At 42.9% G+C, this 57,671-nt stretch carries 57 protein-coding genes (2 of these 57 cut by a window edge); 10 read left to right on the top strand and 47 right to left on the bottom strand.

Annotated features, from left to right (window positions below):
* On the bottom strand, positions 1 to 426 hold the 5' portion of the coding sequence (locus tag MHH89_RS13700) for a hypothetical protein (protein WP_341087329.1). Its footprint begins 198 nt before the window's first position; the window shows 426 of its 624 coding nt (coding positions 1–426); it begins with the start codon at positions 424 to 426; the stop codon falls past the left edge of the window.
* Positions 427 to 523: 97 nt separating this feature from the next.
* Between MHH89_RS13700 and MHH89_RS13705 the strand changes: the two genes are divergently transcribed.
* Positions 524 to 721 (top strand): hypothetical protein, encoded by a 198-nt coding sequence (locus MHH89_RS13705; protein WP_076130220.1) that lies wholly within the window; start codon positions 524 to 526, stop codon positions 719 to 721.
* A gap of 139 nt (positions 722 to 860) precedes the next feature.
* Here MHH89_RS13705 and MHH89_RS13710 read toward each other — a convergent pair whose 3' ends face one another.
* From MHH89_RS13710 to MHH89_RS13800, 20 genes are all read right to left on the bottom strand, one after another.
* On the bottom strand, positions 861 to 1,436 hold the full coding sequence (locus tag MHH89_RS13710; protein WP_076307288.1) for a dihydrofolate reductase family protein: 576 nt from the start codon (positions 1,434 to 1,436) through the stop codon (positions 861 to 863).
* Positions 1,437 to 1,579: 143 nt separating this feature from the next.
* Positions 1,580 to 2,500: an amidase family protein gene (locus tag MHH89_RS13715; protein WP_341087333.1), complete on the bottom strand. Its 921-nt coding sequence runs from the start codon at positions 2,498 to 2,500 to the stop codon at positions 1,580 to 1,582.
* Between the two features lie 37 nt (positions 2,501 to 2,537).
* A complete protein-coding gene (locus MHH89_RS13720; RefSeq protein ID WP_038572615.1) occupies positions 2,538 to 2,996 on the bottom strand; it encodes a GNAT family N-acetyltransferase in 459 nt (152 codons plus the stop codon).
* Between the two features lie 154 nt (positions 2,997 to 3,150).
* Positions 3,151 to 4,260 (bottom strand): hypothetical protein, encoded by a 1,110-nt coding sequence (locus MHH89_RS13725; protein ID WP_076130216.1) that lies wholly within the window; start codon positions 4,258 to 4,260, stop codon positions 3,151 to 3,153.
* Positions 4,261 to 4,374: 114 nt separating this feature from the next.
* Complete coding sequence (locus tag MHH89_RS13730; RefSeq protein WP_076194980.1) at positions 4,375 to 5,439, bottom strand: serine hydrolase domain-containing protein; 1,065 nt, start codon at positions 5,437 to 5,439, stop codon at positions 4,375 to 4,377.
* A gap of 202 nt (positions 5,440 to 5,641) precedes the next feature.
* Entirely contained in the window at positions 5,642 to 6,826 is a 1,185-nt protein-coding gene (locus MHH89_RS13735) for an MGDG synthase family glycosyltransferase (RefSeq protein WP_076194978.1), read from the bottom strand.
* A gap of 223 nt (positions 6,827 to 7,049) precedes the next feature.
* On the bottom strand, positions 7,050 to 7,673 hold the full coding sequence (locus MHH89_RS13740; RefSeq protein ID WP_076194975.1) for an HXXEE domain-containing protein: 624 nt from the start codon (positions 7,671 to 7,673) through the stop codon (positions 7,050 to 7,052).
* A 23-nt stretch (positions 7,674 to 7,696) separates the two neighbouring features.
* Entirely contained in the window at positions 7,697 to 8,278 is a 582-nt protein-coding gene (locus MHH89_RS13745) for a TetR/AcrR family transcriptional regulator (RefSeq protein WP_076184227.1), read from the bottom strand.
* Positions 8,279 to 8,461: 183 nt separating this feature from the next.
* Positions 8,462 to 8,902 (bottom strand): DUF6678 family protein, encoded by a 441-nt coding sequence (locus MHH89_RS13750; protein WP_081386470.1) that lies wholly within the window; start codon positions 8,900 to 8,902, stop codon positions 8,462 to 8,464.
* 95 nt (positions 8,903 to 8,997) lie between these two features.
* Positions 8,998 to 9,441, bottom strand: a complete 444-nt coding sequence (locus MHH89_RS13755) for a GNAT family N-acetyltransferase (RefSeq protein WP_341087340.1) — start codon at positions 9,439 to 9,441, stop codon at positions 8,998 to 9,000.
* Positions 9,442 to 9,627: 186 nt separating this feature from the next.
* Positions 9,628 to 10,467: a hypothetical protein gene (locus MHH89_RS13760; protein ID WP_076307282.1), complete on the bottom strand. Its 840-nt coding sequence runs from the start codon at positions 10,465 to 10,467 to the stop codon at positions 9,628 to 9,630.
* A 735-nt stretch (positions 10,468 to 11,202) separates the two neighbouring features.
* A complete protein-coding gene (locus tag MHH89_RS13765) occupies positions 11,203 to 11,661 on the bottom strand; it encodes a hypothetical protein (protein WP_076130208.1) in 459 nt (152 codons plus the stop codon).
* A 916-nt stretch (positions 11,662 to 12,577) separates the two neighbouring features.
* Entirely contained in the window at positions 12,578 to 13,717 is a 1,140-nt protein-coding gene (locus MHH89_RS13770) for a DUF4367 domain-containing protein (RefSeq protein WP_081387989.1), read from the bottom strand.
* A complete protein-coding gene (locus tag MHH89_RS13775; RefSeq protein ID WP_076217975.1) occupies positions 13,699 to 14,247 on the bottom strand; it encodes an RNA polymerase sigma factor in 549 nt (182 codons plus the stop codon). Before MHH89_RS13775 ends, MHH89_RS13770 begins: the two co-directional genes overlap by 19 nt.
* Before the next feature lie 65 nt (positions 14,248 to 14,312).
* The gene (locus tag MHH89_RS31340; protein WP_139331143.1) at positions 14,313 to 14,546 is read right to left on the bottom strand and encodes a pyridoxamine 5'-phosphate oxidase family protein; all 234 of its coding nucleotides are present in this window, start codon (positions 14,544 to 14,546) and stop codon (positions 14,313 to 14,315) included.
* A gap of 656 nt (positions 14,547 to 15,202) precedes the next feature.
* On the bottom strand, positions 15,203 to 16,372 hold the full coding sequence (locus MHH89_RS13780) for an MFS transporter (RefSeq protein ID WP_076217973.1): 1,170 nt from the start codon (positions 16,370 to 16,372) through the stop codon (positions 15,203 to 15,205).
* A 23-nt stretch (positions 16,373 to 16,395) separates the two neighbouring features.
* Entirely contained in the window at positions 16,396 to 17,214 is an 819-nt protein-coding gene (locus tag MHH89_RS13785) for a MerR family transcriptional regulator (RefSeq protein WP_076130205.1), read from the bottom strand.
* Between the two features lie 1,059 nt (positions 17,215 to 18,273).
* Positions 18,274 to 19,251 (bottom strand): phosphotransferase enzyme family protein, encoded by a 978-nt coding sequence (locus MHH89_RS13790; protein ID WP_076277409.1) that lies wholly within the window; start codon positions 19,249 to 19,251, stop codon positions 18,274 to 18,276.
* Between the two features lie 248 nt (positions 19,252 to 19,499).
* Positions 19,500 to 20,423, bottom strand: a complete 924-nt coding sequence (locus MHH89_RS13795) for a helix-turn-helix transcriptional regulator (protein ID WP_076130257.1) — start codon at positions 20,421 to 20,423, stop codon at positions 19,500 to 19,502.
* 276 nt (positions 20,424 to 20,699) lie between these two features.
* Positions 20,700 to 21,881, bottom strand: coding sequence for an MFS transporter (locus MHH89_RS13800; RefSeq protein ID WP_341087344.1), 1,182 nt, complete (start codon positions 21,879 to 21,881; stop codon positions 20,700 to 20,702).
* 181 nt (positions 21,882 to 22,062) lie between these two features.
* Between MHH89_RS13800 and MHH89_RS13805 the strand changes: the two genes are divergently transcribed.
* The 3 genes from MHH89_RS13805 to MHH89_RS13815 all read left to right on the top strand — a co-directional run bounded on the left by MHH89_RS13805 (position 22,063) and on the right by MHH89_RS13815 (position 23,970).
* A complete protein-coding gene (locus MHH89_RS13805; RefSeq protein WP_256717511.1) occupies positions 22,063 to 22,923 on the top strand; it encodes a LysR family transcriptional regulator in 861 nt (286 codons plus the stop codon).
* A gap of 80 nt (positions 22,924 to 23,003) precedes the next feature.
* Positions 23,004 to 23,411, top strand: coding sequence for a VOC family protein (locus MHH89_RS13810; RefSeq protein ID WP_076130260.1), 408 nt, complete (start codon positions 23,004 to 23,006; stop codon positions 23,409 to 23,411).
* A gap of 82 nt (positions 23,412 to 23,493) precedes the next feature.
* Complete coding sequence (locus MHH89_RS13815; RefSeq protein WP_076194765.1) at positions 23,494 to 23,970, top strand: hypothetical protein; 477 nt, start codon at positions 23,494 to 23,496, stop codon at positions 23,968 to 23,970.
* Positions 23,971 to 24,073: 103 nt separating this feature from the next.
* On the opposite strand, the gene MHH89_RS13820 is transcribed toward MHH89_RS13815, so the two are convergent.
* Together MHH89_RS13820 and MHH89_RS13825 are read right to left on the bottom strand one after the other, a co-directional pair.
* The gene (locus MHH89_RS13820; protein ID WP_217696514.1) at positions 24,074 to 24,424 is read right to left on the bottom strand and encodes a DUF6678 family protein; all 351 of its coding nucleotides are present in this window, start codon (positions 24,422 to 24,424) and stop codon (positions 24,074 to 24,076) included.
* Positions 24,425 to 24,747: 323 nt separating this feature from the next.
* Positions 24,748 to 25,893, bottom strand: coding sequence for a hypothetical protein (locus MHH89_RS13825; protein WP_341087349.1), 1,146 nt, complete (start codon positions 25,891 to 25,893; stop codon positions 24,748 to 24,750).
* Between the two features lie 318 nt (positions 25,894 to 26,211).
* Here MHH89_RS13825 and MHH89_RS13830 point away from each other — a divergent pair, with 318 nt between their 5' ends.
* On the top strand, positions 26,212 to 26,403 hold the full coding sequence (locus MHH89_RS13830; RefSeq protein ID WP_076220132.1) for a hypothetical protein: 192 nt from the start codon (positions 26,212 to 26,214) through the stop codon (positions 26,401 to 26,403).
* Positions 26,404 to 26,830: 427 nt separating this feature from the next.
* Here the strand turns inward: MHH89_RS13830 and MHH89_RS13835 are convergent, their stop codons facing one another.
* The 3 genes from MHH89_RS13835 to MHH89_RS13845 all read right to left on the bottom strand — a co-directional run bounded on the left by MHH89_RS13835 (position 26,831) and on the right by MHH89_RS13845 (position 29,615).
* Positions 26,831 to 27,646, bottom strand: coding sequence for an ankyrin repeat domain-containing protein (locus MHH89_RS13835; RefSeq protein ID WP_076220134.1), 816 nt, complete (start codon positions 27,644 to 27,646; stop codon positions 26,831 to 26,833).
* Positions 27,647 to 28,166: 520 nt separating this feature from the next.
* Positions 28,167 to 28,643 carry a hypothetical protein gene (locus tag MHH89_RS13840; protein ID WP_076220135.1) on the bottom strand — a complete coding sequence of 159 codons (477 nt, stop codon included), beginning with the start codon at positions 28,641 to 28,643 and terminating at the stop codon, positions 28,167 to 28,169.
* A 618-nt stretch (positions 28,644 to 29,261) separates the two neighbouring features.
* On the bottom strand, positions 29,262 to 29,615 hold the full coding sequence (locus tag MHH89_RS13845) for a hypothetical protein (protein WP_076220136.1): 354 nt from the start codon (positions 29,613 to 29,615) through the stop codon (positions 29,262 to 29,264).
* Positions 29,616 to 30,075: 460 nt separating this feature from the next.
* Here MHH89_RS13845 and MHH89_RS13850 point away from each other — a divergent pair, with 460 nt between their 5' ends.
* On the top strand, positions 30,076 to 30,231 hold the full coding sequence (locus tag MHH89_RS13850) for an IS110 family transposase (RefSeq protein ID WP_256717512.1): 156 nt from the start codon (positions 30,076 to 30,078) through the stop codon (positions 30,229 to 30,231).
* Positions 30,232 to 30,502: 271 nt separating this feature from the next.
* Here MHH89_RS13850 and sigJ read toward each other — a convergent pair whose 3' ends face one another.
* Together sigJ and MHH89_RS13860 are read right to left on the bottom strand one after the other, a co-directional pair.
* Entirely contained in the window at positions 30,503 to 31,366 is an 864-nt protein-coding gene (gene sigJ / locus MHH89_RS13855) for an RNA polymerase sigma factor SigJ (protein ID WP_076220137.1), read from the bottom strand.
* A gap of 39 nt (positions 31,367 to 31,405) precedes the next feature.
* A complete protein-coding gene (locus MHH89_RS13860) occupies positions 31,406 to 32,590 on the bottom strand; it encodes an NAD(P)/FAD-dependent oxidoreductase (RefSeq protein WP_076220138.1) in 1,185 nt (394 codons plus the stop codon).
* A 219-nt stretch (positions 32,591 to 32,809) separates the two neighbouring features.
* Between MHH89_RS13860 and MHH89_RS13865 the strand changes: the two genes are divergently transcribed.
* On the top strand, positions 32,810 to 32,983 hold the full coding sequence (locus MHH89_RS13865) for a hypothetical protein (protein WP_179087558.1): 174 nt from the start codon (positions 32,810 to 32,812) through the stop codon (positions 32,981 to 32,983).
* Positions 32,984 to 33,638: 655 nt separating this feature from the next.
* Here MHH89_RS13865 and MHH89_RS13870 read toward each other — a convergent pair.
* Positions 33,639 to 34,610: an aldo/keto reductase gene (locus MHH89_RS13870; protein ID WP_076310134.1), complete on the bottom strand. Its 972-nt coding sequence runs from the start codon at positions 34,608 to 34,610 to the stop codon at positions 33,639 to 33,641.
* Between the two features lie 120 nt (positions 34,611 to 34,730).
* On the opposite strand from MHH89_RS13870, the gene MHH89_RS13875 reads away from it, so the two are divergent.
* A complete protein-coding gene (locus tag MHH89_RS13875; RefSeq protein ID WP_076310135.1) occupies positions 34,731 to 35,168 on the top strand; it encodes a MarR family winged helix-turn-helix transcriptional regulator in 438 nt (145 codons plus the stop codon).
* A gap of 367 nt (positions 35,169 to 35,535) precedes the next feature.
* Here MHH89_RS13875 and MHH89_RS13880 read toward each other — a convergent pair whose 3' ends face one another.
* Positions 35,536 to 35,889: a VOC family protein gene (locus tag MHH89_RS13880; RefSeq protein WP_076310136.1), complete on the bottom strand. Its 354-nt coding sequence runs from the start codon at positions 35,887 to 35,889 to the stop codon at positions 35,536 to 35,538.
* Positions 35,890 to 36,049: 160 nt separating this feature from the next.
* On the bottom strand, positions 36,050 to 36,661 hold the full coding sequence (locus tag MHH89_RS13885; RefSeq protein WP_076130264.1) for a DedA family protein: 612 nt from the start codon (positions 36,659 to 36,661) through the stop codon (positions 36,050 to 36,052).
* Between the two features lie 85 nt (positions 36,662 to 36,746).
* Here MHH89_RS13885 and MHH89_RS13890 point away from each other — a divergent pair, with 85 nt between their 5' ends.
* Both MHH89_RS13890 and MHH89_RS13895 read left to right on the top strand, forming a co-directional pair.
* The gene (locus MHH89_RS13890; protein WP_076310137.1) at positions 36,747 to 38,192 is read left to right on the top strand and encodes a hypothetical protein; all 1,446 of its coding nucleotides are present in this window, start codon (positions 36,747 to 36,749) and stop codon (positions 38,190 to 38,192) included.
* Positions 38,193 to 38,439: 247 nt separating this feature from the next.
* Complete coding sequence (locus MHH89_RS13895) at positions 38,440 to 38,652, top strand: hypothetical protein (protein ID WP_038572647.1); 213 nt, start codon at positions 38,440 to 38,442, stop codon at positions 38,650 to 38,652.
* Positions 38,653 to 38,737: 85 nt separating this feature from the next.
* Here MHH89_RS13895 and MHH89_RS13900 read toward each other — a convergent pair whose 3' ends face one another.
* The 16 genes from MHH89_RS13900 to MHH89_RS13975 form a co-directional block, all read right to left on the bottom strand.
* Positions 38,738 to 39,049 carry a hypothetical protein gene (locus MHH89_RS13900; RefSeq protein ID WP_076281529.1) on the bottom strand — a complete coding sequence of 104 codons (312 nt, stop codon included), beginning with the start codon at positions 39,047 to 39,049 and terminating at the stop codon, positions 38,738 to 38,740.
* A gap of 120 nt (positions 39,050 to 39,169) precedes the next feature.
* A complete protein-coding gene (locus tag MHH89_RS13905) occupies positions 39,170 to 40,045 on the bottom strand; it encodes a cysteine ABC transporter substrate-binding protein (RefSeq protein ID WP_076281337.1) in 876 nt (291 codons plus the stop codon).
* Positions 40,046 to 40,064: 19 nt separating this feature from the next.
* Positions 40,065 to 40,820 (bottom strand): amino acid ABC transporter ATP-binding protein, encoded by a 756-nt coding sequence (locus MHH89_RS13910; protein WP_076218436.1) that lies wholly within the window; start codon positions 40,818 to 40,820, stop codon positions 40,065 to 40,067.
* A 22-nt stretch (positions 40,821 to 40,842) separates the two neighbouring features.
* Positions 40,843 to 41,520 (bottom strand): amino acid ABC transporter permease, encoded by a 678-nt coding sequence (locus MHH89_RS13915; protein ID WP_076130269.1) that lies wholly within the window; start codon positions 41,518 to 41,520, stop codon positions 40,843 to 40,845.
* Complete coding sequence (locus MHH89_RS13920) at positions 41,501 to 42,166, bottom strand: amino acid ABC transporter permease (protein ID WP_076186917.1); 666 nt, start codon at positions 42,164 to 42,166, stop codon at positions 41,501 to 41,503. Before MHH89_RS13920 ends, MHH89_RS13915 begins: the two co-directional genes overlap by 20 nt.
* Before the next feature lie 217 nt (positions 42,167 to 42,383).
* Positions 42,384 to 43,499 (bottom strand): glycoside hydrolase family 88 protein, encoded by a 1,116-nt coding sequence (locus MHH89_RS13925; protein WP_076281336.1) that lies wholly within the window; start codon positions 43,497 to 43,499, stop codon positions 42,384 to 42,386.
* Entirely contained in the window at positions 43,489 to 45,354 is a 1,866-nt protein-coding gene (locus MHH89_RS13930) for a DUF2264 domain-containing protein (protein WP_254847658.1), read from the bottom strand. Before MHH89_RS13930 ends, MHH89_RS13925 begins: the two co-directional genes overlap by 11 nt.
* Positions 45,355 to 45,378: 24 nt before the next feature.
* On the bottom strand, positions 45,379 to 46,977 hold the full coding sequence (locus MHH89_RS13935; protein WP_076130272.1) for a response regulator transcription factor: 1,599 nt from the start codon (positions 46,975 to 46,977) through the stop codon (positions 45,379 to 45,381).
* Positions 46,952 to 48,751, bottom strand: coding sequence for a cache domain-containing sensor histidine kinase (locus MHH89_RS13940; RefSeq protein ID WP_076281335.1), 1,800 nt, complete (start codon positions 48,749 to 48,751; stop codon positions 46,952 to 46,954). Before MHH89_RS13940 ends, MHH89_RS13935 begins: the two co-directional genes overlap by 26 nt.
* A 104-nt stretch (positions 48,752 to 48,855) precedes the next feature.
* A complete protein-coding gene (locus MHH89_RS13945; protein ID WP_076218433.1) occupies positions 48,856 to 50,220 on the bottom strand; it encodes an ABC transporter substrate-binding protein in 1,365 nt (454 codons plus the stop codon).
* Between the two features lie 140 nt (positions 50,221 to 50,360).
* A complete protein-coding gene (locus MHH89_RS13950; RefSeq protein ID WP_052097522.1) occupies positions 50,361 to 51,143 on the bottom strand; it encodes a carbohydrate ABC transporter permease in 783 nt (260 codons plus the stop codon).
* Between the two features lie 63 nt (positions 51,144 to 51,206).
* Complete coding sequence (locus MHH89_RS13955; protein ID WP_036683142.1) at positions 51,207 to 52,112, bottom strand: carbohydrate ABC transporter permease; 906 nt, start codon at positions 52,110 to 52,112, stop codon at positions 51,207 to 51,209.
* Positions 52,113 to 52,303: 191 nt separating this feature from the next.
* Positions 52,304 to 53,686, bottom strand: coding sequence for an MATE family efflux transporter (locus MHH89_RS13960; RefSeq protein ID WP_312150418.1), 1,383 nt, complete (start codon positions 53,684 to 53,686; stop codon positions 52,304 to 52,306).
* 18 nt (positions 53,687 to 53,704) lie between these two features.
* The gene (locus MHH89_RS13965; protein ID WP_038572665.1) at positions 53,705 to 54,136 is read right to left on the bottom strand and encodes a MarR family winged helix-turn-helix transcriptional regulator; all 432 of its coding nucleotides are present in this window, start codon (positions 54,134 to 54,136) and stop codon (positions 53,705 to 53,707) included.
* 155 nt (positions 54,137 to 54,291) lie between these two features.
* The gene (locus MHH89_RS13970) at positions 54,292 to 57,222 is read right to left on the bottom strand and encodes an insulinase family protein (RefSeq protein ID WP_312150420.1); all 2,931 of its coding nucleotides are present in this window, start codon (positions 57,220 to 57,222) and stop codon (positions 54,292 to 54,294) included.
* 71 nt (positions 57,223 to 57,293) lie between these two features.
* On the bottom strand, positions 57,294 to 57,671 hold the 3' end of the coding sequence (locus tag MHH89_RS13975) for an S-layer homology domain-containing protein (RefSeq protein ID WP_312150423.1). 1,764 nt of this gene lie beyond the right edge of the window; the window shows 378 of its 2,142 coding nt (coding positions 1,765–2,142); the start codon falls outside the window, past its right edge; its stop codon occupies positions 57,294 to 57,296.

Raw genomic sequence — 57,671 nt, forward strand, 5'->3', positions numbered from 1 at the left:
GAAATGGCTCCAAATGAATTGTCCACCTTCCCATCCCCCCCCACCATCCATAGAATCAGGAATTCCAGCTGAATTGGAAATATGAACAACCTCCACCTTAAATCCATCGATTATCCAACTCCCTTTTGTCCAAGAAAATCCCGAAGAAAAGGTTTGAGTGAATGTAGGTTCTTCTAAAGAAGATAACCAGTTATCCCCATGAGGAAATTCACATTTATCCAAAAGGGAAAATTCTTTAAGAAGTTCTGCAAATTGGTCAAGCCCTTCCTTATTCCTTGTATAAATATCAACGTCTCCTGGGGTCATTTCACAGCCCTGAAGAACCGAACCGACCGAGCCAACCAAGATCCATTCTAAATTCGAATTCATTTTGGATGAAAAATAAAGTTCACATACCTTTGACAAAGCTTTTTTCCAGCTAAACATAACTTCACCCCAAATTAACTAGTAAGTTCAAGTGCACGAAACCTGAATAACCTCAAATACGTTAAAGTATTATACAAATCCACAGGAGGTTTTTAAAATGAGATACAGTGCTGCAGGCGCACCAATAATCTGTCCTTGCTGTCAAAACGATACTTTTGATCTGGATTATAAACTGCTTAACACAAGCGGCGCATCATTTTTAGGCTTTGACTGGGCGAACAAAAACGCTGCCATCCTTATTTGTAAGCGATGCACCCATATTTCATGGTTTATGAAAGAACCAACATCTGATTAGTGTTTGGTAAAAATAAAGTATTAGACTGGATCCATTAAAAGAAGCAGCGGCGGACCAAGACTTGATAAATAAAGTCTTAGACTGCCGCTGTTGTCGTTCCAATAACGTTCCCCGTGAGCAATCACCTTAAGTGACAAGGTTATCTTACCGTCTGGTAAACGAGACCTATGGCTCCAGAATCAAAGGTCTTGTTTTCGATTAGCTTAAGATTTCTCTTCTCCTTGAGACCTTGGAATAATGGCAATCCCTTACCGATCAGGACGGGAGAAACCGTAATTTTATACTCATCAATTAAATCAAGCTGCATAAGGTGGTGTGCGAATCTAGGACTGCCGAGGATGACCATATCCTTGCCGGGCTGCTGTTTGAGGATATTGATCTCTTTCTCGACAGCTTCTTTCACGAGTCTGGAATTATTCCATTCGACTTTCTCCAGCGTCGTGGAAAAAACAATTTTGGCTGTCTTTTCGATCCACTCGGCGTGATTCCGTTCATGCTGCGAAGCTGATGGGTTCGAAGGGACAGATGGCCAGTAACTGTGCATCATCTGATAAGTCCCACGTCCCCAAATGACAGTGTCGGCAGTACTCAGAATTTCTTTCGCATGGTTCTCCAAATCAGCATCGTAGGAAACCCAGCCAATGTCCATTTCACCATTCGGCCCTTCTACAAAACCGTCAAGCGATGCGTGAAGAAATAGAACGAGTTTTCTCATTTTCAGTTCTCCTTTGTTCATGAGGGATATCTACATTAGACATTAACTACATTTTAGCAGAATTCAACTTGAGTTGTTTCTTATGGATTGCTAATCTCAAACGCTTTTTTCTTCACTTTGGTATTTTTATCCACATCAACATTTTAGCAAACATACGTTCGTTTGTAAATGTACCTTTTTCTATTAATAAGTAAGGCTCTTCCATTCTCTTGAAAGCCTGCGGGCACTGCTATAGTTGGATAACCTGCTCTAGCACTTAAATCAGCTCCGACATAAGCAGGAAACAGGATTGCATCCAATCCATACTTTTCTAAAGCATGATCGATCCCCATATTTTGCGAATAATATAAGCCAGAGATAGACTCTACAATATATTCCGAATGATTCAACGGTTTATCTAGCTGTGATCGATAGTCCAGCATATCTTGTCCATATTTCAAAGCCTTTTCCGAATTCCGCTCGTTCCATTCCATCCATTCATTTAGGTTATGGACAGGAAGTTGAGCCGGAAGGTTATATAAGTAATTTTCAACGAAAGCGGCAAAAGCCGTACTGGACCCCCCCGGAAAATGATCACCGGATGGATTTTTGGTTTGTCCTCCTATTGAGCTATACCCAGCCCACATGGATGATGACATCCCATTTGCCCATTCCGTTATATTTGTTTTTGCAAGTATAATGGCCCCAGCATCCCTTAGTTTTTGGACAAGAAAAGCATCGTTCGAGCTAACATGGTTTTCCAAAGCTAATGCGCCCGCAGTTGTATGCATTTTATCATTCGTTTCAATATTTCCTTTCAATAATACAGGCACACCATGTAGAAGACTTCGTGCTCCGCTTAATTTCCTTTCCTGATCTAATGCCTCGGCAATATAAATCGCATCTGGATTCATTTCCATAATAGAGTTTATCATGGGACCACTCTGGTCAAACGTTGCTATCCGATACATGTAATACATAACAAGTTCCCTAGAACTAACATCCCCTCTATCCATTGCATCCTGCAGTTCGAGTATCGTTATTTCTTCACTCTTTATTTTTGTTAATTCGAAGATATGTTCCATGATAACTCCTGCTTTCCATTTGGGTCATTTGGGTCATTTATGTAATAGTGTCATGTTCATATATTTTGGTGGGCCGTCCCCACTCGAAGTTATCCAGACCTATTTCCTTAAATCCATATTTCTCATAATAAAGAATATGATCCGTCGCCAAGTAGACTTTTGCATAACCTAGTTGCCCAGCTATTTTTCTGGCATGCTCCAACAAAACGGCTCCTAGTGCTTTACCCCTCTCACTTTCGTCAATAAACAATGGCGCAATCCAAGGTGATAAATCTTTTCGAGTTATAAATTCCTGCTCAATTAATTGATAAAACCCGATGATTACATCATGTTTCAACAGCAAAAATGTAAAAGGGAACTCCTCATCTTTTGAGATTAAACTTTCTTGTATATTGGGGAGCACAACTTGTTGTACTTTTGGCCATCGTTTTTTGACATACTCAATAAGCTCATTTTGACGAAGAGGGCATTCTTGTAAGGATTTAATATCTAGCATCTAACCATCCCTTCTTGTAAAAAGAAATTCCTATACCTATGCCTGCTCTCACAATAGTCATCCACCAGCTCTCAAAATGCAGAGCAGCAAGCCCCGAGTGGGGCTTGCTGTAGGTTGTAAATACTAAAGAAGTTTATAACGCTGGTTCACTTCATTACTTGGAAACCGGTGTATAGATCAGGCAACGCAGAGTCTTCTCCGGATAGCGCAGCTCTACCGTGTAGGAGCTACCGTCTTTCAGTTTGACCAAGACCGCTACTACTCCGCTTTTGTCATATGCACTGTCTTTAATGATAGAGGAGCTGGTTATCGCACGGGTCTCGCCCTGCTTGTCCACCACAATGGATTTAGCGGCTTGAAGCCAGCTGGAATCCTGGCTAATCTGTTTATTCATAGCGGCTGTAATCGGAGTTCTCTTATAGGACATGTCCACTATCGTGGTATCAAGTACGGTTCCGCTCTTTGCATCCACGAACGTATTATACATGAAATAAGACTTATCCTGAGCCCGCAGTGTCTCTGCACGGTAAGGTAGAAAATTAACGAACCATTGCCCTTTCGAATCAGGAAAAGGTTTATAATATGAGGTCTGAGCCTGCAACTTTGAGAGATCGACACCGAATAGACGGCTTACGCTCTCTTCTGCTCTGCGTAGGGCTTCATCCTGACTGATGTCCTTCTTATCTGGCTGTGCCACGACAAGATTGAGGCTTACCACATAATTAAAGCGATAATTCCAGTCGATCAATTGCAGCATTTCTTCATCAGTCAGTTCGCGCTTAGGAATTACATAGGTAAATTTGCTTTGATCCAGATAAAATTCGGAACTCCCTGATTTCAAAGGTAGCTTCTGCTTGGGCCGTAAGCCATCGTACTTGTATTGATCATCCAATAACATCCGCCGCTTATTCTCCTGGTCCGTAAATTGCCGCGTAAGCTGTTCATCCTTGCCAGTGAGCCTGGCCTTCTCTGCATACTCATTAATCTGCTTAATTTCTTCAGCAGTGACTGTGCGCTCAAAATAAGACTTGATCGTCGAGACCGGTGTTTTGGTTGCAACCTTAAGTACCGGGATCTGGCTACTCGCCAGTTGAACAGCTGGCTTCTGGTTGAGTTCTTGCGTGTAGGAAACGTTCGCTTGAGACACATTCTGGTTCACTGTAGTATAAGCGACGATTGTGGGCACTGCCAAAGCAGTGAGGGCTAGCAGACCACTGGATATCGCGATCACCCCGAGGGCTGATTTCACATCTTTACTCTTCATTTCTCATAACCTCCATAGTGTAAGTGGGCTTGACTTACATGTACTTTAAGATACGAATGTTATAAAGTACGAAGCCCCTTGTTATGAAGTTGTAAAATCATTTACAGACTCATTTTAAATATTGGAGCCAAGCAACAGATCAAGGATTGGGAAGCATACACTGCCCATGTTGACATAGTCACAATTACTCATAACAGAAATAGCGATTTTTTTATCAGGAAGCAGGAACAGATTGCTTAAGAATCCAGTATCCCAGCCGGAATGTGAGAGAATACGAGAACCCTTATATTCTCCTAGAAACCAGCCCAATCCTATCTGTGCATTTTCCGGATCATAGCCCGTTTGTGCATGAGGTTTCCACATTTCATTATAGCTACCTGGCTGGAGGACTTCATTGCCGTTCCCGGCTGTTCCACCGTTTAGATGCATCAGCAGATATTGGCACATATCTTCGGCATGGGTATATAAAGTGGAGCTAGGTGCATGAGCCCTGTTATATGGAAAAACACTACTAACGCAGCCATCACATTCATGGGTAGCTCCAAGCACATGAGGTGCAGCAATATAAGCTTCAACCTCCTGTTTAAGAAAAGAACTGGACTGCATTCCTGTCGGTTTCAGAATATTTTTTTCCATATACTGCTCGAAGCTCATATCGCTGACTTTTGCTATCATATCTCCCAAGATCTCATATCCTATATTACTATAGGCAAATTTCTCTCCCGGTTGGCTTAACAGCTTGTGGTGACCTATCCCTTTTACATATCGTTCAAGACTTTGCTCGTCGTATTCAGGGCGTTCCCACGCGTAATCTTCCTCATCAGGCATACCAGAGGTATGATTCATAAGCTGTCTTATTGTTATATTTTGATACCGCTCATCCTCTAACTTAAAATATGACAGGTATTTAGTGATGGGAGCATCCAATTCTACCTTACCACGCTCAACTAATTGCATAATGGCGGTTGCTACGAAGGTTTTGGAGACAGAGGCTTGGTGAAACAAAGTGCCACGAACTACAGGATCACCCGTCGATAAATTTGCCGTCCCATATTCACCAGTAAACAGAACTTGGTTGTCCTTTACGATTCCGGCCGCTAATCCCGGAAACTTTTCATTTTCCACAAGCTTGATTAGCATTTCATGCAAACTATCCTCTAACTTCTGATTCGTGTACATTTTGACCTCCCCAATGACAATTAAGCAGCATTTTCAATAAATTCACCCATACAAATAATAACATCTTATCGACCCTTTATCTGGTAATAAATAATTATAATCAAATAAACAGGCGCTTACTTGAAAAGGCAGCAATTCATTCCCTGAGCTTCCGAGCCAGCCTCCAATTAGAGGACCCACAACGCGTGGTCTTTCTACCTTGCTAATAATATCCATGAATCGTCTTCGCCTGCCCTTCAACAACCATAGATTTTACGGCTGTAACAGACGGCTGCCGCAGCTTGATAACCTCTAAAGCCTCAGTAACGATAGCATCCGCGGCTGATTTCCGGGAAAAGTTCTTCATATCCTGCACCTTTTCATCCCTGTACCCCAGATGCTCCAATCTCTGAAGCTGCTCTACTAACTGCTCCTCGTTTCGGGCAATCTCTATTAAATTGTGCTCAGACAACCATTCTGCATTACCTGCCTCCTGCCCGGGGAGCGGACGATAGACAATTACAGGAAGTGCTAGAGCCATCGCCTCAGTCAAGGTAATCCCCCCTGCTTTGGTCAACAGACAGGAGGATATGCACATTAGCTCCTGCATTTCTTCTGTATAACCCCGTATATGTACCCGAGGATTCCCTTGAAAAAGCTCTTCCGTAGCCATCATGAGCTTATGATTATTCCCGCACAATACCATTACATCGAAGTTTGATAGCTGCAGCACCCTCATTATTAAATGGTTAATATCACTCAACACGCCGTAAGCTCCTGCCGCAAGTAATAGATAATGCCGATTTCCATCTAGTCCATGCTTACGTAAAAGGGCTTCACGTTCCTGAGTCTGTTCAAAAGCTTCACGAATCGGAATCCCGCTAACCACAAGCTTTTCTTCAGCAATACCTAATGACATCAGTTCTGCTTTCATGCTTTCCGTAGCGATAAAATACTTTGTGGTTTGTGGATGAAGCCATCTGCCATGAACCACATAATCCGTCATGACAGTGAAAAGGGGGATCCGTCTCCCCTTTGTTGATGCAAGCTCTGCAGCGGCCAAATAAGGAAAGGTATGAATGATAATATCCGGTCCGATCTCGTCGATGATCCTTTGCACTTTCCGCTTGCCCATAGAATGAATCCATCTACCCATGAACTGGTCTGGGTTCATCTTGCTCGTCAACTTGTACACTAATCCATAAAATTCTTGAGTATAACCTGTGCTGTTCAGGTAGAATCTGCGGGACAGCTCATTCAGAGTAGGGTAGACTGCAGCGAAAAGATCCAAGGTGACAATCCGGCTGATCCCTCTACGTCTAAAAGAATGATCAATCGCTTCTGCTACTTTGAGATGCCCGTCTCCAAATGCCGAAGTTACAATAAGCACTTTAGGATCTGTGTTCATGAGAAAGCTCCTTTTTCGCTTGGCCTTCTCTAACTCTAACTCTGAATCGTAAACAGATAGTGATGAGATCCTCAACAGAATATTAACTTCAACATTTTCATAGCGCGAAGCAAACGAAGAAATTCGCAGAAAAAAACACAGTGCATCAACCTCCAGTAACGATAGGATTAATGTTCTGTGTTTAGTTAAAGGCCAACTGAACCTTCTGGTGGGTTATGAGGAGCTACTTATGAAAAGACCATAATTGCTTTTGCGAAAATTTGTGAATGGAGTTTTTGTTTTTCATCCATGTATTTCCTTTCACTATTAAAATATAAACAGCTATGGCAAAATAAATTGCGCTCCAAATCCAGTCTGAGAGGGTTATTAAATGATGCTCATATAAGTAGTTGATGTACCAGATCCCCACCGGCAAATGTACAAAAATTGCGGAGACTAATCCTGGATTATACATGCTTTTTGCTCTTATATTAATGACGACTCCATGGAAAATGATTTGGAAAAAGCCCATTAAAACAGGTGCCATCCCCAGCCATACTACTGACGGGAAGAATACAGGGAGCAAGTAGAACACATAGGCGATGACCACATTAATAATCATTGCCGACTGTTTATTTAATGGATAGTTGTCAGGGGATTCACTTTTAAAAAGGGCTATATTGAATATGCCTGGAAAGTACCCTGGCCAGCGGTATTCCTCAAATTGATGAAGAAGGATCGCCACAAAGCTTAACCATAATATGCTGTTTATCCGCGGTATTGTTTCCCAATTCATTAGAAGATACATGCATATAACAATGCCAATGAATAGTCCTATATCCTGCCAATATTTTCTTAAAAAATTCATTTAATCACCTCAATCTGAGTTTATTAATGAAAGTATCTTGCAAAGAGCAGGTCAATCTGTTCCTCTATAGGTGCAATCTTCACGGAAGCTCCTGTTTCTAGAATAGGACTCATAAGTGCCGGTAGAAAAAGCGCTCCAAAAATCTGCATCGTCATGGTCATCAGGTGTTCTGGTTGCTGTTCATCGGTTAACTCTCTTAAAGTATTTTGTATCTTAGGAAACCCTAATAGATTCAAAAATGATCCATATTCATGCTGGGAGGAGAAAACGGTCTTGCCCATCAGGATGATTCTGGAGAGCAATTCGGGATATTGAAGGATCACTTGCAAATAATCCAGTAAAAATTGCCTCAATCTATCTCGTGAGGATATAGAGAAATCGTCAAGTATGGCAAAGGTATGCTGAAAGCTGTTCAATATCAATTTGATGGACTCGCTAAACAAGTTTTCTTTGGACCCAAAGTAATAGTTAACTAGAGCGACATTCGTGCTTGAGGCTTCTGCAATTTTTTTTATAGTGATCCTTTCAAAGCCTTCTTGTTTGGTCAACTCCAGTGTGGCACGCATAATCTTCTCTTTTGTTTCCAACTTTTTGTCTGTCTCCATACGCAACCTCCAAGTATATTTCCTTTAATTTAAATGACATTTAAAATAACGTTTAAATTTAGTATAGCAATCTTTTTCCTTTTTGCAACTTTTATTTATCCGGAATCAAACCAAGTTTAAATGAAAAAGCAGCCGGTTGTTTGAGCGGCTGCTTACATGTTTTTATTAAATTAACGTTTCCTGTTAGCTTAATTGATTACCTTTGAAAAGTGAGTCTGTATTTGATATATATCCATAAATAAAAAATGTATTATTTTCTTCTCTATACGGAATTCTTAATTCATGTAAAATCGAAAGAAATTCTTTACTTATGTCAATTAATTCAGGAGGAAGCAGATTCCCCTTGTGCTTCTGATACCTTGGTCTAACCCGTATCCATTCTACAGAAAAAAAAGGTGAAAGTCCTTCTATCCAATCCCCTAAATACCAGACGTCGTTTTCGAAGTTCTCTGGATAAAGTATATCGTCTAAGACATACTTAGCTTGATATGGAGGGGTAAAAGGTAGTTTATTTAGTACATCACTTTGTAAGTTTCCCCACTTAGTGTCATTCATAACTGAACATAGTTGTTTCTGTTTAATAACTTCATGTACCCTTTTTTTAAAATCCTGTTCATAACCCACAATCAAAAATCCTCCTGAATAAACAACATAAATCCCACGCTGACCTGCCTGTGTGTCATTATTGAGTTATCGTTTCCCGGTAAATTAATTCAAAATTAGTCAAGTTTAATAATCTTATCAAAGCAGTATGAATCTTTGTCATAGCCATTATGCACATAGAAAGCATTTGCGTCGGTTCGCTTAAATCCGCTACATAAAATAATACTTGATATTCCCATTTCTTTAGCATAATTCTCAGTGTGTCTTAGTAGTTCTGTACCTATCCCACTATGCTGTAATTCCTTTTTAACGGCAAGCCCTTGAATATGTAGATAACCATTCGAAGACCCTACGGATAACGCCTGAACTATAGTGACAAAACCAACCACTTCATTTTCAAATAATGCAACGAATGTTTTATAATTTCCAGCCTTATTCATGTTTTCCATAGTAACTCGAAAATTTTCAATATTAACATTGCGAACACCAAGTACATCATTCCATAAAAAAACCACTTCAGTGTAATCATTTGCTACAACTTCTCGTATCTTAATTTCCATCGCCCCCTTATAGAAATATTCAAGCAAAGGATTCGACAATTGATGAAGCAATCCTGCCCGTTACTTCAACAAATAAAAAAGGAGCATTGCCATGGCAATGCTCCTCAGCTATCGTTTCCCGTAAGCTTAATAGATTGCCCTCTTTCTCAACCTGCAATCATTAGAATCCAATCTCTCGTTAGTTTGTTAATATTCTGATAAAATGCTCTCTAAAACTTGCTTATAATCGTTTTTATTATAAGAAGAGTTATCAACTTTTATCTTGGTAATGTTTAATCTGGTAAAAATCTCTTTTTCTAGTTCCCTTCTTGCTTTAAGAACCTGCAGTGTTCCATCTAACCCTTTATAATTTTGTGTTTTTCCATACCCCTGGTTCGTGTAATATTCAATAAATCCCTCTGACCATTCCTGAGGTCTTTCCTTTACAGCCTTTCTGAAAGAATGATCAAAATCATTCTGCTGTACGTATATCAACAATGGATTCAGCCGCTCTACAATTGTTGCCAGTTCAATAACATAACTTATAACGTCTTCCTTCTCCGCACCATGTTTAATCATGCCTATAGTTACAGGGTTTTGTATAAAACAACAATCAAAAACAAAGGTGTCTGCGCCATACAAAACACGATCCGCAAACTTCGTCCATCGTTCTGTTATCAGTTTCCTATTTTGATCTAGCGGCAATTCATAAATATCATGTTTAAAAACTGCGCGATGCAATTCATCTGGAAAACTTGACCAGACTTCACTTTTTATTTTCCGATATTCTAGGAAGTAATCGTTATCTTGTTGAATCATTAGATTACTCAACAAATCTTTAAACTTTTTATGGGTATTCAATAATTCATCCCATTCAGTTTTCTTAAAGAAAGCGACTCCATCATAATCAGCAGGATGTTCCAAATTACCTTCTAAAAATAGCTGGGATGTAATGTTCACTTCCGTAAGAATTTCATGAACGAGCTGAGCAGTTGTTGTTTTACCAGATCCCGGCATTCCCTCAATCAAGACTAATTTCGATCGCATAATAAATTTCCTCCACTCGTAGTAGAAGGATAAACAGGTAGGAATCAATAGAGATGCTGTTTCCCACAAATAAAAGCGGATACCATCAGGTATCCGCAGGATGGGTATATGATACACCTTTCCCTGCACACCTTGTAAGATTAAAGAAAAGCACACCTAATAAAATAGTGTAATCACTATTTCAGGCATTCTTTCAAATTGTTAATCTTTACAGAGTATTCCACATGATAAGGTTTATGCTCCTTTGTTAGCATCTCTATCGTTTAGATTAACAGTAAGCATAGGTAAATACAATCAGGGACTTTCTAAACAATCCTGCCCGTTAGCTTAACGGAACTTCGATATTATTGTTATTATCTGATTTAGGATGAAGACGATTTTCTATCACAAAAAAATGATTGAAAATACCTACTACTCGTATTTTGTTATCTGCCTCTCCAAAAATTTTTGTTTCTGCTGTCATAAAAATAATCTGATGTGTGAGACTTGATGATTTCAAGTCATTAATAGTATGAAAGCAATTTGAGCTTTCGGAACTGTCACATTTAAGACCGTGAACCTTATGGAGGTAATTATCATAATATTGACTACTTGGTTTTGTATAAGCCATCACAAATAATAATATGGAAACGATTAGAAAAGCATATTTCTTCTTGATAAAGGCACCTCATCTCTTATGGATAATCGTACTATATAATACCGCATTTAACTGCCGAATAGTGCTTTTGAATACACTTATATCCACGTTTGAAACGATTTATTGACCATCTTAACATTGTTCATTTTTGCCCAACTCTTTAAATCCGAGATACCTTTATCTTCATCCTTTGAATACCTAAATGCCATATCTAATGGGACGATCTTCCTCCTGTAAGGTAATATCCCAATAACAGGTTTAAAGTACCCCCTGGTCATTATCACTTTAATATCCTTTGAATTAATAATATTTCCATTTAATATAATTTGCTCATTGGATAGGCATAACTCCGTTGGTTTCTTAAAAAATGTTCTGTACAATGCGAGTAACAATAAAACTAAACACAAAAGAACCACAGTTAACGAAGTGTAGAATACCCCTCTCTGATTCCATAATCTCAATCCAAGAATAGATTGACTCGATATAAGAGCAATCATGCCTATAATAGTTCCAATTCTGGATGGATTCTTAACTGGATATTTTATTTCCGTCAACATGGCTCCCCCCTGTTCAAATCCCATACCTTAGAATACCACATATTGGAAGTATCCTGCCCGTTAGTTGAACATAGGCAGCCGATCCATTGACCGACTGCCTGTGTGTCGTTATTGAGTTATCGTTTCACGTTAACGTAAAGTTAAGGTAATGAATCGACATGTGATTCGACTTCAAAAATAAATTCTTCGAGCTTATCGCAGTCAAACCAACCACTTTTTTCATTGATTTCATAAAGCACTTGAATTTTGCTGCTGGGGCAGTGGAACGCTATGTAACTTCCCCGTCCAAAATGAGCTAATGCCTGCACTAGGGCTTGTTCAGTATCTTTCCATGTAGCAAAACCGGCTTTGAGGCGCTACCGTCTCCTTTGTGTAACAGGATGTTTCCCGAGTTCAATCGTGTACGCATAGGTTCCATTCTTTCGTTTGCTGATACAGCCTCGCATCGTTATTCAGCCTCCTCGTTGATTTTCAGTCGTGTTACACTTGTACTGGAAAACAGAACAGCGGGATTGTCGTTATACATAGAGGACAAACTTGAACCACTGAAGACGGTCTTTATGTATAGAGGGCAGACTTCGAGTGTTACATTGCGCAGCAGTATAGCACACTGTACCCACTTGAGGTTTGCCCTTTTTTTGAAACTGGTTTTCATAATCCATCTTTTCCAGCTCTAATTATGCACTTTCTCTGGTTTAGCCCCTCCATGCTGCTCCTTATTCCGAGAGGCTATAATCTGCAATATCTTGCTACATTGCTACATTAATAATATGAATCGGAAGTTCATATGAGAGCAATGCAAGAATTCTTATAAAATCTCACGAATATGCAGTGCTTCGCATATGCAAAAAACGCTCGAGGGCTGTCCCGCTATCATAGATAGCGAAACAGTCCTGAGCGTAATATCTGTGTTCGTTTAATTCATCATACTGGCAGCAATACGGATGACCTCATCCTTGGTCAACTCAGATTTCTCCTGGCGAACCGACACATTATAGATGATCTGCGCTTCCGGGTCAGACCAGACTAGTCTATACTTATACCCCAGGTCAATCTTTTCGTTGCTGGAAGGTTCGAGATAAATGAGCTGCTTGCCGCCAATATCAATATTCTCCACCTTTGTCGTTTTGGTCCACATCAGGCTTTCTACCGGTGTAGCTTTTTCATCAACACGTGAGGCACTGATTCTCACCTGAATCTTCCCCTTCTTGTACACAAGTGTAGAAGAATCATAGGCAATATTCTCCGCCTTCTCCCGTTTCCAAGTCATCCGGAAGTTGTCTCCTAGGTCTATCTCGCTTTCACCTTTAAACTGCTTGTCATCTTCGACCTTTATAAAAGAAGGCTTGATAAACGCCTCGTCCAAGGTATACCCGTCCGGCATATATCCCGGTTGCTTCACTTCGGGAGCGTGGTGCTTCTCAACACTAGTCTTATAAGTGGAATAGTCCTTGACTATGATCGGCGGGCAGTATAACCCAAGATGAGATTCTTCTTTCCCGTCTTCACGTTTGATAACATAGGTGGCATACTCTCCAGGAAGCAGCAACTTCTCAATGGCATTGTAGCCCTTTGCATATTTCATCTTGTAGAGTTCATCCTCTTTGCTCAGCTGCGCTTTGGCCGGCCAGGGAATCAAGGGTTCATTCGGCTTCTCTATCATTCCACCTGATTTCGTTGCCAGAAGTGGCTTATAGGGCAGCACCTTGTACTGAATTTGGGCCCCCTGCCGGAGTTCACCGGAATACTGGGTATAACCGCCGCCCAACAAGACCATTACAAGTAGTGCCGCCACCCAGCCCTGCACCGGAATCCGCAGGATTCTCCTCCGGCTCCGCCCCGTTCCGGCTTCTGTCTTTAGCCTGCGCATAACGTTAGGAGCCCCTTCGTTTGGCGGAAGTGTCTGCAGAGGGGTCTGCTCTTCTGCAGCAGGTAAGATCCCGCCAAGCCCGAGCGCTGTCATTACCTGTTCATGAACATCAACGGGGATGAAATTGGCGGACCGGTCTCCGTGCTTCAGAAACCGCTCCTCCGAGGTTAATTCACTCTTGTCCATAGTTGTTTCTCCTTTCTCTCCAACACCTTTTTAAGCTTGCCTTTGGTCCGTTCATATCTTTTGCGTACGGTAGCCGTACTGACACCCAGAATTTCGCCGATTTCCGCAAACGATTTATCTTCATAAATACGCAGAATCAACAAATTCCGGTCTTCCACATTCAGCTTCCCCAGGGCGGTCGAGACTGGCTCGCTGAACAGGCGGTCCTCGACCATTTGTTCGGCACTGTTCACCGCAACCTCCTGCCGGAGCAGCTTGCGCAATTGAAACTGAAATTTCTGCCGCCGCAACTGATTCAGACAATGGTGGTACGCGATCTTGTAGAGCCATGATACGAAATCCGCCTGCGGCTTGTATTGCCCGATATTCTGATAGGCCTTAATCAGGACATCCTGCACCGCATCCTCCGCCTCTTCCCTGCTGTTCAGCATCCGGAAGCAGTAGAGGTATATCCGCTGCTGGTACAGCTTGATTACATCTGAGAACAGGCGGGCATCTCCGGCCTGTATTCTCCTAATCTTCTCTTCCATAGAATCCACGTTGGTCTCCTTTCTTCTATTTCTTCTGTTTCTATAGATATAACACTTGAGTAGCCTCAGGCGTGACATTTATTTCTTCCGGCTGCACAGCAAATGAGACCTACAGATGAATCCCGGTTGGTGATCCGCTTGAACATTTGCATCACCTTCTCAGCCAGGTTCCTGTTTTTCCAGTATTGGACTGCATCGGCATGGACCTTAATCAGAATTACATCCGGGTCATCATAGCCGGTCTTCAGGAGCGCCCCGCAAATAAAGGCAGGGTCAACATTGGTGGGGGTTGGCGGCAGTGACTTTCTCTCGCTGGACTTTCCTAGGGATCGGTAACGTAAATGGAGTTACACTTAGCTTAGCTGTCAGCTGACAGCTGACAGCAGCCTGACTCCACGATGTAGAATCCGGTACTTTTACTACAAGCTAACCACTCTAGGCACCCTTGAACCCCTCGCGGACAAGAACACCAAAACACTTTTGGCCGACAAACTTCTCGCCATGAACTATCCAATAGTAACGATAGCACGTATCGTGATCCATTTTTCTCGTCCTAAGTATGCCAATCTGGTCGTAATAACGCAGTGTCATCTCCTATCTACAACATAATGTGAGTATACAGTTTCCCGTGCTGAGAAACGTCAATGATGCTTTTATTCATTCGAGAAATTACTCTTAGATGAACAAAAGCAGCCGATCGTGTTGATCGGCTGCCTTCTTGTTTTTATTAAGATATCGTTTCACTCTAGCTTAAAGTTCAGGTAATGAATCGACATGTGATTCGACTTCAAAAATAAATTCTTCGAGGTCATCGCTTCTAATATCTGACAGTAATCAAATAAACACTCAACATCAGCTCTGTCCATTAAATTGGAATGCTGATACTCAGTCCCAGATGGCTCTGGAAAAATTCGGCGATAAAGTTCTCTTTGTCGTTCTCCAATCCATTTCTTATTTAAACCATAGTAGTTTTAGTCCTACTGCTCATTTTTTTAAATAGTAAGCTAGCAAGAAGTAAAGCTATGCATACAGCGGCAAAACCCAACCAATTCAAATATAGGACAGAGGTACGACTGATGACTAACCCGCCTAATCCAGATCCCAGTGCAAAGCCAAATTGGATGAACGAAGTATTTACACTAAGAGCAATGTCCGGATTTCGAGGCGCCAGAGTAACCAGATATAGTTGCTGGGCCGGGGAAATACTCCACGTTGCTAACATAAAAATCATTAAAACCAAGATTAAAACCAACAAATTGACTCCGGCTAGAGCGAATAAAAGCAGTGTCGTCCCTTGTAACAGGAGCCCGAGACAAATGGTGAATTTCGATCCCTTTGCATCTGCCAGTTGTCCGCCCAGCTTTGATCCGACAAAGCTGCAAATGCCCGCCAGGAACAGAACACCGCTAATTTCGGTCATGGAAAGAGAGGACGTGGCTTGCAAGAAAGGCGTAATATAAGTAAACAGTGTAGAATAGCCGCCGACATAAAATAACGTAATAACCAAGGCCATCAGAATGGTTGGATTTTTTAAAATAGAGAGCTGCATTCTGAGGGTAACCTTTTCCTCTTCTTTGATTGCCGGAACCTTTTTATAGATGATAAGTAATGGAAGAATACTTAATAATCCGATTAAAACAAATAGCACTCTCCATCCAAACATCTCACTAAAAAATGTGCCCACAGGAACACCAAGCACTAGTGAACTGCTAAGCCCCATCAAAATGATACCGATGGCATTGCCCCTTTTTTCTTTTTCAACGAGTCGGGTCGCTATTGCCATGGCTACAACGGTAGCGACTCCTCCGCTAGCCCCTTGGATAATACGTATCCATAGTACTGTTTCATAAGCAAGATCTACAAACATAAGTCCGTTGCTGGCAATAAACACACCTAGGGTGATCATTAGTAGTTTCTTGCGATCTGCATTGATCGTTAATGCAATCAAAACCGGAGCGACAATGGCTGCAGAGAGGGCAAACACAGTCACCAATAATCCAACTTCAGAAGTAGATACTCCCAAGTCCACAGCAATCATCTCAATAACTCCTGTAATAATATATTCAATGGTTCCAATCAGAAAAACAGCCAGTGCCAGAATATAAATGATCCGTTTATTTTTCAATTTCCCCCACTCCACTTCTTCTGTTATCTATTTATAATGGGAATTTGTATTTCTATGAATTGTGCATCTCGTTCTGGAGATAACGGTAAATATAACTCCCTGCCCGGTTCGTTCTCCTTGATCTGATAGTTGTTTTTCTCAATCCATTTAGCTAAATGAACACAGGCAGCACAATCAAAACTAGTATTTGAATGAAAAGCCATTGTGGCCATCATCGGTTCAGGAGGAAGAGTCCGTAGCTGAAACGGTTCTGGAAATGATCGCAGCTCACAGGTTAAAAAATACCCGACTTCAAACTCAAACTCATCCTCTTTTCCTTCGACGTCTTTCCACAAAACAACCTGAGGGCCTTGAATGAATTGACGATTTTCCGTCGTTATAAACTGATCAAATTGACGAAGCAAATCCGGAATGTCCTCTTCTTTCCCGCATGCTTTCTGATAAAGAAACAATTGAGCACCCTCTGCTTTGACTCTGATTTCTTGACCCGTTTCGAATTGCCCCTCTTTTTCTATAAGCTGCATACGTTCCTCAATCCTGACGAGTTTAGCTTGTTCCGTATCGATGATATGCTGGATTTCGCTTCTTTTCAGCTTAAACATGCCTTGAATATTTTCTAATGAAATATTTTCCTGAAGCAGCTGTTTAATTTGAGGCAATGTAAAACCCAATTCCTTATAGATTAAAATTCGGTTGAGCTCAAGGAGCTGATCTGCGGAATAGTAACGGTAGCACGTATCCTGATCCACTTTTTTCGGCCTTAGTATGCCAATCTGGTCGTAATAACGCAGTGTTTTTAAGGATACCTTGCTTAGCCTAGAAAATGCACTAATTTTGAACAAAATATCATCTCCAATCTATAACATAAAGTGAGTATACAGTTTCCCGTGCAGGGGAAAGTCAAGGATGCTTTTATTTATTTGAGAAATTACTCTTAGATGAACAAAAGCAGCTGATCGTGTTGATCGGCTGCCTTCTTGTTTATATTAAGCTTCTTTCCAAGGTTTAATTGGTGCGTTATAAGCCAATAAACGTTTTCACCTTTGCCCATCCTTCAATTATCGCACGGAGTAGCTAGCTTGAGCTATAGGTAGCTAATTCCACGCACGGTGTAGATAGCTTGAGCTATAGACGGCTAGTTTAAACACTGGGTAGCACGTTTAGGAGCAAATTTGGCAGGCGGCGTTCTTTTCACCAACTGTTCGGACTCAGTTGCTCTTATTTCCACAATTCAGCTCGTTTTGCCACACTATCGGACTCAGTTGCAGCTATTCGCTCAAATGTACTTCTTTTCTACGCAAAGCAAGGGTAATAAGAGCTATACAGTCCGAAATCTTCGTAATATGAACCCATATGCTGAAATAGCTGCAATACAGTCCGATACGATCAAGATCGCGCAAAGGGCAGCTAGTTTCGAGACATAGGCGGCTAGTTTGAGCAACAGGTTACAAATTCTGCGCACGGAGTAGCTAGGTTGGGCTATAGGTAGCTAATTCCGCGCACGGTGTAGATAGCTCGAGCTGTAGTTAGCTAATTCCGCGCACGGTGTAGATAGCTTGAGCTATAGACGGCTAGTTTAAGCGCTAGGTAGCACGTTTAGGAGCAAATTTGGCAGGCGGCGTTCTTTTCACCAACTGTTCGGACTCAGTTGCTCTTATTTCCACAATTCAGCTCGTTTTGCCAAACTATCGGACTCAGTTGCAGCTATCCCCTCAAATGTACTTCTTTTCTACGCAAATCAAGGGCAATAAGAGCTATACAGTCCGAAACCTTCGCAATATGAACCCATATGCTGGAATAGCTGCAATACGGTCCGATACGATCAAGATCGCGCAAAGGGCAGCTGATCACGCAGCTGGCTGATCGTGATTTGAGACAACGTTTCCCGTTAGTAGAACAAATTACTCCCAGTAAGGAGTCCCACTAAAAAGAAATTCTTTTTTATTTACATATAACTTAAATTCCCGACTTGCTAATCTACTAATGTGACTGGGTAACCACTCATTAGATTCAGGCAACCCAAGCCAAAAATTCATTGTTTCGAGTTGGGCAGCTACAAAGAAGCCTTCTAACTGTTGAACATAGTTATGAGGCAGGTCGAATTGTTTGGCGTATGATTCTAGCAACTGGCTTCTGAACGCTGGGTGGATATAAGAAAGTGCCCAACCTAAATCGAATAAATAATATCCGAACCCGCAAGCTCCAAAATCAATGGCTCTAGCTTCTTGTTTATGAAACACATAATTACTTGGAATCAAGTCTGCGTGAATTATCCCCCAGTTGCCAGGTGTTCTTTCTATATCGTTCATCATTAAAATTGCACGCTCACCGGCCAATTGCAGAATTTCCACATCATTTTTATTGAGCTCACCACCGTCAGCAAGCTGTTTGAGCTTTTCTAATGATTGTGAAATTCTAGTATTATCAAAGGATGGTCTAGTAAATGATTGCGGAACCTTCCAAATAGATGATTGTTTATGAAGCTTTCCGATCAATTCACCTACGCACTCGGCATCATTGACTGTTGGAACAAATTGTTTTTGTTCACCCTCTACCCATTTTACCAATGTACAGTTCATGTCAGCTATCTTAGTAACATATTCACCAATGTTATTTTTTATAGGTGACGGTAACACCAGATCAGTATCATTTATTAATGATTCCAGCCAAATCATTTCTGAATGAATGACTTTTTCCTCAGACCAAATACTTTCCATCGAATCATTTTTTGATAGATGTATCCGCAAACTATAGTAGTTACTTTCCTTATCTGTCACTTTATAGATGGTGTTTGCATTTTGGCCAATATGAGCTATTGATTGATAAGTAATCGAATAACAAGTTAATGCTTCTATTGCAACATCATGAGTATTTAACATGTTCTCCTCACTCCCCCTGAAACAACCGAATAAGGACATCGTAACATGACTTTTTCTAATAGTTCGGGAGAGAACTCTTATATTTATATTTTATCCACCCCTAGTTTATTAAGGTAACTTGCCCGTTAGTTGAATAAAGGCAGCAGATCACATTTACTGACGGGCTGCCTTTATCGTGTTTATGGAACTAGCGTTTCCCGTTAGCTTAACGCCATTGCCTATGCATCACCAATCTCCGATATACGTGTCTACTTTACTTTATTTAATAAGTTTGTCACCATTCTACTCAATGTCCCTTGATCGACGAAGGGAGCAAGGCTTGCCAGCAGATCTGGGCTAAGATGTTCAGCTTCGACTCCACTAATTAACTTCTCGAGATTTTCCCTGTCCAGAAAAGGTGCGAGGCTTATGATCCGGTTAGCATCAATAGTGCCATCTGCAACCCGGTCTACCAAGCGGCTTAACGTTTCTCTGCTAATAAAGGGTGCCAGCCCTTGAACGAAATGCCAGCTCAAGCTACCCTCTTCTGCTTGTTGAACCAACCGATCTACATGTTCTCTTTCAAGAAACGGGGCAATTCCAACAAGATTGTGCACTTCTAAGGAACCGTCAATCGATTTATCTACCAGTCGGCTTAATGTGTCGCTGCTGACGAACGGAGCGAGTCCAGTAATGGCATTCCACATAATTTCGCCCTCTTCTGCCTGACGAACCAGTTCATCCAATGTATCTGTTCCAAGGAACGGAGCCAGCCGCATGATCACGTCTAACTTAAGGACGCTGCTGTCTAATCGTTCTGTAACCTTATGCAGAGCGCTTGCTTTTACAAACGGTGCTACTTCTACAAGCTCTTCCACCTTCATCTCACCGGTATTGACCATCTCTGCAACTTGGTCCGGCCTGTTCTCTGCGATCTCCTCAACGATCGTTCCTAGGTGCTGGTGCTCCCGATTTTCTGAGTTGTCTCCTGCATTTAAAATGTCGTCTACCGTTTTGCCGAATAACCTCGCAAACTGCGGAAGCGTTCCGATATCCGGTAGCGAGTCACCCCGTTCCCATTTCGATACCGCTTGATGACTTACATTCAGTTGATCGGCAAGTTCCAATTGGGTCAAATCCTGGTCTTTACGAAGCTTCGAAATATAAGCTCCAATTTTACGCAAGTCGAGCATTGTATACCTCCAATAAAACAAAATGTACAGTGCGCACTGTCGAAAACAGCATAGCATTTCCTCAAACGCAATCCTATCAAGCGGTGGTTGAATTTTCATAGGCGCTTTATTCAACTGTCGGTAGAATTCTCCACTTTTGTCACTTTCATTTATAGGTTTTTTTCTACAGTTCATTTCCATTATCCTGCCTGCTAGTTGAATTACACCACGTACGTTCATAGGTCCATGCAAGCACAACTTCACTAATTGATCAACATGAAGTATCACACGAAACCTTTAATGGAGACGAGAAATGGATGGAGAACTTTTTTTATTTCCTATAGCCATTTGAACGATAATCTGAAGCACGATGATTACAGCCAAACCATAGAATGCTTGAACGAAGCTGCCTGTTGCATCGTGGAGCCAGCCAATCGCTAGCGGCCCAAGCGCTCCGAGAATGTAGCCACCAGATTGGGTCATTGCGGACCAGCTACTAGCTTCTTGAGCATTACTTGTTTCATCAATGGGCAACATCAGTGCAATCGGGAACAGCCCACCCGCTCCAATACCGAGTGGAATCGCCGCGAGCCAGGGGCTAACGGATAGGTTCAGCATCAAGACACCCGTCAACTCTAATATTGCACACCCGACAAGCCAGAATACACGTCTTTGGTAACGATGTACAAGCATCGGAATGAACAAAGTAGAGGGCAGCGATATCAAGGTAAATAAAGTTTGGATTTTGCCGGCAGTCTCTTGGCTATACCCCTGGCTTTGGATTGCTGGCGCAAGCCAAGCGGTCAACGAATAGAAGATCGCTGCCATCAGCCCGAAGAATAATGTCAGCACCCAGGCACGTCTATTGTTCACCGGAAGTGGTGCATTAAGTACACTCGAGATTTTACCGGATTGTCGATCTGTGCGCGCAGACCAGGCTAATCTTAACCAAATCGGCAATGCAATAGCTGCGAGTAATGCCCATACAGCCAACGAGCCTCTCCACGAACCACCCAGCGTATGCTGCAGCGGGACCGATAGTCCCACACTAATGCTGGCCCCCATCACCATCGCTGTAGAGTAAATACCCACCATGGATGCCACTCGGTCAGGGAAGTACTGCTTAATGAAACTGGACAACAGCGGCCCTGCCAATGCAATTCCTACACCGGAAAGAAAAGAAGTGAACATCATCAAAGGAGTTGTACCAACAAACCATCGTAATCCCGTACCTAACCCAATGAGGATTAAAGCCAGAACAATTGCGCCCTCATTTCCCCACCTTCTGCTTAATCGTACGGAGAACGGAGCAAATATGCCCATGCATAATACCGGAAGTGTGGTTAACAAACTGGCGGTAATCCCGCTTATACCCAGATCATTCTGAATGATGCTCATTAGAGGAGAAATGGATGTAATGGGTGGTCGTAAATTCAGTGAAGCCAGGATAAGCGCCAAGACGATATAAAAAAGTTTCATTATGAATCACCTCATGGTAGTAGTATCGCTGCATTCTCCCATGACCCTTTGTTAATAACAGATCTTTGGGCGGTGCATGATTAAGTATAGAATCATTAGAATGATTGAACAATACTATTGTTTCTATTAAAATGATTACTAAAACCAATGATTAGAGGTCATTCATATGGAGATTCGTCAGATGGAAAACTTCATTGCTGTGTGTGAGGAGCTTCATTTTACACGAGCAGCTGAGAAGCTTGGCATATCTCAGCCTACGTTGAGTCAACAAATACGCGCGCTTGAGGATGAACTCGGAGTTCCCTTATTTGACCGAGTCGGCAAAAAGATTGTGATGACTCAAGCAGGAAATCTGTTTTTGGAGCACTGTGTACAGATGATTCGACATTTACAGAATACCCAGGATGCGTTAGCTGAATTACGCAATGATCAACGAGGTCGGTTGGTAATTGGTGTTCTCCCTTCCGATCTGGACTATCGGCTCACCCCATTGCTCGTAAATTTTCATACGCGATTCCCCAAGGTGCAGCTGAAGCTTATCTCTTCGATCTACGTCTTGAATCAAGTACTGGATAATGAAGTAGACATCGGGATCGAGATCACCTCTGCTCCAGATGATCGGCTTGTACGCATTCCCTTGTGCAGTGAAGAATATGTACTTGTCGTTTCTGAGAATCATGATTGGGCTGAACGAAGCACGATTGGAATCCAGGAACTGCGTAATATCCAAACTGTGATGTTCCCCGAAGGATTTACAGGCAGAGAATTGGTTGATGGCTATTGCCGAAAATATGGATTCAGCTTAAATACGATCATGGAGACCAGTTCGGCAACTTCCATTATTAGCTTGGTGAAAGCCAACGTCGGAGGAACATTGCTGCCTTACCGTTTGATCCAAGCAATGAATGAACCAACACTACGCTGCATCCGAATTACAGACGATCCGCCATATCGTCACTTTGAGATCATTCATCGGTCCGACCGTTTTCTGACAAAATCGGCCAAGGCATTTATTGAGAAAACTATCGAGTATTTCAACTAAAGGTGAGATGCGAAAGAGATCGCTTCTGCTGCCAGAAGTAGAGTATAGTAGGAATGAAAATATATTAGGAGGCTACAGCCATGTCACAGGAGATTTGGATTAACCTGCCAGTCAAAGATGTTGAGAGGTCAACTGCCTTTTTCAATGAGATTGGATTCCAAGCGGTGAGTGTTGGTAACGAGAGAGCTAAGCTTGTTATAGGTCAAACAACAATTCTGCTGTTCCCGGATGCGGCGTTTGAGAAATTTACTGGTTCAAAAACCGCAGATACTTCCCATAGCGCTGAAGTAATCTTCTCCATTGGTGCTGAAAGCAGAGAAGAAGTAGATGCCTTTGTCCAAAAAGTAGAGGCTGCTGGAGGAAACATCTTTGGCAAGCCAAGTGAGACTGACGGCTGGATGTACGGCGCAGGATTTGCCGACCTGGACGGTCACCGCTGGAATCTGCTGTACATGGATGAGAGCAAAATGCCAAAACGCGAAATTTGAAGCGAAAAGCCAACACCAACAAATCCAAGATATGGTGTAATGATTCGGGCTTATACGTTGATGAAAAGAGCTGGGGAACGGAATGAATAAAGAAAATAGGGACTTCGCTGAACGAGTTCTTAAACATCTTTGTATTGGGGCAAAAATTGATGGTCTTAGATTTGGAGTATCAAGTGGTGCTACTCAAGTTTATTTAACTAAGTATGAAGGCTTCGATGATTTAGCTGGTCAACTGTACCTGAACATTGAATCAAAGTGGACTATATTGGATTCAGTTCCCTCTCAATACCCTAGTAATGAAAGTCAAATTGCAGATGTTTCTGAGGAAGAAAAATACAGTCAGATCATAAAGATGAGACGTGAAAAGATTATAGATATACAATTGGGAGACAGCACTCCACATTTAATTATAAGCTTTGAATCAGGTAGCATACTATTTGTTATTGGTTTTCATGAGAAGTATGAATGTTGGCAGGTGGGAGTAGAATCTGATAACTGGCTAGTTGTTGCATGTCCAATGAATGGAATTGCTACATGGACTTCAAATAAATTTGAATAATAATAAAACACTCCATTGTCAGGAGTGTTTTTTCTTTTATATACAGATATACATTTAATGGTCAAACTGTACTTTGTGTTTGGAAGCATTGAGGTGAAGCGTATTATATATAATCAATGAATTCATTAGTTTTGTTATATCCATAAATTATGATGGAGTCGGTAGTTACTTCACCTGGAACATGTATTTTTTTCAAGATTTGAATTAAATCAGCATTTATCGAGTCATCTTCAGCATGAATTTCTAACCACTCAATAAATTTATAACCACCATCTGAAAAATGGTAATACCAATCTCCATCCCAAAGGCTGATATAGCCAGTATCAATGTCTTTAATCCTCCATTTGGTTGGAAAGGCATAGTTGAGCATTGCTTGTCTTATTTCTTCCCATTTTGTGTTGTTCATTAAAGGTTTTAGTTCATTTGAATCCATATATTCACCTTTTTCATCCATCAGTACTGCACGTGTTTATTCCACTTCATCATTTTCTCTTGTACAAAACTGCCCGGTAGTTGAATGAAGGCAGCTGATCGCTTTGACTAACGGCTGCCTAATCGTATTTGAGCTAGCGTCTCCCGTTAGCGTAATGCAATCAGTAAAAAGCTTCCCCCTACTTACGGTTCACCGCTTTGGTTGAAGCTGTGAATTTTGGAGCCACTCTTATATCAACCGAGCACTCATTTTCGGCACGTGACAATTTTCCCAATTAGCTTTTATGAACGCCCGATGCATGAGCGAGCGTGTTGTACTTGAGATAATCATCATATTACTGATCGTCACTCTGCTGTGAATTGTTGTGTTGAGTTCACACCCTCCACAACTTGGCCGCTAGACAGATAGTAATCTCTTTGCACTGAACCGTCTGTTTTGGTGCTGTTGACCACAAAGACCTGGCCTACTTCTATCGGCATCAGATAGTTATCGTAAGGAAGATAATTGTCCACCAGTGGAAGGTCTTTGATATCTTCATAGGCGTCCTCCAATCGCCAAAATTCTCGATAGGCGTAATCCTTGAACCCGTTCAAATCCTGCTTACCAAAATAAGATGCTGCATATTCCTTGCCCTGTAAGGAGATGTAATCTACTCTGGATGGCTCAATATCTTTAGCAATCCAACTTAGGTTCTCAGAATAAATGTTATCGCCATAATGCTCCTGTAATTGATTGCCCATACAAGGGATGGATTGGGTCTTATAGTCCATTTCATCAAGCCCGGTATGCGCTGAGCCGTAAATGCCCATAACGCTCTCATTGCCCAACTTCTCAAATTCGCGAATAAAGTTTTCCGTCATCGTGTCTTCCCGATATACGCCGTCTTCTTTGCTGTAAAAAACACGGCCTTGCCGGATCGCTTCCATTGATAAAGTATACTTCTCCGATTCTCCCAGATCGTTTGCCACAAGATAAGATAAATAGCGGCTCCCGGTAGTTTCATATTGATGCCCGATGTCTGTGCCGTGGAAAATCGTCTCCGGACACTCGCTCTTTATTTTTTTGTAGAACTCTTTGACATCAGGGTTGTGACTACGTGTCCGTTCCCAATCATCATAAATCTCCTCTAAAATATCATCATTGTCCGACTGCATCCATAGATTCAAGTATTCGGCGGTAAAATAGGGCAGCTCGACGAATAAGTGCCTCATGCCCTCGTTATGGTAGTATTGAGACCACAATTTATATTCCTTGTCCAATATCTTGGCTACGCCGTGTGCTTCACCGTACAGATAAATGCTGCCCGATGCTTGCGCTACCACAGGTACATCCTTGGTCGGCTGCGCAGACTTGCTTGCTGTCTTGCCTGCGGTGGAATTATCGCAGGCAGTAAGGCTACTGACCACAAGTATAACGATCAGGGCAAGCAGCAAAGGGTATACAAGCATCATTTTCGCTTTTGCTACGAAGATGAGATTACGGTCATTCATAAACTAAGATCAACCTTTCATATACATTTATAAATCCATAATTTGGTATTCCCTAGCTGTTGCAAGATTTCCTGCTATCTCATCTTCAATTCTATATAGATTAAGGGAAAATGTGTCCTTTAGCGCAACGAAGGTAGCCGTTCATATAGACCAGCTACCTTCGTTTTAGATTAAGCTATTGTTTCCCGTTAGTTGAACAAGCACGCTTTCTTTTATTACACAATATCTTCGTACTGTTCATTAGTACTTTTTAATAATGAAACCTACCTTTGGTATAATTCGTATTAATTGTTAAATATTTTATTGAGGATGGTTATTATGAATCAAGAAAACTTAACTTGTAAAGCTTGTGGAAGTACTACCTTTGCTAAAGGTGAAGTGAACGCTGTGGATGCTAGAGTAATGCCAATCGGTAAATCTTTTACTTTTGGCTCCCCGGTTATATATACATTTTGTAAAAGGTGTGGGGAAGTAGCCTCAATTAAAATTACAAAACCCGAGAAATTTTGAACCCGCAGAACTGGATATTTCAAAATTCACTAATGCAGTAAGTGGGCATCAGATTAAGTTGGTATGATATATTTCTTTAATTACTATTTTTTTGAAAAAGGGGTTAAATATGAAGAACGAAAAGAAGGAAAATCAAAATATTTATAAATGGTTCTCCATTATTAGTATTACATTAATACCTCTCGCTGCCGGCATCGGAATTGTATTTGATATTAATCGGGATCCAATACAACTTCTTATTATGACTTTAGGTTTTTTAAGCATCTCTTGGATTAATTGGTCAAAGTATAAAGAGAAATCTAAGTTGTAAATACTTTTGCTTCACAGTATGTGTCAAATGCGACATAAAACCTCCACTTATCTTGTTCACTATCCTGCCCGTTAGTTCAATACAAAGATTCCATGAACACTATATAAACTCCTATTTCTAGTTAGAATTAATCAAATTTACGATTTCGATTTGGTTTGTTTCAATAGCTATGTCCAAAGGGCTTCCATTATAAGATGATACTTTTCCTTTAAATTTTACAAGTGTTTTAAAGTCAACACCTTGTTCTAATAATAGTTGAACTATCTCCTTATATCCTAAACTGCAAATCCAAAACAACAACTCTGATTTAGGGGTTGTCTCACTTTTGTAATCCGCCCCATTTGCTAATAAGTATTCAGCTATTTTGAGATTATTTCTCCAACAGGCCCACTTAAACGCTGTTGAAAAATACTTTTTATAGATTCCATTTTCTACCAGTGTTTTAGTCGCTTCTAAATTCCCTCCATCAAGATTCGTTGTAAAATCAAGTAGAGAGCTTTTTAGACCGTCAACTTGATTTATATCTACGCCCCTGGATAATAGTAATTCAATTATCTTCCTACTTCCGAGAGCACATGCAAAATGAATTGGTTGAAGATTGTTAGGGCCTTTAGAATGAATGTCTGCTCCTTCTTCAATTAAATATTTGGTTATATCGTAGTGGTTGTTAGTAATAGCAATTGATAAAGGCGTTTGTCTTCCGACATCTTTAATTTCCTTGTCTGCCCCTGCTTCAATTAAAAGTTTCACAATATCCAGATTTCCGTTTTTGCAGCAAATTTGTAACGGAGTCCCTTGGATTGGATTTGAATAGTCAGTAAGTTTTTTATTGAGTATATTAGGCTTAACATTAATCAATAGTTTTTGAACCAAATCTTTATTTTGGTTGTAACAAGCAGAATGTAAAGTTTCTTCAATTATCATTTTTGTCATACTAAACATCCTCTCGAATCATATATTGCAAGAGTTTCTATAACGTTGCGGCTTATGGTCACTAGTACCAGTGGCACCCACGCCTCTTAGCTGGTTGGATGTGCCTACCGACGCATTCCTCTTCGAAATCCATCGGGCGGATCCAAGGACAACTTGCTGGACCGCAGTGTGAATGCGATGTTATTTGATGTTGCCTCTTCTCATGCATCTACAAGGGTTAGGCAATTACGTCTAACATATTACACGAAATTCGCAAATATCCAATCTCATAGAAACATTCGTTAGCATTTGGCCTTGTCCTCTTATGTATTGTGGCGACTCCACTTAATAAAGGAAAGGAGTAGCTGCCGTAGCATACTGCTCCTTGTTTGTTCAACTATAGTTCCCCGTTCGTTAGCTTAATGAAATACTCCTAAGTTTTGTACGAATTTCATGACCAAGTTTACTGGGGAATATTTCTATAAAACTTATCTTCACATACTTCAATTGTTCCTACGCCTTCGAGTGTTGCGGCAATGCATCATGGGCAGAGACCATATTTTCGTTTTCCATTTGTTGGAACAGCCAACTTCAGGAATTGAAACGTTTCGCCTTCAAAGGCTGCTGTCCACACGAGTCCATCCAAATAGTAGTTATCCAATTCCTCTGCTCTCCTCGTGGGTGTACCTAGCTTAGTTTCGATCTGGGCTCTTAAATCACTTTGTAACAATCCATAGGGAAGCGGACCATTATATTTTCCATGTTTCTTATTTTCTTCCATGATCGTCATTGTTAATTCGTCAAATATATAATCACCCTCGCTTTTCTTGGTGATACCGTTGTTTTCAGCGCCAACATCGAAATGGAGAACTACTCCCTCTCCACTCACAAAATAGGTCGTAGCAAGATTCCTCCGCACAGTCGGCCGCCAAGTTATCTTGTCCCGCGAAAGCTGATCAACCAAAGGAGGGTAAACGCTGCTGTGTCCCAAATATTCAATGTAATCCAGAGGGTTCATTTCTGCCTCTTCCTTCCTGCTTTTAGTTTTAATTATCCCGGTTTTTCGTTCAAGGACCAATGCCATCTGCCCGTTAGCCGAACAGGCTGCCGTTCATGCCGGCAGTCCTGCATCTTTGTGCTATCGTTCCCCGTTCGTTGAATGATTTGGAGCTGAGGTTTAGTAAATAATATCGTGGTGCTCTCCATCTTTTGGGTCGATTATAATAACCCACTGACCCTCGTCTATGTTGAGCTCCTCAATGCAATATTTTCATGGGTATCAAATAAAAATACATAAACACCATTCTTAGATTCATAAATCATTACCTTCCTTATCTTTCCAATTGTTTCTGTAAGAAGAGCATACATTCTCATTTCATTACCCCATCGAATCTTTTATCATCATCTTACCATTATGCTAAAACTGCCAGTTACTTCAACAAATGAAAAAGGAGCTGTAGCATGGCAAGCTCCTCAACTATAGTTCTCCGTCAGTTCAGTAACAAACAGTCTGAAGAAAGCAGTAAAGAGAGGAATTTCTCCCCTACTTAATTCAATGAGTAATTGGTGCATTTTCGATTTGCTCGCACATGCACTTACATAAGATCCCTACATTACTTTGTTGGGAATATGAATACTAATCTTCTGGCATTTTCCAACCCGTTTCCTCATCCCAAATGGCATCCGTATCATCTAGATGCACATGCCAATCCCCATTAGAAATACTTCTTCTAATATCCGTCAAACAAGTCAACCAATAAAACAGCGCATGCAATGTATCTTCAAAATCATCTGAAAAGGGCAGCTTTGTTGAACCTGCAAAGATCACTGATGGTTCATCCTGCTCATAGTCATAAACACAAAATATTTCTCCAATATCCTTCATTTCAAAACCCGCATTGTATTTATCAATGATGGCCGTTATCTCTTGCTCCTCACTGTTGGTAAGGTTATGGTTTCTCATACAAGTGTAATAAACAGAAATCCCCATGCTACATTTCTCCTTTTTTATAATTTTAACAACGATCACTCAAGAACTTACGTTCTTATTATTATGCCATATTAATCCATTGCAAGTAAATATTCATTGCATTAAACTGCCCGTTATTAACATCATTAATGAAGCAAAGAACCACCCAGAAGAAAGGGCCCTCCCAACTGGGTGATTCTTTTTGAACGAAAGTATTCATTTCTAGATTTTCGCTCAAAAAAAAGCCGAAAATATTAGAAGAACTATATATGGCACTTTACCTGAAAAGAAGAGAGGTGACTTGAAATGGACTTTTGTGTGAGTGGTTACACCGTGGATACGGGAAGCGAAATCCTGGAATATGTAGAGGCTGCTGATGAACGCCAGGCTTACAGGATGGTTTCAGATAAACATAGTCGGCTAAAAAGGGGGTACGCTATCTGTAGTGTGTCGCATCTGGATGGAACAGAGGTGTACTCGAATGTCAGAACAAATCTTAGTCGAAATTGGGACCAACATTAAGAAGCAGTTTCCCAGTGCTGCGCATTTATGCTCATGGGCTGGACTTGTACCTGGGCATAACGAAAGTGCAGGAAAAAGAATATCTATTAAATCTAAAACCGGAAACAAAATTTGAAGTCCGCCTTAGTTGAAGCAGTCCATTCCGTAGAAGCCTCAAAGAACTATCTTGGTGCCATGTACAGACGAATAGCGGCAAGAAAAGGAAGAAAAAGGGCTGCAATCTCTGTCGGGCATGCTATGTTGAGAATAGCCTATTATTTGTTGACTCGTGAAGAAATGTATGTGGATCTAGGCGAAGATTACTTTGACAAGCCCTTTTGCTTTCTTACCATGCGCAATACGCATCTCCATAACGATTCTAACGGCGATTTTTTTCAATCCTCTTTTCATTTCAATAAATGCCTCAGCTTATCTGGGTTCCTAACAAAATATAAGTTGCGAATCGAATTTCTCTTGACATGCATGAGCGCAACAGTTATGTTGTCCTCTCCTGAACGGATAACAAGTCCAGTTTGGCCATTTATATCCCTCATTTCTACATGCACGCCTGCTTCGTAATGAGGAGCCTTACGAATTAAGCCGAGAAGGAACCGGGCGACGAGATCGCGCGATTCAATAGGATGGACGGCGGCGATGGCTTTACCTCCTCCATCTGAGACCAACACGACATCTTTGGAGAGCATGGATACAACCATATCCACGTTACCCTGTTCGAGAGCTGCTAGGAGTCGACGGACCCACTCTTCGCTTGCTGCTTCGGGATTGACTGGTTCATCGGGGGTAATCCCCATCTTTCCTCTCGCACGGCTGATCAGCTTGCGGCAATTCGCTTCGCTTTTGCAAACGAGCTCGGCAATATCAGCATATTCAAAGCCGAGCGCCTCACGAAGTACGAACACAGCCCGTTCCGTAAGGGACAGCCTTTCAAGCAATACGAGCATAGCATAAGACAGCAGCTCGCCTTGAACAACCGATTCAAACGATACATCATTAGGAGTAAGAAAGGGCTCAGGAAGCCATTGCCCGAAATATTGTTCCCGCCTCTTACGCGCCGATTTGAATAAATCCCGACAGCGATTAGTTACCATTTTGCACAAATATGCTTTAGGTTCAACCAAACGTTCCAGCTTTACATCATGCAACTTCAGGAATACGTCCTGCACAACATCCTCCGCATCGGAGACCGATCCAGTCAGTTGGTAGGCAAGCGTTAATAGCAGCCCTTTATAATGCTCATATAACTCCTGCATCTTACAATTCCATCCTTTTCCACCAACCCTCTGTTTACATTATTTTAACAGACTTCCCAAATCCCATGTGAATTTCCTTATTCGCCAACCCAGCTTTCCTGTAAAGGTAATATCTAACCCCCATTGATGTATCCATACCATTCCCTTCTCCGGACCTAAGGCAAAACAAAAAAAATCAATAAATCCCCTATGTGGAGGTGCTTGACGCCCTGCAATATCCGCCGACAAAATCTTTCCAAGCCTTGCCGCTTGGGCGGTCGCTTCCTTACACGTCTTCCCATCCACCCGTCCACTAGCAGGGTCTACGATTCGGGCGCAGTCGCCGATACTGTATACACCCTGGGCCCCTTGAGCCCGATAACTTGCATCTACGACCACGTATCCTTCCGAAGTGATCGGCAACCCGATGCTTTGCAACATTGGGTTGGGTAACAGCCCCAGCGTCCAGACACATAAGCCAACGGACATCGTCTCGCCGTTAGATAAGGTTAACACTCCCTCTTTCTCCTGTAACACCCTACTCCCATGTAAGGTAGTTACTCCGCAAGCGTCAAGTGAACGTTCCAGTTTAAGCCCTATCTTTGCCGGTCCTTCTAGGAAAAGCCTCTTATTCGCGTTAAATAATTTTATTCTCACAGCACTCGGGTCAAGTCCCAATAATAACGCATCTTCACGAATAAAATAAGCTAGTTCGGCAGATGTCTCGATGCCGCTTATACCCGCTCCAACAACGGCAATGGTCATTAATCTCTGACGTTCTTCCGCGCTTTTTTCTTTTACGGCTTTTTTTATATTCGCGCGCCACGCCTCTCGTATCTTCCACGCAGCGTCTAAACTCGCTAATGCCATACCTCCCTGTTCAGGGTCAGGTTGCCGCACGACGCTGCCTACCGCCAAAACGAGGAGGTCATATTTTATCGAATTCTTATTTCCTTCAGCATCCTGACAAAGTAGCCTTCTTTCCTCTGATTCGATTTTCGTTACAGTAGCCCGAACGAATTCAACCCCTTCGGGAAATAACCTAGTTAGAGGGATAGTAATTTCTTCATATCCGACCGCGGGCTTAAAAAGCAATACTTTGCGAAAGTGATAAGAGTTCTTATCGATTAAAATAAGTCGGAGTTTTCGTTTACTTTCTTGACCCTTAAATGTTTTCCAAATCGCTTTAATTGCATTAATACCTGCATATCCTCCGCCAATAACGATGCATGTCAATTCTTTCATTACAACCACTCCTTATTCCGTTTGCATATACAACGAGATAAGGGGTCGTTTTGTGACAACAACGATATGTCAATGACTGCCGATTATCTGTGCTTGAAAAAATCTGCCCCCTTAAAGACTCTTTCCAAATCTAGAAGTTGACAGAAGTCCGTCAAGGCAGACGACGTCTAGCAGTACGTGCTCGACCGGCTTGCCAAGGTCGCCCAGAAGCCGAAAATTGTGGAGGACGTTGTGCGGAAGCTGAATAAAGATCGGACCGTGAACGTGGTTCCTTTACAAAAGGAACAGGAAGCAATCGACAAGGAAATCGCCACCATTGATGCTCAGCGCAAGAAATACTTCAGGCTTTACGAAAGGGATGGAGTGGACGAAACCTGCTGCTCGATCGGTTAAGCGAGTTCAAGGAACAGAACGAATGCCTCCTTGAGCGTAAAATTAACGTAGAGCAGCGGCTCATGGAATGCGCTTCTGACCCTATCCCAGTGAAGCAGGTGCAGCAATTGCTGGGCCAATTCCGCTCGTTGCCGCTCACTTCTCCCCCGGAAACACAGAAGACCATTTCCAGAATGTCATCAGGCAGATTCACTTCGGCGTCCCAAAGGACATGCGAAGCATAGAACTTAAATTCAACCCGCAGGTGCAACAGCATTTTTTTGAACTGGCCCCTTACGCCGAAATGGCGGAAGGGGCATTGGCTGTGAATCGGCAAAAGTCCCCATCCAGATACATCATCAATATATAGCACAAATAAACTCGCAGTAGCCTGTTTACTCACTATTCCGATCGGAGCGTGACCTACCCTGCTCCTATGGTCTGTATGCTGTAAATACAGGCTCCTGCGAGTTTTTCTCCAAAAAACTTGCCCCTACTTGATACGGTTCACCGCGATGGCTGAAGCGGCATGTTTTTGAAACTGGCGTAGAATTCTTAAGTGTTACAAACACCTTTTGTGGCTCCCCTTTCGTGGGAGTTTCCATGCATCAACTCTTCATGGATCGTATCCATGAAGAGTTGAATACATAGTATTCGTTGTATAGATGTGTCCAATTTATACTAATGGATGTGGTACATAAAGTTCTTCTAAACTGGTAATTTCTTCAGGTGTCAATTTAACCGACAACGCCGAAACGGCATCTTCGAGATGGCTGGTCTTGGTCGAACCGATAATTGGGGCAGTGATCTCTTCTTTTTGCAGCAACCATGCAAGAGCAACTTGTGCGCGTGGAATTCCTTGGTTAGCAGCAACTTCCGCAACTCTCTCTGCTACTTTACGATCAGCCTCTTCCGTTTTAATAAACAACGCTTTAGCTATCTGGTCATTCTCGGATCGTGAGGTCTGTTCATTCCAATCCCTAGTTAACCGGCCTGCAGCCAAAGGCAGGTAAGGAGTGACGCCAACTCCCTCGTCTTTGCAAAGGGGGAGCATTTCTCTTTCTTCTTCCCGGTAGAGCAGGTTTAATCTATTCTCCATAGAGACGAACCGTGTCCAACCGTTGCGCTCTGCAACATGCTGAGCTTTCGCAAACTGCCATGCCCGCATGGAAGATGCTCCGAGGTATCTGACCTTGCCCGCCTTAACTAAATCGTGAAGAGCCTCCATCGTCTCTTCAATCGGCGTATTTGGATCCCACCGATGGATCTGGTACACATCGACGTAGTCTGTTCCGAGTCGTCTTAGACTATTATCAATTTCGGTCATGATGGCCCTGCGGGAAAGTCCCATAGCATTCGGACCTTTGCGCATCGGAACAAATACCTTTGTAGCTATGACGACTTCGTCACGATGAGCGAAGTCCTTTAAGGCACGCCCGAGGATTTCTTCACTTGTTCCGTCGGAATACATGTTGGCGGTACTGAAAAAGTTGATGCCCAATTCGAGTGCCCTCTTAATAATCAGTCTGCTTTGCTCCTCATCCAGAGACCATGGAGTATTGCCGCGTTCAGGTACGCCGAAACTCATGGTTCCAAGGCTTAACTTCGAAACCTCTAACCCGCTGCGTCCAAGCTTCACATATTCCATTTAATAACACACTCCTTATATATTTGTAGGGGAAGGCGTTACGCCTTTAAGTTGACATATCAACCTAGGAAACATAGTAACACCTTGTGGTTGATGCGTCAACCATGATATTATAATCGTATGGATATAAACGAACTTAACGAAGATGAAATGCGGATATGGAATATGTGGAAAGGCTCCTTTAAACGAATCTTCGGTCGCGTTGTAAAAGAGATGTCTGAACACACAGGACTCTCAGAGGGTGATTTTGGAGTATTAGACCGGCTAGTCCAATTTGGCAATGGTAAGCTTCGCCAACAGGAATTAGCTGACTCGATGGACTGGGATAAGAGCCGACTATCACATCACCTAACGCGAATGGAAAAACGAGGTCTAGTTCTGAGGAAACCTCTAGACACAGATCGCGGTGTTCAAGTCATCATTACTTCCGCCGGAAGGTCAGCCTTAGACGAAGCCCTTCCCATAGTCTCAAAGGCAATACGCAAGCATTTTCTAGATCTATTAACCGATCAAGACATTGAGTCGATTACTACACTGGCGGAAAGAACAACATCCTGATTGCTGTTTTTGATGTAAGGAACCGGCCCCTTCCGCCAAAATAGCGGAGGGGGCATTTTCTTTCTTATCGGGCAGAGGGAAGATTCTCCGCAGGCATCCTTGTCATATGTTTCCCCTTACCCGTCCCGCCACGTGCTTGAACTCCGTTCTGACTATAATCCAAGTTTTTGTCACTAAGACGCACCAACCCAAAATAAAAAAACTTGCCACTACTTATGGTACGGTTCACCGCGTTTGATCTTAAACTAAACTGCCCGTTAATTGAATAAAGGCAGCCAATCCACTGATCGGCTGCCTTATGTCATCATTTAGCTATCGCTATTCGATAGTTTAACAATCAAGATTTCTGCATGCCATGGCCACTCTTCTAATGTCTATGCTCAAGGATGTTGATAAGTTTGCCAAACGGATCGCGGACATAGAATCGCCGAACACCCCAAGGCTCATCAATAAGCCCATATTCTATCGGAAATCCAGCTTTCTTCATGCTTTCAAATGTAGCATCGACATCATCGACTTCAATTGATAGATCAGGCGTAGGCGTTTCTGAGCCACCCTGTGAGGCAAAACTAATCTGAATGCTCATCTCCTCGTCTAAACCATAAGTTCTAATCCAACCATGATCCATCATTAAATCAAGACCGAGCACATCCTCGTAGAAGCATTTAGCTGCCGCGATATCCTTCGTGTTTATATTGGCGACGATTCGTTTGACCTTCATTTCAAACCTCCCAGACAGAAATAGATTATCCTTGAATATAGAATGCATTCAACATATAACAGTTAATTCTAGCCTCGACGTTCCTGACCTTTATTTATCCATATTTAGCTGCGGAGGCTCACCGAGCAGAAAACACCAGAAAACACCCGAAGAACTGGCATTAAGTCTGGTTACGAAATCTCCGTACTAACCACCTCAACACAAGAAGCACCACGATTCCGCAAATGGTATAACTGATTGGGCGAATAAATTGCTCCACGATACCCCAGTTGTCACCTAACCGGTATCCCAGATAGATCAAAGCTAAGTTCCACGGGATACAGCCGAGTGCTGTAAATGTTATGAATCTCCAAGCTTTCATTCCAGCAACCCCTGCGGGCAGTGAGATAAAAGTACGAATAAAGGGCAACATACGAGTAAAAAATACGGTACTCTCTCCATAACGCTCGAACCAACGCTCCGATTGCTCCAAATGATGCTCATTTAGGAGAATATATTTTCCGTATTTTTCTAATAACCGGCGTCCACCAGCCTTACCAATATAGTAGGCAATGATGGAACCCAGTAGGTTTCCGAATATCCCAGCAACAGCAACTTCCATAAAAGTAAGCGAGCCTTGCGCAATCAGCCACCCACCGCTGAGCATAATCACTTCACTGGGAATGGGGATACAGGCACTCTCTAGAATCATCCCTAACCATATGCCCCAAATACCCATAGAATTAACAAGGTGAAGCGCGGATTCAGATATCCACGTAAATAGTTGATGCATGAGTGTTCACTCCGCTTCATAAATTTTACTATTCCTTAAGAAAGTCTCGTTATAATTGAACAAAAAACGGGGGGAAAACAAAATAATGATGAAATTCAATATACACAAATTTTTGTATGGCATATTCGTTATAGCCGCTATCTTGCTGATGTTCCCTAAATTTTCTTACAATGATCCCGATACCTTCTGGCATATAGAGCTAGGACAATATATGATCGAGCACGGACAAGTTCTACATCATGCCATACATACTTTTTACGGAGATAAGCTGCCCTACGTCCCTCATGAATTCGGATTCCAGCTGTTCGTTGCCCCGCTTTATGCAGCTTTTGGATGGCCGGGTGTGTATATTTTGACCGCTGTATGCTTGTTCTTTTTAGTGCTCGGATTGCTTCGGCTGGGTAAGGTTTCACGCAAAGAACTGGGACTTCAAGAAGACCATGTTCTCCTGCTCCCTTTTGTGCTGCTAATTTCTTGCTGGATTTATTATAATTATTTCAAAGGCCGTCCACAGATGATCTCTTCGTTTATGATTGTCTGGTTTTTCGTATATTTACGTGAATATCAAATGAGTTCTCAAAAGAAATATGCCGCTGCGATGATTGCCCTTTCTATTGCCATTGCCAATTTCCATGCAGGAGTATGGCTTGTAATTGCTGTATTTACAGGGATGGCTCTGCTTGAATCCTTGATCCAAAAAACGCTGAATGGGTGTAAAATCATAGTCTTCAGTCTCATCTGGTTCGTTGGCATTCTAAATCCAGGCGGCGTAAAAAGTCTCTTGTTTATTTTGACAGTTACGAAGAAAAACTTTAACCTGCTGATCAATGAATGGCAGCCGATTCGGTTCAATAGCTTGGAGAACTTGCCCATCTTACTATTGCTTTTGTTCTTTGCCTGCACACTTCCTTTTGCACTCCAGCGTAAACCGTTCCGTTTTTTTCTTATGCTTGGGATTCTATACCTCGGTGTATCAAACTTCAAGCAAAACCTGTTTATGTGGCTGTTCATCCCCTATTTTGCGGCTGTATTTTTTGATGCGCTTCCTGAGTTCACCAAAACAGGTATTCTAGTCCGACAAAGTACATTACGCGGGTTACTGGCAGTTGGCCTGCTGCTAAACATTGCTTATCTATTCCTTGTACCACCAGTTATTGACGCCAAAAAATATCCTATAGATGAAATGGACTATATTCTGCAGCATACATCTGAAGGTACACGTCCCAAAGTTCTCGCCCACTACGGTTCATCCGGCTATGTCATGTTTCGAGGGGGAGATGTGTTATGTGATGGCAGACAAGATCCCTTCGTGACAAAAGATTCTCTTGGCGTATTGGGTTGGACTGCTTTTGAACGCTCGATGCACGGATTCTCTGAATACCTTCCCGAGATCGTTAATTACGATCAGCCCGATTATGTAATTACGAGCAAAAAGGTCTCATATAAACTACTCAAGGAATGGACACAAAAATTTGGTCAGCCCGTATTTACAGGGACCTATGGCAGTGTCTTCTCGTTTATCCCAGAGTGATGATCCGGCTCATTAATTCCTCACTCTGTAGAACGCAAAAAAAAACGCTGACCTGAGGCAATCTAGCCTATAGTCACCGATCCGCAAATAAGTATTCTGATTAATAACATCCGCATGGTAAGGATATACATAATTAAGACAAATAAGAAAAATAAGTTAGTAAAATATCAAGTCTAGCGTTGATTGTTCCTAAATTGTATAGTATTTTATGGAAGAAAGGTAATTTAAAAGAAGGGAGGAATTAAAAATGGACAAGATGTGTATGGAAATGATGATGAACATGTGTATGGATGATATGATGTCTAAGATGAACTGTATGAAGATGGGCATGGAAAAAATGTCTGAAATGGGCATGATGGATATGAACATGGATATGATGATGAAAAAAATGCAGGACTGCGATGAAATGATGACTATGTGTATGACAATGATGCGCGAAGGAATGCAAATGTCTAAGTAGCCTATAGACCATCGTAAGTTTGGCAGAGCAGACTAACTGCATGCCTTTTTTTATTTTCTATTTATTATTACAATGTGAGCTTAAATTATATCCTGATATATCTACTCTGAATCTTCTTCGATAGATTAATCCGTTCCTGCTTTAACTCCCAGACTTTCTCTTTCCACCGGTACTGCTCTACTGGATCCGCACTTTCCCTCAGCTTATTAAATAAATCCATTAATATTGCATTTATATCGTCGAATTGAATCCACAGCTCTTTCACACTTTGTTCTGTTGTCTCAGCATGAGAAGCCTTGCTCAGCTTATTCAAACGGTCTATGATGTCAGCTTGCCACTGTCCATCGTTAATTGCTTTGGCGTAGTTTAAAAGATCCAGATAATCATCGACAGACATTTTCACCGACTCCTTATTCTGTGTATACCCAGTATTATACTCGGCATTATAGAAATTGCAATAGTCTATCTGTAGAAAAGGCATCTTCTCAGATGCCCCCCCAATGTTATTCCCAATCCGTTACTGGATTTTCCCGCCTTCAACGACAAGCTCATCAGTATATCCTTCACCGTAAATTTCATTTAAGGTTTCTTTGTAGGCTTGATGGATAAATTGTTCTTTACCAAGGGTATCAAGTTCTGTATTAATCCAGTCCAGCAATTCCTTATTCCCCTTTGCCACTGCTGGAGCTATTGTATCCTGACCCCCGAAAGCAGGAATGCTGACCGTAAATCCAGGATTTGATTTAGCCCAAGCAATGAGTTCTGTATTATCGTTAGCGATTGCCGCCCCCCGACCATCTTTAAGCGCTGCAAAAATCTCGGTGTACTGATCGAATTTGAGCAATTCAATATCCGGATATTCTTTGGTAAAATAGGTTTCCGCTGTCGTACCTTTAGCTACAATGAGCTTTTGCTTGTTCCCTTTTAATTGATCAATGGAAGTGATTGGAGCACTGTCTGGGGATACGATCCCAAAGGATAATTTCATGTACGGATTAGCAAAATCCACTTTTTCTTTTCTTTCCTCGGTGACCGTAAAGTTAGCCATAATGATATCAACCTTACCGGATTCAAGATAAGCCACGCGGCTGGCAGCATCAACTAACACAAATTCAACCTTCGAGTCATTCCCTAGCAGATCCTTGGCAAAGCGTTTGGCAATATACACATCAAATCCTTGGTTTTTACCCTCAGCGTCCACATAACCAAAAGGTGGTTTGTCTGCAAATACGCCGATCTTAATCTTCCCTTTCTTCTTTAGCTGTTCAATAGAAGTGAATTTAGAAGATGCTGAGTTTCCGTTGTTATCCGAACTATTTCCGCAAGCAGCCAATCCCATCAATAATATACTTACACCTACCAGCATCGTTAGCCATTTCAAACTTTTCTTCATTTCTCTTCCTCTCCTATTTCTATAATTTTTCGTACTGAAATATATCCAGAAAATGCTGGGCACGTTCTGTCGCAGGGTGGGTAAAAAATTGTTGCGGGGCAGCGATCTCACATATCTTGCCTTGATCCATAAACACGATCCGATCCCCAACCGATTTGGCAAACCCCATTTCATGAGTCACGATGATCATCGTCATTCCTTGCTGAGCAAGCCCTAAGATCACATCAAGCACTTCCCGAACCATTTCCGGATCCAAGGATGCTGTCACTTCATCAAATAACATAATCTCCGGATTCATACATAAAGCTCTTACTATAGCTATTCTCTGCTTTTGTCCACCGGAAAGCTGGCGTGGATAGTCCAGTTTACGCTCAAGCAGCCCTACCCGCTCTAAGAGCTGTTCCGCTTGCTGCGTTGCTTCTTTAAGCTCTCTCTTTTGTACTTTCAGAGGGCCTAGAAGAATGTTATCCATAACCGTCATATGCGGGAATAACTCATAATTTTGAAAGACCATTCCGATATGCTGCCTAACTTCACGCCAATCTACAGCAGCCCCCGCGAGGTTCTGCCCACGATATTGTATCGCCCCTTCCTGAACCGGTTCCAAACCGTTAAGACAACGTAGGAACGTACTTTTTCCACAGCCAGAGGGACCGAGAATAACGATTACTTCTCCTTTTTCGACCTGCAATTCAATGCCGTCCAGAACCTTTCGCTCTCCAAAATATTTGTGTAATTGTGTAACCTTCAGCAGGAGTTCTCCGGAATCTGCCATTACAACCGTTCCTTCCTAAGCCTTAATTTTGCCATCTGCTTTCAACTTTTTTCGAAAGTCTGGATAACGGAAAACATACAGAAAAATATAATATAAAGATAAAGCCGTATACCCAGAATGAAGCGGTGGGCGCTTTTATCACGCCGAGTTCAATGATCTGCTGCCCGATCTTTACCACCTCAATCACTCCAATCAGCACCACCAGTGATGTTGTCTTGATCATTCGTGTGGCAAGATTAATCATTCCCGGCAGCATTCTGCGTACAGCCTGCGGGATCAAAATATGCCGATAAAGTTGACTGCTGCTCAGACCTAGCGCCCTAGCAGATTCCACCTGATGTTTTGGCATAGATTGCAAAGCTCCACGAACAAGATCCCCAATCTCCGCAGCTCCCCATAAGCTGAACACCAATATAGAGGTAGCCTCCCCGCTGATATCGATATGAAGTAATGGAGAGAAACTGAAATGTACTACATACAGCCACACTAGAATCGGAATAATTCTAAAGGTCTCCAAATAAAGACGTAATATAAACCTTAATGGCCTCGATCCCAGCGTCCGGAGCAATCCCATAACGATCCCTAATAACGTACCGATTCCAATAGAGAGAAATGATATTTCAATCGTTACAAGTAAGCCCCCTAATAATCGTTCGAAATTAGAACCTTCAAAAAGCACCTCAATCCCCGAATTCTGCATATCTCACCTTCCTTTCCACCCAAGTCAATAAAAGCGATAAGGGCAGGACTAACACCAAATAGGCGAGTACCAGAAGGAGCAGAGACTCCGCTGTTTTGTAATGCATGCCGATTAAGTCTTTTGCCACATTCATCAAATCCATTAAAGCAATGGCACCCACAATAGAGGTTTCCTTCAGCAGAAAGATCGCATTTGCCCCTAAAGAAGGAATACTTATCGCAAAGGCTTGGGGAAAAATAACATATCTGACCAGCTGCAGCTTAGACAGTCCAATGCTCTGACCTGATTCAATCTGCGATTGGCTAACTGCCTCGAACCCACTTCGAAAAGCCTCCGTCATATAGCTCCCGCCCAAAAATGTCATGCCTACAATCGCACAGGTCATCTCGCTAAAGTGAATTCCGATCTTAGGTAAGCCATAGTAAAGAAAAAAGAGCTGCACAAGTAAAGGGGTGTTCCGTGAAAGCTCAATGTAGATCTTAATAACATCACTGACGATTTTGACCTTATAGTACAAGACGATACTGAACAGTAATCCAATAAGGAGTGAGAATACAATAGCTAACAACGCTAACTTCACTGTCAGCCACATCGCCTCACCATAAAGCGGCAAACTCTCGTAGATAAACTCCCAGTCTAAATTCATATCTGAGTAACCCGATCCCCTTTTCTTAATTTCTAATAATTATCAAAATCTTACATTAAACCTTACGCGTGGTGATATGATTTTATTCATACTATTCCAAGTAAATAACTACGTTTTAAAACTCTTGTATAGTAGTCCACAAAAAAAACCGCTAAGAGATTAGTCTTAGCAGTTTCCTTGTTCTATAGGATAAACCTTGCCCCACCCTAACATCCCACTACCAATAGCCTCGGATGCCGGTCTGCAAGCGGATCAGCGCTTCCATATAATAATAATCTCCCCAAATCATATGACCATCAGGCACACGTCCACCTCTCACATGATAAGAACCATGCTTTAGAAGTCCCTCTGCTTCCGGATTTCCAGATGTCGCATAATGTTCCACTAGAGATTTCATGCTACGGTGTAAAGCAACTTCATAAATGGTCCGGTCCGGATCGTCTACGCCTAGGTGATCGAGCAGTTCCAAAAGACCGGCTGCCGCAATCGCCGAAGCCGAGCTGTCGCGAGGGGTCTCCGCTCCCACTGGCACATCGAAATCCCAATAAGCCACACCGTCCTCCGGTAGATGACTGATAAAATAATCCGCTAGGCTCTTAGAAGTCTTAAGAAAATCCTCTTTCTGCGTATAGCGATACGCCAGAGCAAAACCGTATATTCCCCAAGCTTGACCACGTGTCCAGGTCGATCCGTCCTCATAACCTTGATGTGTTCCCCCACGAATTGCATTTCCGGTAGCCGGATCAAAATAAAAAGTATGGTAAGAGGAGGCATCCCCACGCACAAGAAATTTCCGGCTCTTAAACGCATGTTCGAGCGCTATTTCATAATAGCGCTTATCTCCTGTTTCCTCCGCTGCCCAGAACAATAGAGGTAAATTCATCAAGCAGTCAATAATGATACGTCCCGCATTCTCCGGGTCACTCTCCAGTCCCCAGGCCTGAAGAACCCCTGCTGGTTCACGCCAGCGCTTGCACAGCGTGTCCGCAGCTTGCAGACCGACAGCTCGCGCCGCTTCGCTGCCCGTTATTTTCCACTCCGCTACTGCGGTCAGTGTATACAAGAAACCAATGTCATGATGGTCCAGGGCGATGTGCTGATCCAGACGATGCTTGAAGTCCCCTAACCAAGAGGCTGCCGCCTCCTTATAGCATGAATCCTTACTATATTCATAAGCAAGCCACATCATCCCAACATAGAAACCCTCTATCCAGTCGTCGTTGTCTCCCCATTCGTACTGTTGCCCCTCAGCGATATGAGGCAGTTTGCCCGGATGGTTAGCCATATTGCTCCCAACTTTGTGAATCGCATCCTCAATAGCCTTATTCCACATCTTTGTTTCTCCCTTCCCTTAAATCAACAGTATGCAAAAGTGTATCGTTACTAGGTTCGTATACAGCAACCCTTCCGTCCGAGTGCCATTGAATAAGCGGTGGTGAAGCAAGACTTGCCTGGTTCTCCGGAGTATTCGTCGCTCCGAAGACAGCAGATATCAATACTTGCTCTCCCGGTTCCAGTCTGGAGCACAAGCTCGGAAGAAGTGTCCGCGGCTTCAGCAGATTGGTATTCGGCTCGGGATATACGCACTCTCCCCGATCAAAGCCGCATAGCCTATGTATGGCACTGATTCCCCAGGGCAGCTGTACCGAAATAGCAGTGTTTGATACATTAATAATTTCCCGTTCACTGTGCGAGAAGCCAGCTGACTGGCCAATGGCAAATCCACCCTCCGCTACATCCAGCCGCCGGGCAGTATGAATGCTGTGAACACGAACATGCCATAGACCTGCCGGAATAATCCATGTCTCCACATGTACATCACTCCAGGGATGCCAGCGGGAATATACATAGCTGTCCCCGATTTCCCAGGTCTCGCAGAATCTGCGTACCCGATAGTGTTCATCACATTCGCATAGTGCGAGTGTAGAATCGTAAGCGCCTTGAACCAACCCGTAACCCGCTTTCGGGACACTAAAGCCAAACAGAGTGGAATATGCAAATTTAGAATATTTGGCTGCACTATGGGCCATATCAAAGTTAGCCATCTGTCCAGAGGTATAGGCAATAACCTGCCTGTTTCCTTCCGGACGACTCACAAGCATTCGCGCCTCTTGGAGAGCCCGTACCTCTTTCAAAATAGGCAACGGCTCTTCCTCCGCCTGCCAAAAAGGATGATCATCTGGCAAGGCAAGAATAAGCATAGCTTTAAAGGCCCAATACGGAGATCCGGGGGCGTTGTAGTTCTCTGTCATGACTAGATTCGGATAAGCATATCCGATGCTAAGCAGTCCGTCTAATCCCATAATAGGTTGTTCAAACCACCAACGAAAATGGCGCATAATGATTCCTTTAAGAACGCCATATGAAAAAGGAACCATATCTGCATACACCAGCGCACTCCAGAATGAAACCTGTGCAAAACGATAGGTCAGGCTACGACCAAAAGGAAGTGCGCTTCCGTCCTCAGCGAACCAATAAATGAAATCCTCGGCAAATCGTGCGGATCTTTCCCGATAAACAGCAGCTCTCTGAGGATCATCATCCGCCATCAGCTTAGCGTATATCAGCGTATAATAATGCATAGCAAAAGCAATATAATAGTCCCTCTGATCGGTCAATCCATCGGAATACCAACCGTCACCAAGATAGTAATTATCGATCTGCGCTAGATAATCATCCATTATGCTCTGATCATAAGGTAATCCGACTTTCTTGAAGCCCACATTCACAAGAACCGTGAACATCAGCCAGTTATTCGGATTGGAACGATCCACATGATTAATCTGATTTAGCCAGTTATATACATTCATTTTCTGCGTGTCGCTCAGCGGCTCCCACATTTTATGTGGTGCAAGAGCAAGCCCCAGTCCCAACACGGCCTGCTCTACCATACGCTGATCTTTGGTAGTAAATTGCCCCCAATATTCTTCATGCTCCGGGTCTGTTCCGTTGATGATCCCTTCCAGAAACATCGGCCAGAGTGCACTTTCCCCTCCACCGCTGGCATGGGGAACAAGGCCCCATAGAGGACGGGCGAAAGCTTCCATAAGCGCTGTAGCTTCATTGTAAATCGATCCTGTAGCGCCCATATTAATTCCTGCACAACCAGAGGTAAATCTGCGCTCCAGTGGAGTATATAGTTCATTTAGGAACATCTGTAATTCATTTTTAGTGCCCTTTATTCCCACAGCAATGTTTCCTCCTGTCCACACTCAATGCCAAGTGGCATATTCACTAGGCCTCATGCCCATTTCCCGTTTAAACAGCTTGATGAAATAACTTTTGTTGGCATATCCTAGATACTCGGAGATCTCTTCCACTGTCTTTTCAGATTGGTTAAGCAGCTCCTTTGCCTTCTGAAGCTTTAGCATATTTACATATTCGATGAAGTTCTGGTTTGTTTCCCGTTTGAATAAGCGGCTGAAATAACTGGCATTTAAGTTAAGGCGGCCTGCCATGTCCTCCAGCGTTATTTTCTCCGTCACATGACTAATCACGAACTGCTGGGCTTTGATGACCTCACTCCGTTTAGACTTGATGGAGAACATACTTATTTTCCGCGCTAATTCCTCCAAGTACTGCACCAGCCATTGTTCCAAATGCTCCAGAGTTTCAATGTCACCAACCACGCTAAAAAGCTTTTCTTCGGTTATAGGCAATGGAGATTGCAGAAGCTGTTTCGTCTTCATCTGCAAGTCCATCAGCAAGCGAAGCACACATTCCTTGACTTCATTCGGATGGAATTTTTGCGAGGCCACCCATTCCCTCCATTCCTTTACATGAACGCGAAGCTCCGTGTTCCTGTTCAAGGCAATATCATCATTGATAACAGCGTACAAGGTTCCATATTCAGCATAAATATCTTCTCCGGAAAAGCAGACTTCTTCAAAACGGTGGATTCCCGCCGCAGGGAGATAAAAGCGCTGTATTTTCTCCCTCAGCATCCGCTGCAATGTTCCGCGAATTTCCTCAGGACTGCGCGCCTCAGCGCCAAATAAGCAAGAGACAGAGAGTTTAAGATATTTTTGAACCGCAGAGGCTGCATTTTGAATGGAGTGATAGATAGCCTGGTGATCTTTGGAAGGCTGGTCGCTGCAAAAGAGAATGACAATCTCCTTATGGCTGTATCTCGAAATAAACAGACTGTGATCAGCCTCAAGCACTTCCTGCATAATATTCTCAACCGCAAAAGAAATCGTATATTCACTCATCCGGCGCACCCTTGAAGCTTCCTCTGGACGATCAATTACAATAACCAGCGGGATATAGTTTTTGGCATGGATCATAATTCCGTTTGATCGGGCCTGCTCGATCCAAGCCCCCTTATCCCAGGATTGATACAAGGTATCTTTTAGAAACTTTTCCTTCAGCGCGGCGCGATTTTGAGACTGCTTTTGCTTATAAACCAGCATCTCTGTATGCTGCTGCCTATTCAGTCCCACTTCCGCCACAAGGGTGCTAATCGCTTGCTGTAACTGCTCAATATCCAGTGATTCTTTTAAAATATATTCTCCTACGTTTAATTTCAGCGCTTGCTGGGCGTATTTGAATTCGTTGTGGCAGGAGAGAATAATCGCACGGATTCCGGGCTGCACAGCTCTGAATAGCTCCAGCATCTCCAGCCCGTTCATCTTGGGCATGCCAATATCGGTAATAATAAGATCTGGTGGACTCTGCTGTGCTTTTTCCCAAGCCTCGAGACCGCTATAATAACATCCGATGAGTTCAATACCGAGCTCACTCCAAGGTACGGCCTGCGACAAATAACGGATAACCGGATAGTCATCATCCACCAATATTGCCGTCAGCATTCTCCACACCCACCTTTCCGTAATCCAGAGGAAACTCCAGACAAATCTCTGTGCCCACATCAGGTTCACTTTGAATATTCAGCTTAAAAGAAGCGCCATAAATCATACTGAGGCGTTGGGCCACATTGCGTAAACCTATGCCGGAGAACCCTTTTCTGTCCTCCTCTGTAATTTGTTCGCTGCTGTATGCGGTTTCACGAAGTCTTGTTAAAGTTTCCGGCGACATCCCGATCCCATTATCCTTAATGGTGATAACCAAGCTTCCCGTAGTTGCAACAATACGAGCTTCAATAAAAATCTCGCCACCAAACTGCTCGAAGCCATGGATGATGGCATTCTCGATCATGGGTTGAATCATAAATCGAGGCACCAGTGCTTCAGCGCTACCGTCCGCTAAATTCATTTCCAGCCTGACCTGATTGGCATGGCGGAAATTCATTAAAGTGACATAATGCGATATCGTATCTGTCTCCTCACGAAGCGGGATAAACTCATTGTCCCTGTTAAAGGTCATCCGGAGCAAAGACGACAGCGAACCAATCAACTCAGCATTCTCCCGATCGCCTTGCATCAGGATATTTAAGCGAATCGAATTCAGCAGATTAAACATAAAATGTGGATTGATCTGCGCTTGCAGCATCTCTAGTTCGGCTTTTCTTTTTCCCGTCTGTTCATAAGTGATTTGTTCAATCATAGACTCGATCCGATCCAGCATCTGGTCAATGGTGCGGGCGAGCTGTGCTGCCTCATTATTCCCTCGAATGAACGAACGTTCATCCAACTGACCACGACCTATTCGCTTTACAAAAGCGCTTAATTTTACGATTGGCTGAGTCAGCTTTGAGATTAGAACGGTTAAGAGAACGGAAAACAAGGTAAAGAAAAGAATCTGCACCGCCAGGCTGATAAATAAAATCTGCTTATTTTTGGACAAGGCTGCCTTCAGCGGGATAATGCTGACCATCCGCCATTTGTTACTGCTCAGCTCCTGATCAACATATAAAAACTTCTCTCCGTCGATTTCCACAGTGTCAAGCTCGCCATCCATTTTCAACCACGTCATCGTCTCTCCGATTCGGGTCTTGTCAGCATGGGAAACTACAGTTCCCTTGTCATCCAAAAGCATCATCTCTTTATCATTATCGTTATTTAGATAAGGACGGAGCTTACGCTCATTGATATTAATAATTAAATATCCGATGGTACTGCTGGAGGTCGATTGAATCGGCCTCGCAATGGTTACCCAATCAGCTGAGCCTTTATCAGAATAATTGTAGTACGTATCGTGCTCCGCTCTCCAATAAGTCGAAATGGGTTGAATTTGTTTCAGCAACGATGTCCAATTTTTGTTGTAGAAATTTTTCGGGTTAAAGTCACTGTAAGGATAGCTGGTATAAATCAAACCATTTTTTCCGATTAACGTCACCTTCAAATATTCTGTTAAAACAAACATATCATCCAGCATCCGCGACATACGGTTATACTGAATGATCTGCTTTGGTGCACGGAGCGACTCTGAATCGGCAGACATCATCTGCCTGATCTCGCTGTTCTGGAGCACAAAGTTGGACTGTTCCAGTGTCTGTTCAAATATGGCATTCATATTGGCGCTGGCTGCATTTAAAGATTCTCTTGCGCTACCAACCGCTTTCTCCAGAATGAGATCCCGGGTCAAATAATCAGTAACCATGTAAATGCAGACAAGCGGGATCAGCACGCAGATCAGCGATGACCAGACAAGTTTCTTACGGAGGGATTGATGCTTTCTAAACACGGATTACAGACCCCACATCTGTTTGAATTTGGAGCAGGAGGCAGAAATGCTTTCCTGCCCCCACATTATAAGCCCCCTTTGAAAAGCGTACAATCAGCCTCCGCTTACTTTCCGCTATTGTTCTGAACAACTTCCGTTATTTTTTTATCGATATTGGCAACTGTGACATCCAGATCCTGTTGGCCAAGGAGATACATCTCCGCTTCTGGAATAACGTTGTTCTTAGCTTCATCCGCATATTTAGCCGGAACCTGCGTTGCACCAGGTGTCGAGTTCTCCATCGTATATTTCAGAGAATCCACATCAATCTTAGAGAAATCCTTAGAACCACTCACAATTGTATCCACTAATTTGTTCGTATCCGATTTGGCCCAACCAGAGAAAACGCGTCCACCGATTTCCAGTCCTTCTGAGGTATACCAGCGCACAAAGGTATAGGCAGCCTCCTTATGCTTGGATTTAGCGGCTATTCCCATGTAGGTCGGCTGTACGGGTGAGTAATGTTTGCTCTCACTGTCAAGACGGGGGATCGGCGCAAACGCGGTAACAAAGGTTGCCGGAATGGCATCCGTTCCACCCGATTCCGCAACCATCCAGTCGCCCATCGGAAGCATCGCTGCTAAACCGTTAAAATACTGATTCCGGTAGGCTAGTTTTTGCGAAATAATATCCTCATAAGGAGTGGCACTCTTATCTTCGTACATCATTTTCTTCATCATCTGCAGATTAGCCTTAAATTGCGGGTCAAGTGCATTGGAGGTTCCATCAGCTTTTAGAAAAGTATTATCCGTAGACTTGCTCATCAGCTGGAGCTGGAAATAATCCGGCCAATTATGCAAATACGCACCAAAACGTTTCGTTGCGCCCTCACCCTTGGTCAATTTCTTGGCATACTCTTCGAAATCCGCCCATGTCCAGTCGGTCGGAACCGGAAGGCCCGCCTCATCTAACATTTCTTTGTTAAGGAGCACGAACCAGCGCTGCATGGAAGACGGTAATGCATAGATTTTGCCATTGACCGTAGTGTCCACCAGATATTCATCTGCGAGTTTATAACCTTCCTTCTGAATATAGTCATCCATCGGTTCCAACAAACCGATATCTGCACGCTGTGAATAGTTGGTATAAGGCAGTTCGACAATATCCAGCGGATCGCTCGCAGCCGCCATCAAATCCAGCTTCTGCATAGAGGCAACCGAATCACCTTTTTCATTCAGCAAATCTACTTCCACATGAATACCGGGATGCGTCTTCTCAAACTCCGCGATAATCGTGCTCCATTTCGCTTTGGCTTCTGTCTGCCAGGTGCTCAGCTTCAGGGTAACCTTCTCTGCTGCAGGCTCTGAATTTCCACCAGCATCGGGTGCATTAGTCGCTCCTGCATTATTGGTTTTCGCATTTCCGCCGCAAGCGGCCAATGATAACGCCATCGATGTGATGATGAATGCAGATAATAATTTCTTTTTCATATAGACCCTCCTATAAATGTGTTGGGCATTACTCGCTTAATAACCAGTGACTATGTAACTGCTTACAAGAACATCCTAACATGCAGGATTGACGAGGAAAGTTCTCATATTCTACCGAAGAGAAACTATTTTGACTTTTATTATCCTTTCACACCTCCGAGGGCAATTCCCTCAATAACCTGCTTCTGTCCGAGTGCAAAAATGATCAGCAACGGCAGGATTGCAGATACCGCACCAGCCATCATGAGTGAATAGACATCCCCGTATTGGTCGCCGAACAACCGGATCCCCAGCTGAATCGTAAACAGCTCCTTGGATTTCAAAAAAATGAGTGGATATTGATAGTCGTTCCAGGTCCAAATAAAGCGCAAAATAGCATAAGTAGCTACAGCGGGACGGATCAGCGGAAAGGCAATCTGTAGAAAAGAGCGAAAATGCCCTGCTCCATCCATCCGCGCCGATTCAAGATACTCGTTGTTTACCCCCATAAAAAATTGCTTGAGCATAAACGCTCCAATAATACTAAAGCTGTTAATCAGGATTAATCCCAAATGTGTGTCAATCAAATTCAGCCAGTTAAACAGTAGAAACTGTGGAACCAACGATGCCTGCGGAGGAACCATATAAAGTGCCAATACAACTATAAACATCGCATCCCTGCCCGGAAAACGTAGCTTGGAGAACCCATAAGCAGCAAGTGCGCATATCAGCACATTAATTATAGTCGTAGCCAGCGTAATATAAATGGAATTTCCATAATAGCGAGCAAAGTCACCCGACCACACCTGTTTATAATTTTCAATGAGGTTCCACTGCTGTGGCAACCATTGAATCGGAAAGTTAAACACATCTTTCTCCAGCTTAAAGGAAGTGGATAACATCCATAGGAATGGTAAAAGAAATGCGATACCTAGCAGTCCCATGGCGATGGTCCAGAAGGTTCTGGATAAAAGCTCTTTTTTCACTGTAATTTCTCCTTTCCGCCTTTAATAGTTGACCCATTTTTTTTGCGCCAACATCTGCAAGGCTGTAATGATCAGGCAAATAAGGAACAGAACGAGTGCCATGCTAGAGGCGTAACCCGTCTTCAGCTGATTGAAGGCTGTATCATATAACTCGTAGACGATAACGGTCGTGGAGTTAGCCGGTCCACCCTGGGTCAATACTTGTATCAGATCAAAGATTTTAAATGAGCCGATAACCCCTGTTACCAGCAGGAAAAAGGTAGTTGGCGAAATGCAGGGAACCGTGATGTTGCGGAATTTGCGCCAGACGTTGGCACCATCAATATCAGCCGCTTCATAAAGATCCTTAGGAATACTCTGTAAACCTGCAATAAAAATAATAATGTTGTAACCGAGCTGAATCCAGACTTGAATCAACATCAGCGACGGCAGAGCATAATGGATATCCGCTAACCATTTGGGTGGGTTGTTCCACCCCAGTGACATCAGGAATTGATTGACGGGTCCCAGTGAAGGGTGAAACATAACCTGCCAAACCATAGCGATGGCAACTACACTGGAAATGTACGGAAGGAAATAAATCACTTTAAACAAATCCTTCAGAAAAACCTGTTTATCAATCAGGATAGCCAGCAGCAGGGCAACGATGATCGTAACCGGTACTGTGATAATAAAGAGCAAATTGTTTAGCAAGCTTTTCATAAAAGCATCATCATGAAACAGCCTGATGAAATTATCTACGCCCGCGAACTTAATCCCCCCTAACCCAGCCACAAAGTTCCAGTCCGTGAAGCTTAACAGCAGTGAGCCCAGCACCGGGATCAACGTCAAGATGATCAGCCCAAGCATAAGCGGAGCAACGAATAGATATCCCGCCATCGCTTCGCGTGTGTCCATGTTAAGATGAAACCTTTTTTTGCGTATCATAGTTCTCCTCCTTTACTTATCCATAATTGTAGAAAAAGTAAGCAGTCTTCATAAGAACTAGAATTGTTCATTTTGGAACGAATTTTACCGATCCAGCAGTTTTATATTCCTTTTGCACAACGCAAAAAAAGCGCGAGCCAAGCTCCCGCAGTAAACAAAATCCATATTGAGTTTTACATAAAGCAATCGCGTTATACCGACGTAACCTCTACAGTCCCTTTTCCATCAACGCCCGCACTATTCAGCTTTTTCCGAAAAATCATAAACAAAACCAAACCCATCACACTCGTTATTACCTCAGTCACAGTCATCGACCAAATCACACCATGCAGGCCAAAAATAGAATGCAATACGATAATCATCGGTATAAATAATACACCTTGGCTTATCGCCATAATAGTAGTGGGTGTGCCTTGCCCTGTTGCTTGAAAAATGCTCATAAATAATCCGGTAAATCCATTAAATAAAGCGGAGATCAGCATCGCTGCCAAAATATAAGTTCCCATGCTTAACACAGAAGGATCGCCTGAGAACCAATGAAGAATCGTTCCTCTAAACACATATACTAGACTTACAAAAACAACTGCAATGCTGCCTATATATGCAAAAGCGTATTTGATGCTGGATTTAAGTCTCTCCGTATTTTTACTAGCAAAGTTAAAAGCAAATAGCGGAATCAATCCCAAAAATAAACCCATCGATAAAAATTCTGGAATCTGCACAATTCTTAAAGCCACACCAAATCCGGCGACCACACTCTCCCCATATTGAATGGAATAGTTATTTAACAAAAGCGTGCTGACAATTAAAAAACTGGCTTGCAATAGCTCGGCTGTACCTATTTTATAAACCTCAATCTGATCTCGTACAGATATCTTGAAATGCTTCAAAAATCCTCTTAAATGCTCACTTTTCGTTTCCAAAAAGTAAATATAATAAATGGCAGAGCCCAAATTTGCTAAAACCATAGCCAAAGCAGCTCCGGCAACATGCCAATTCAGCACGAGAATAAATAAAGGATCAAAAATCAAACTTAAAGCCGTACTGATAAAAATACCATACATCGATTCCTTCGAGGCACCTTCCGAACGGACCAGTTGTTCCAAAGCAAAATTAAGCACAACAGCAAATCCGCCTGCAAAAAGAGTGAGCACATAAGACTTCGTAAAGTCTAAGGTAGCAGCATCTGCACCAAGCATTCGCGTGATCGGATTAATAGCTAACCAAGCGATGAGCGCGATAAGAAGCCCCACTACAATACTCCCGTAAAAAGTATATCCGGCAACCTTTTTCCCTTTTTCCGTCTCTTTTTGCCCCGCCAAGCGAGTTATAAATGTTCCTCCGCCTACCCCCAGCACATTTCCAAAAGCCATTAAAACGGTGAAAATAGGCAGGCCCAGCGTGATTGCCGTCAGCATACTGGTATTGTGTAATAAGCCGATGAAGTAAGCATTGATTACATTATAAATAGTACCCACAGACATCCCAATCATCATGGGAATCGATAAATGAGCGATCGCTTTTTTCATGGGCGCCGACTCTAAATAATATTGATTTGAGAACTCATTTGTCATAAGTGAACCTCCGAACGTTTATAAACTTGAACTAACTTTTTGAAGTAACGACTTTAGGGTTGCAGTTTCTTCCGGACTAAGCGCCTTAGTAATGCTTGCTTCTACCTCAGAGAAAATCTCATTGAACTCTTCCACTAAAAGAGCACCTTTTTCCAATACAAAAATACTCTTTTGACGTTCATCATTTTCAGGAGTGACACGCTGGATATACCCTTTCTTCTCCAACCCCTGAAGCATACTGGTAATGCTCGCCCCCTTCCTGTTAAAGACCTCCGCTAAATCCTTCTGAATAACCCCTTCTGCTTGATTCTCAAAAATATAGCCGATCATGCGGCCTTGTTGTGAGTTCAGACCTAACTCATTTAACCTGGTGTCAGCTGTACCTTTTATTTTCATCCCAATCTCTCGTATTAAATTAGAAAATGGTGTGTCTACCACGGGTTTGTTCATTGTTATTTCCTCCTCTTGCGGATTAGTTAGAACTCTAAGTAACATCATTATCATAATAGATAGAACTCTAACTGTCAAGGTTCTAACTAAATACAAAAACTCCTCTCCAGCACTTGTCGAGTAGACAGGTACAAAAGAGGAGTTTATAGAGAGAATTACATCACAAGTTCTTCTAGGTTTCCAAATAAGACTTTTGTTGATTTCAGCTTGGATTCATTGCCGACAACTGTGAAATAATTTTGTTCCGTCACAGCCTTAAGCAAATCGGCATACTGTCTGATGTCTTCCGGTGTGGTCGACAAGATTTCATCCCGTTCCTGCTGCAGCTCGGCCCCGGTCACCTGTTCAAAATAATGCCGGTCCGCCCGCCGTCCCTGAGCGCTTGGGCTCAGCGGCTGGTCCAACATGGACAGGGTGCCGATAATTGCTTTGGTCATCTCGTCGGCATCCGCTTCATATCCTTCGGTGAATCGGTACGCCTGATCATAAACCCCCAGCGTCTCCTGCAAATTGGGATCACGGTAGGAAGTGAACATCAATATCCCATCTCTGCGCAGCATCAGGCTGCCGCCATAAGCTCCGCCCTTCACGCGCACAGCATTCCACAGATAGGTGAGGCTCATGATTTTTTTGAGCACCTGCATTTTGCCGGAATACGTAAATCCTAGCTTGTTGAAGTCGTAGCCTTTAACCACATATTGCACCTGGCTGGAAGACATAAAACCTTCATTATCCGCATGCCCCTGCGCCGTAATCTTAGGTTTATTCACCACTGGCCGATCCTGAATATCCAGCTTCGCTACATTAGCGGCGAATTCTTCATACAAATCAGGGGTACCCGTCACGCTGATGATTAAATTCTGTTTATTGAATAAAACCGTACAGATATCCTTCAGCGTGTCTGCCACCACAGCTCCCTGCTGATCGATCTTCTCGGCAAGCTCACGGATAAAGCGGTAATAGGCCACGCCACCCTGTTGTTCCTGATACGCTCCCATGTCCGAAAAATAAGACATCAGGCGGCTGGCCGCGATTTCATTACCTTTTTGATTCAGGACGGATTCCATCTGTGAGGCTTCCCGCCGGACGATTTCCTGTAGCTTCGTCAGGTTATCGAGCGCGCTGGTATAGAGCATCTCACGCAGCAGATCCAGCGATTCGCCAATATGCCCCGCCATCACCTTAACCTGCGCAGTGAATTTAGGCTGATAACTGGCCCCAGTATCTTTTGCAGCGCCAAAGATCTCATTTTTGAAATGAATGCCTCCGGTTTTGATCCCAATTTCACTAGTGAGCTCTTCAATGCTGTAAGAAGCTGTCTCCATTTGGCCCAATACCTCTGCCAGCAGCACAAGATAAGGAATTTGCTCAGGAGCCACAACACTCGTATCCCAATAAAACTTGCAGTACGCAATCTTTTGAGTAGATACGTCATGGTGGATCAGCTTTAGACCCTCAAGGTTATATTCATGGGATGGCACCTGAGGTTCAGCACTGCGGTTAATGTCCTGTAGAGATAAACTCGGCAGCTTCTGCAAATCCTCGGCTGCATCTGCACGACCTTGCCGCGCCAGAAGATGCTGAGTACTCTGCACAAGCTGCTCCAGCTGGTCTGGTTGCTGTGATGATTTGTATTCACTTAATTGACGCTGGGTGCTCGCTTCCTTGTCGGCTGCAATCGTCTTGGACGGGTTCAGCACCACCAGACTGCAATGATCACTGTTCAGTAAGTAGACCTCAATCAGCTTCTCAAAATAACGATCCGTTATCTTTTCCCGAATGGTAGTGAATACCTCTTCATAAAGCATATGAGTAGACGGCTGACCGTCATAGAGCCAGGACTTCATCACTTCGATATTGTAAGTAAGTCCCTTTGGATATCGGCTAAAGTCCGCTTCCCGCAGCTCAAATTCTTTGCTGTTGACCGCCGCCAGCACCAGCTTCTCATCCAGCCCGTTCTTAACCAAGCTGCTTAATGTGGTCTTCACCAGCTCCACGAAGGCATCTTTGGCGGAAGCGTTCGAATGTGTCAGAGTAATGCCAAGCAGCGGCTGAATCATACTGTCGGAATAAAAAGCAAAGGCATCTTTGCCCAGACCGCTTTCCAGCAGGGCTTGCTTAAGCGGAGCTGCATTGCTGTCCATCAGCATGCTTTTCAAAATATCAAAAGCCAGATTCAGTTCCCGATCCGTAGAGGTTCCAATTACATAGTTCAGACTCAAATAAGTTTTGTCGTCGGCCGTTTCTGCTTCCAGAATCGGATAATCCGCTACCAGCTCCGTCATTCCGGTAGGCTGTTGTAGGGGAATGGAGGTATCAAAGCTGTTTTTTTCATAACGGCTAAGGTATTCCTGGTCTATAAATTGCAGCTTCTCTTCAATAGAGACGTCTCCGTACAGATAAAAATAACTGTTGGACGGATGATAATAATTGCTGTGCGCCTCAAGGAATTGCTCATACGTAAGCGCAGGAATCTCCTGCGGATCTCCACCTGAAGAATGACGATAAATCGTGTCTGGATACAACGACTTTTTGATCCTGTCCATCAGTACCGTAAACGGCGAGGAATAGGAACCCTTCATCTCGTTGTAAACCACGCCTTTATAGATCAGCTCAGCTTCTGTTTGCTGAAGCTCGTAATGCCAGCCCTCTTGCTCAAAAATCTCCTTTTGCTTATAAATATTCGGCTGAAAAACACTATCCAGGTAGACCTCCATCAGATTGGAGAAATCCTGCTCATTCCGGCTTGCCACCGGATACATCGTCTTATCCCCAAACGTAAATGCATTCAGGAATGTCTGCATCGAACCCTTTAGCAATTCTACAAAAGGTTCCTTCACCGGATATTTCTCCGAACCACATAATACAGAATGCTCCAAAATATGAAAGACCCCTGTACTATCTTCAGGCGGGGTCCTGAAGCTTACGCTGAATACCTTGTTGTCATCCTGATTCTGCACGAAAAGCAGCCTGGCGCCGCTCTTCAGATGTTCCATCGTGAATACGGCGGAATCGATCTCCCGGATAAATTCCTCATTAACGACCTGAAATCCATAATATATATTGCCTGTGATCAAGCGGCTCATAGATTTGCCTCCTCTGCACTGGATGTGATAACTCTATCTGAAGCTTATCATATCCCTGGACGTTTATTCCATTAATAGAAGGCTTCCGGGATTAATTTCTGCAGTCTGACTAAAATTGCCGCTGCCTGCTCACGCACCAGAATCTGCTTTGGATCGAAGCGGCCCCCGCTGCCGGTCATTACTTCATGTTCATTCACGGCCTGAATCGCCTGGCGGCTCGCCTCTGACAAACCGGAAGTATCGGCAAACTTCACACGGTCCGGGCTGCCGTACGTAGACAACCGGGCGGCTTTGGTTACCATAACCGCCGCTTCTTCCCGCGTAATACCGCGGTCCGGCTCGAACTTACCGGTTGGAGAGCTGATAATGCCCAGCTCCTCAGCCTTGGCGATGGTACGGCTGTACCATTTGTCCGCCGGAACATCCTTAAAGCTAGAAGTGGCCTTGGC

The sequence above is a fragment of the Paenibacillus sp. FSL H7-0323 genome (assembly GCF_038002725.1).
Classification (GTDB): Bacteria; Bacillota; Bacilli; order Paenibacillales; family Paenibacillaceae; genus Paenibacillus_AQ; species Paenibacillus_AQ odorifer.

What these genes read in the sequence shown, in the direction of transcription:
- MHH89_RS13705 (WP_076130220.1), top strand. Translation starts at nt 524, where the DNA reads ATGAGATACAGTGCTGCAGGCGCACCAATAATCTGTCCTTGCTGTCAA.
- MHH89_RS13710 (WP_076307288.1), bottom strand. Translation starts at nt 1,436, where the DNA reads ATGAGAAAACTCGTTCTATTTCTTCACGCATCGCTTGACGGTTTTGTA.
- MHH89_RS13715 (WP_341087333.1), bottom strand. Translation starts at nt 2,500, where the DNA reads ATGGAACATATCTTCGAATTAACAAAAATAAAGAGTGAAGAAATAACG.
- MHH89_RS13720 (WP_038572615.1), bottom strand. Translation starts at nt 2,996, where the DNA reads ATGCTAGATATTAAATCCTTACAAGAATGCCCTCTTCGTCAAAATGAG.
- MHH89_RS13725 (WP_076130216.1), bottom strand. Translation starts at nt 4,260, where the DNA reads ATGAAGAGTAAAGATGTGAAATCAGCCCTCGGGGTGATCGCGATATCC.
- MHH89_RS13730 (WP_076194980.1), bottom strand. Translation starts at nt 5,439, where the DNA reads ATGTACACGAATCAGAAGTTAGAGGATAGTTTGCATGAAATGCTAATC.
- MHH89_RS13735 (WP_076194978.1), bottom strand. Translation starts at nt 6,826, where the DNA reads ATGAACACAGATCCTAAAGTGCTTATTGTAACTTCGGCATTTGGAGAC.
- MHH89_RS13740 (WP_076194975.1), bottom strand. Translation starts at nt 7,673, where the DNA reads ATGAATTTTTTAAGAAAATATTGGCAGGATATAGGACTATTCATTGGC.
- MHH89_RS13745 (WP_076184227.1), bottom strand. Translation starts at nt 8,278, where the DNA reads ATGGAGACAGACAAAAAGTTGGAAACAAAAGAGAAGATTATGCGTGCC.
- MHH89_RS13755 (WP_341087340.1), bottom strand. Translation starts at nt 9,441, where the DNA reads ATGGAAATTAAGATACGAGAAGTTGTAGCAAATGATTACACTGAAGTG.
- MHH89_RS13760 (WP_076307282.1), bottom strand. Translation starts at nt 10,467, where the DNA reads ATGCGATCGAAATTAGTCTTGATTGAGGGAATGCCGGGATCTGGTAAA.
- MHH89_RS13765 (WP_076130208.1), bottom strand. Translation starts at nt 11,661, where the DNA reads ATGTTGACGGAAATAAAATATCCAGTTAAGAATCCATCCAGAATTGGA.
- MHH89_RS13770 (WP_081387989.1), bottom strand. Translation starts at nt 13,717, where the DNA reads ATGGACAAGAGTGAATTAACCTCGGAGGAGCGGTTTCTGAAGCACGGA.
- MHH89_RS13775 (WP_076217975.1), bottom strand. Translation starts at nt 14,247, where the DNA reads ATGGAAGAGAAGATTAGGAGAATACAGGCCGGAGATGCCCGCCTGTTC.
- MHH89_RS13790 (WP_076277409.1), bottom strand. Translation starts at nt 19,251, where the DNA reads ATGTTAAATACTCATGATGTTGCAATAGAAGCATTAACTTGTTATTCG.
- MHH89_RS13795 (WP_076130257.1), bottom strand. Translation starts at nt 20,423, where the DNA reads ATGCTCGACTTGCGTAAAATTGGAGCTTATATTTCGAAGCTTCGTAAA.
- MHH89_RS13800 (WP_341087344.1), bottom strand. Translation starts at nt 21,881, where the DNA reads ATGAAACTTTTTTATATCGTCTTGGCGCTTATCCTGGCTTCACTGAAT.
- MHH89_RS13805 (WP_256717511.1), top strand. Translation starts at nt 22,063, where the DNA reads ATGGAAAACTTCATTGCTGTGTGTGAGGAGCTTCATTTTACACGAGCA.
- MHH89_RS13810 (WP_076130260.1), top strand. Translation starts at nt 23,004, where the DNA reads ATGTCACAGGAGATTTGGATTAACCTGCCAGTCAAAGATGTTGAGAGG.
- MHH89_RS13815 (WP_076194765.1), top strand. Translation starts at nt 23,494, where the DNA reads ATGAATAAAGAAAATAGGGACTTCGCTGAACGAGTTCTTAAACATCTT.
- MHH89_RS13820 (WP_217696514.1), bottom strand. Translation starts at nt 24,424, where the DNA reads ATGGATGAAAAAGGTGAATATATGGATTCAAATGAACTAAAACCTTTA.
- MHH89_RS13825 (WP_341087349.1), bottom strand. Translation starts at nt 25,893, where the DNA reads ATGAATGACCGTAATCTCATCTTCGTAGCAAAAGCGAAAATGATGCTT.
- MHH89_RS13830 (WP_076220132.1), top strand. Translation starts at nt 26,212, where the DNA reads ATGAATCAAGAAAACTTAACTTGTAAAGCTTGTGGAAGTACTACCTTT.
- MHH89_RS13835 (WP_076220134.1), bottom strand. Translation starts at nt 27,646, where the DNA reads ATGACAAAAATGATAATTGAAGAAACTTTACATTCTGCTTGTTACAAC.
- MHH89_RS13840 (WP_076220135.1), bottom strand. Translation starts at nt 28,643, where the DNA reads ATGAACCCTCTGGATTACATTGAATATTTGGGACACAGCAGCGTTTAC.
- MHH89_RS13845 (WP_076220136.1), bottom strand. Translation starts at nt 29,615, where the DNA reads ATGGGGATTTCTGTTTATTACACTTGTATGAGAAACCATAACCTTACC.
- MHH89_RS13850 (WP_256717512.1), top strand. Translation starts at nt 30,076, where the DNA reads ATGTCAGAACAAATCTTAGTCGAAATTGGGACCAACATTAAGAAGCAG.
- sigJ (WP_076220137.1), bottom strand. Translation starts at nt 31,366, where the DNA reads ATGCAGGAGTTATATGAGCATTATAAAGGGCTGCTATTAACGCTTGCC.
- MHH89_RS13860 (WP_076220138.1), bottom strand. Translation starts at nt 32,590, where the DNA reads ATGAAAGAATTGACATGCATCGTTATTGGCGGAGGATATGCAGGTATT.
- MHH89_RS13870 (WP_076310134.1), bottom strand. Translation starts at nt 34,610, where the DNA reads ATGGAATATGTGAAGCTTGGACGCAGCGGGTTAGAGGTTTCGAAGTTA.
- MHH89_RS13875 (WP_076310135.1), top strand. Translation starts at nt 34,731, where the DNA reads ATGGATATAAACGAACTTAACGAAGATGAAATGCGGATATGGAATATG.
- MHH89_RS13880 (WP_076310136.1), bottom strand. Translation starts at nt 35,889, where the DNA reads ATGAAGGTCAAACGAATCGTCGCCAATATAAACACGAAGGATATCGCG.
- MHH89_RS13885 (WP_076130264.1), bottom strand. Translation starts at nt 36,661, where the DNA reads ATGCATCAACTATTTACGTGGATATCTGAATCCGCGCTTCACCTTGTT.
- MHH89_RS13890 (WP_076310137.1), top strand. Translation starts at nt 36,747, where the DNA reads ATGATGAAATTCAATATACACAAATTTTTGTATGGCATATTCGTTATA.
- MHH89_RS13895 (WP_038572647.1), top strand. Translation starts at nt 38,440, where the DNA reads ATGGACAAGATGTGTATGGAAATGATGATGAACATGTGTATGGATGAT.
- MHH89_RS13900 (WP_076281529.1), bottom strand. Translation starts at nt 39,049, where the DNA reads ATGTCTGTCGATGATTATCTGGATCTTTTAAACTACGCCAAAGCAATT.
- MHH89_RS13905 (WP_076281337.1), bottom strand. Translation starts at nt 40,045, where the DNA reads ATGAAGAAAAGTTTGAAATGGCTAACGATGCTGGTAGGTGTAAGTATA.
- MHH89_RS13910 (WP_076218436.1), bottom strand. Translation starts at nt 40,820, where the DNA reads ATGGCAGATTCCGGAGAACTCCTGCTGAAGGTTACACAATTACACAAA.
- MHH89_RS13915 (WP_076130269.1), bottom strand. Translation starts at nt 41,520, where the DNA reads ATGCAGAATTCGGGGATTGAGGTGCTTTTTGAAGGTTCTAATTTCGAA.
- MHH89_RS13920 (WP_076186917.1), bottom strand. Translation starts at nt 42,166, where the DNA reads ATGAATTTAGACTGGGAGTTTATCTACGAGAGTTTGCCGCTTTATGGT.
- MHH89_RS13925 (WP_076281336.1), bottom strand. Translation starts at nt 43,499, where the DNA reads ATGTGGAATAAGGCTATTGAGGATGCGATTCACAAAGTTGGGAGCAAT.
- MHH89_RS13935 (WP_076130272.1), bottom strand. Translation starts at nt 46,977, where the DNA reads ATGCTGACGGCAATATTGGTGGATGATGACTATCCGGTTATCCGTTAT.
- MHH89_RS13945 (WP_076218433.1), bottom strand. Translation starts at nt 50,220, where the DNA reads ATGAAAAAGAAATTATTATCTGCATTCATCATCACATCGATGGCGTTA.
- MHH89_RS13950 (WP_052097522.1), bottom strand. Translation starts at nt 51,143, where the DNA reads ATGGGACTGCTAGGTATCGCATTTCTTTTACCATTCCTATGGATGTTA.
- MHH89_RS13955 (WP_036683142.1), bottom strand. Translation starts at nt 52,112, where the DNA reads ATGATACGCAAAAAAAGGTTTCATCTTAACATGGACACACGCGAAGCG.
- MHH89_RS13960 (WP_312150418.1), bottom strand. Translation starts at nt 53,686, where the DNA reads ATGACAAATGAGTTCTCAAATCAATATTATTTAGAGTCGGCGCCCATG.
- MHH89_RS13965 (WP_038572665.1), bottom strand. Translation starts at nt 54,136, where the DNA reads ATGAACAAACCCGTGGTAGACACACCATTTTCTAATTTAATACGAGAG.
- MHH89_RS13970 (WP_312150420.1), bottom strand. Translation starts at nt 57,222, where the DNA reads ATGAGCCGCTTGATCACAGGCAATATATATTATGGATTTCAGGTCGTT.